The organism is Plesiocystis pacifica SIR-1 (assembly GCF_000170895.1).
Taxonomy (GTDB): Bacteria; Myxococcota_A; Polyangia; order Nannocystales; family Nannocystaceae; genus Plesiocystis; species Plesiocystis pacifica.
In genome coordinates, this window is sequence record NZ_ABCS01000027.1 from 56,088 (window position 1) to 101,577 (window position 45,490).

At 71.8% G+C, this 45,490-nt stretch carries 25 protein-coding genes (1 of these 25 running past the window's edge); 12 read left to right on the forward strand and 13 right to left on the reverse strand.

Going from position 1 to position 45,490, the window contains the following annotated elements; translation table 11 throughout:
* From PPSIR1_RS15990 to PPSIR1_RS16000, 3 genes are all read right to left on the reverse strand, one after another.
* Positions 1-10,664, reverse strand: partial view of a tetratricopeptide repeat protein gene (locus tag PPSIR1_RS15990; RefSeq protein WP_006972127.1) — the 5' portion only. 175 nt of this gene lie to the left of the window's left edge; 10,664 of the gene's 10,839 nt are visible here — the first part of the coding sequence; the start codon lies at positions 10,662-10,664; its stop codon lies off the left edge, out of view.
* A 544-nt stretch (positions 10,665-11,208) separates the two neighbouring features.
* Positions 11,209-12,186 carry a 23S rRNA (guanosine(2251)-2'-O)-methyltransferase RlmB gene (gene rlmB, locus PPSIR1_RS15995; RefSeq protein WP_006972128.1) on the reverse strand — a complete coding sequence of 326 codons (978 nt, stop codon included), beginning with the start codon at positions 12,184-12,186 and terminating at the stop codon, positions 11,209-11,211.
* Positions 12,164-13,882, reverse strand: coding sequence for an ABC transporter substrate-binding protein (locus tag PPSIR1_RS16000; protein ID WP_198154523.1), 1,719 nt, complete (start codon positions 13,880-13,882; stop codon positions 12,164-12,166). The genes rlmB and PPSIR1_RS16000 overlap by 23 nt, the downstream gene beginning before the upstream one ends.
* Before the next feature lie 226 nt (positions 13,883-14,108).
* Here PPSIR1_RS16000 and PPSIR1_RS46120 point away from each other — a divergent pair, with 226 nt between their 5' ends.
* Positions 14,109-15,722: a tetratricopeptide repeat protein gene (locus PPSIR1_RS46120; protein WP_006972130.1), complete on the forward strand. Its 1,614-nt coding sequence runs from the start codon at positions 14,109-14,111 to the stop codon at positions 15,720-15,722.
* Positions 15,723-15,987: 265 nt separating this feature from the next.
* Here the strand turns inward: PPSIR1_RS46120 and PPSIR1_RS16010 are convergent, their stop codons facing one another.
* Positions 15,988-17,619, reverse strand: coding sequence for a hypothetical protein (locus tag PPSIR1_RS16010; protein WP_006972131.1), 1,632 nt, complete (start codon positions 17,617-17,619; stop codon positions 15,988-15,990).
* Between the two features lie 118 nt (positions 17,620-17,737).
* On the opposite strand from PPSIR1_RS16010, the gene PPSIR1_RS42890 reads away from it, so the two are divergent.
* Positions 17,738-18,706: a formylglycine-generating enzyme family protein gene (locus PPSIR1_RS42890; RefSeq protein ID WP_006972132.1), complete on the forward strand. Its 969-nt coding sequence runs from the start codon at positions 17,738-17,740 to the stop codon at positions 18,704-18,706.
* On the opposite strand, the gene PPSIR1_RS16020 is transcribed toward PPSIR1_RS42890, so the two are convergent.
* From PPSIR1_RS16020 to PPSIR1_RS47885, 5 genes are all read right to left on the reverse strand, one after another.
* Positions 18,703-20,004: a cyclic nucleotide-binding domain-containing protein gene (locus PPSIR1_RS16020; protein WP_006972133.1), complete on the reverse strand. Its 1,302-nt coding sequence runs from the start codon at positions 20,002-20,004 to the stop codon at positions 18,703-18,705. The two genes, PPSIR1_RS42890 and PPSIR1_RS16020, sit on opposite strands and share 4 nt — an antisense overlap.
* Before the next feature lie 339 nt (positions 20,005-20,343).
* Positions 20,344-24,111, reverse strand: coding sequence for a DNA polymerase III subunit alpha (dnaE, locus tag PPSIR1_RS16025; protein ID WP_006972134.1), 3,768 nt, complete (start codon positions 24,109-24,111; stop codon positions 20,344-20,346).
* 253 nt (positions 24,112-24,364) lie between these two features.
* Positions 24,365-24,925, reverse strand: a complete 561-nt coding sequence (locus PPSIR1_RS16030; RefSeq protein ID WP_045116124.1) for a cupin domain-containing protein — start codon at positions 24,923-24,925, stop codon at positions 24,365-24,367.
* A 364-nt stretch (positions 24,926-25,289) separates the two neighbouring features.
* The gene (locus PPSIR1_RS16035) at positions 25,290-25,772 is read right to left on the reverse strand and encodes a hypothetical protein (protein ID WP_006972136.1); all 483 of its coding nucleotides are present in this window, start codon (positions 25,770-25,772) and stop codon (positions 25,290-25,292) included.
* On the reverse strand, positions 25,769-26,005 hold the full coding sequence (locus tag PPSIR1_RS47885) for a hypothetical protein (RefSeq protein WP_157595614.1): 237 nt from the start codon (positions 26,003-26,005) through the stop codon (positions 25,769-25,771). The genes PPSIR1_RS16035 and PPSIR1_RS47885 overlap by 4 nt, the downstream gene beginning before the upstream one ends.
* A 284-nt stretch (positions 26,006-26,289) precedes the next feature.
* Here PPSIR1_RS47885 and PPSIR1_RS16040 point away from each other — a divergent pair, with 284 nt between their 5' ends.
* Both PPSIR1_RS16040 and PPSIR1_RS49340 read left to right on the forward strand, forming a co-directional pair.
* Entirely contained in the window at positions 26,290-28,866 is a 2,577-nt protein-coding gene (locus PPSIR1_RS16040; RefSeq protein WP_006972137.1) for a protein kinase domain-containing protein, read from the forward strand.
* A gap of 69 nt (positions 28,867-28,935) precedes the next feature.
* Positions 28,936-29,730, forward strand: coding sequence for a carboxypeptidase-like regulatory domain-containing protein (locus tag PPSIR1_RS49340; protein WP_198154524.1), 795 nt, complete (start codon positions 28,936-28,938; stop codon positions 29,728-29,730).
* A 1-nt stretch (position 29,731) separates the two neighbouring features.
* Here PPSIR1_RS49340 and PPSIR1_RS16050 read toward each other — a convergent pair whose 3' ends face one another.
* Complete coding sequence (locus tag PPSIR1_RS16050) at positions 29,732-30,622, reverse strand: hypothetical protein (protein ID WP_157595615.1); 891 nt, start codon at positions 30,620-30,622, stop codon at positions 29,732-29,734.
* Between the two features lie 86 nt (positions 30,623-30,708).
* Here PPSIR1_RS16050 and PPSIR1_RS16055 point away from each other — a divergent pair, with 86 nt between their 5' ends.
* Entirely contained in the window at positions 30,709-32,106 is a 1,398-nt protein-coding gene (locus PPSIR1_RS16055; protein WP_006972140.1) for a S1 family peptidase, read from the forward strand.
* Positions 32,107-32,199: 93 nt separating this feature from the next.
* The gene (locus PPSIR1_RS42895; protein WP_006972141.1) at positions 32,200-33,318 is read left to right on the forward strand and encodes a hypothetical protein; all 1,119 of its coding nucleotides are present in this window, start codon (positions 32,200-32,202) and stop codon (positions 33,316-33,318) included.
* Positions 33,319-33,331: 13 nt separating this feature from the next.
* Here the strand turns inward: PPSIR1_RS42895 and PPSIR1_RS42900 are convergent, their stop codons facing one another.
* Positions 33,332-35,305 carry a hybrid sensor histidine kinase/response regulator gene (locus tag PPSIR1_RS42900; protein ID WP_006972142.1) on the reverse strand — a complete coding sequence of 658 codons (1,974 nt, stop codon included), beginning with the start codon at positions 35,303-35,305 and terminating at the stop codon, positions 33,332-33,334.
* A 229-nt stretch (positions 35,306-35,534) separates the two neighbouring features.
* Between PPSIR1_RS42900 and PPSIR1_RS47895 the strand changes: the two genes are divergently transcribed.
* The 4 genes from PPSIR1_RS47895 to PPSIR1_RS16085 all read left to right on the forward strand — a co-directional run bounded on the left by PPSIR1_RS47895 (position 35,535) and on the right by PPSIR1_RS16085 (position 41,048).
* Positions 35,535-36,029, forward strand: coding sequence for a hypothetical protein (locus PPSIR1_RS47895; protein ID WP_157595616.1), 495 nt, complete (start codon positions 35,535-35,537; stop codon positions 36,027-36,029).
* 110 nt (positions 36,030-36,139) lie between these two features.
* Complete coding sequence (locus tag PPSIR1_RS16075) at positions 36,140-39,745, forward strand: type VI secretion system Vgr family protein (protein ID WP_086001382.1); 3,606 nt, start codon at positions 36,140-36,142, stop codon at positions 39,743-39,745.
* The gene (locus tag PPSIR1_RS16080; RefSeq protein WP_006972145.1) at positions 39,742-40,755 is read left to right on the forward strand and encodes a hypothetical protein; all 1,014 of its coding nucleotides are present in this window, start codon (positions 39,742-39,744) and stop codon (positions 40,753-40,755) included. The genes PPSIR1_RS16075 and PPSIR1_RS16080 overlap by 4 nt, the downstream gene beginning before the upstream one ends.
* Complete coding sequence (locus PPSIR1_RS16085; protein WP_006972146.1) at positions 40,755-41,048, forward strand: PAAR domain-containing protein; 294 nt, start codon at positions 40,755-40,757, stop codon at positions 41,046-41,048. The genes PPSIR1_RS16080 and PPSIR1_RS16085 overlap by 1 nt, the downstream gene beginning before the upstream one ends.
* 23 nt (positions 41,049-41,071) lie before the next feature.
* On the opposite strand, the gene PPSIR1_RS16090 is transcribed toward PPSIR1_RS16085, so the two are convergent.
* Entirely contained in the window at positions 41,072-42,862 is a 1,791-nt protein-coding gene (locus PPSIR1_RS16090) for a receptor L domain-containing protein (protein WP_006972147.1), read from the reverse strand.
* A 151-nt stretch (positions 42,863-43,013) separates the two neighbouring features.
* On the opposite strand from PPSIR1_RS16090, the gene ndk reads away from it, so the two are divergent.
* Together ndk and PPSIR1_RS16100 are read left to right on the forward strand one after the other, a co-directional pair.
* The gene (gene ndk, locus PPSIR1_RS16095) at positions 43,014-43,433 is read left to right on the forward strand and encodes a nucleoside-diphosphate kinase (protein ID WP_006972148.1); all 420 of its coding nucleotides are present in this window, start codon (positions 43,014-43,016) and stop codon (positions 43,431-43,433) included.
* A gap of 114 nt (positions 43,434-43,547) precedes the next feature.
* Positions 43,548-44,699 (forward strand): DUF2786 domain-containing protein, encoded by a 1,152-nt coding sequence (locus tag PPSIR1_RS16100; protein WP_006972149.1) that lies wholly within the window; start codon positions 43,548-43,550, stop codon positions 44,697-44,699.
* Positions 44,700-44,760: 61 nt separating this feature from the next.
* On the opposite strand, the gene PPSIR1_RS16105 is transcribed toward PPSIR1_RS16100, so the two are convergent.
* On the reverse strand, positions 44,761-45,490 hold a 730-nt coding region (locus PPSIR1_RS16105), incomplete at its 5' end, for an ATP-binding protein (protein ID WP_006972150.1).

Sequence of the window (45,490 nt, forward strand, 5' to 3'; positions counted from 1 at the left end):
AGCAGCATGGACCGGTAGATCTTGAGGGCGTCGGTCCACCGCTCGTTGCGCTCGTGGAGGTTGCCGAGGGTCAGCAGGGTCTCCACGTTGGTGGTGTCGAGGCGGTAGGCCTCCTCGAGGTGCTTGAGCGCCTCCTCGCCCTGGCCGGCCTCGATCTCGATGCGGCCGAGGCGAGCCAGGTAGTGGCCGCGGATCTTGCTGCGCTTGCCCGCGGTGATCTCGACGAGCCAGTGGTACATGCCCACGGCCTCCTCGTAGCGCTGCGCCGTGAACAGGGCGTCGGCGATGCGCCGGTTGACCTCGACGTCGTCCTGGACCTGCTCGTAGATGCTGGCCAGGACGCGCAGGGCCCCGTCGATGTCCTGGACCTTGGCGACGAGGATGTCGACGCGCTCGAGCTGCAGCTCGCGGCGCTTGTCGTCGGACTTCTCGCGGCTCACGGCCATCTCCAGCAGGTAGGCGACCTGGTCCCAGCGCTCCTCGGAGCGGCTGAGCTCGAGGAGCTGCTTGCCCGCCTCGACGTTGGCCGGGTCGAGGCTCAGGGCCTTCTCGAGGTGCGCCCGCCGGGGCTCGGCCTCCTCGGTCAGCATCGCCAGGCGCAGCTGCAAGCGCGCGCCGGTCGGGCCCTGGGGCTCGAGGGCCGCGGCCCGCTCGAGGGTCGTGCGCATGGACTCCTCGTCGCCCCGGGCCTCGTGGACCGAGGCCAGGGACAGCAGCGCGGGCACGTAGCTGGGGTCGACCTCGAGCAGGCTCTCGAGGATGGACTGGGCGCGATCGCTGTCGTCGAGCTTCTCGGCCAGCAAGCTGGCGAGCTGCGAGGCGAGCTCGCGGTAGCCGTCGGTGTCGCCCGCGTCGCGCAGGCGATCCATGCGGCCCTCGAGCAGCTCGGACAGGTCGTGCCAGCGCTCCTCCTTGGTCAGCAGGCGCTCGAGCCAGACCCGCGTCGCGTCGCGCTCGGGGTGCTCCATGACCACGCGCTGGAGGACCTCGACGGCGTCGGTGGTGTCGTCGAGCTTCTCCTCGGCGAGCCGGGCCATCTCCTCCTGGACCGCGATCTGCTCCTCGCCCTCGACGATCTCGAGCTTGCGCTCGAGCAGGTCGCGGATGTCCTGCCAGCGCTCGAGGCGACGCAAGAGCACCTGCAGCTCGTTGACCGCGACCAGCTCGTTGGGGTCCGAGGCCAGCATGTCGTTGTAGACGGTGATGGCGTCCTCGAAGCGCTCGAGCTTGTCGACCAGGTGGTTGGCCTGGCGGTAGCGGAGCTCGCGGCGCTCGGCCTCGTCCTCGGTGATCATCACCCGGCGCCCGAGGGCGTCGACGAGGGCCTCGTGGTCCCCGGACTGGGCCAGCAGCGCGAGCAGCCGCGACCACCCGGGGCCGTCGGTCTCGTCGGCGTCGATGAGCTGGCGCAGGTCCTCGATGGCCAGGGCCGGCTCGGCGAGCATCTGCTCGGCGACGCTGGCCGCCTCGCGCCACAAGCCGGCGGACTCGACGGGGTCGCCCTGCGCGGCCGCAGACCGGCGCAGGGCCCCGTGCAAGGCCTTGGCGTCGCCCAGGGCCCGGGCGGTCTCGACGAGCAGGCCGAGGCCCTCGACGTGCTCGGGCTGCTCCTCGAGCAGCGGCACCAGGGCGGCCTTGGCCTTGTCGGGCTGGTTGAGCCCGCTGAGCCACGCCCGCGCCGTCGCCAGGCACAGCGCCGGGCTGCTCCGACCGGCCTCGGCCGAGGCCTCGACGGCCTGGCTCAGCAGCTCGCCGGCGCGCCCGGCCAGCTCGGTCTCGGCCAGGGCGAGGACGCGCTCGAGGGCCTCGGAGGACTCCGCGTCGAGGGCCAGCAGCGCGCCCCAGGCCTCGAGGGCCTCCTTGGGCGAGCCGCCGCCGTTGTCGATGAGCGTGCCGAGGTTCTGGAGCAGGTTGACGCGGTCCGAGCCCTCGGCCTCGCGCAGGCGGACCCGCGCGACCTGGGCCAGGCCGACGTTGTTGCTCGCCGCCATGTAGGCGTTGTCGAGGGCGTCGAGCAGCCCGTCGGGGATGCGCACCGTCTCGCCGTCGACCCCGTCGGCGCCGAGCCGGGCCCGGAGCACGGTCTCGAGCCCGCGCACGGCCCCCTCCAGGCCCACGTCGATGTCGAGGGCGTCGCGGAAGGCCTCCACGGCCCCCTCCCACGCCTCGATGGCGATCCGGGCCTCGCCCAGGCGCACCAACATCGGCAGGTGCTCCTCCATGCCCGCGGCCAGCCGCGAGCCCTCCTGGAGGGCGCGCTCGACCAGCGCCGGGTCGCTCTTGCGCAGGGCCAGCTCCTCGATGCGCACGCAGGCCGGGAGGTCCGCGAGCTCGGCGTCCAGCAAGGGCGTGAGCACGGCCAGGGCCTTGTCGGGGTCACCGAGGAAGTCCGAGGCCGCGTGCGCGGCCGCCATGCCGATGGCGACGCGGATCTCCGGGTCGCGGTCGCTGTCCGCGGCGCGCTTGGCCAGCTCGTCGATCAGCGCCTCGAGGCCGTCGAGCTCGCCCGCCAGGCGCATGGCGCCGTTGAGCGGATCCTCGAGCTCCTCGGCCGCGGCCGAGTCGATGATCTTCATCGTCGCCGCGAGGGCCCCGGCGGCGTCGCCGAGCTTCTCGTGGCGGACCGTGGCCAGCTCCTTGAGCAGCTCCAGGACCTCGTCGGGGTCCTCGGACAGCGTGGTCCGGGCGTCGAGCACGATCGCCAGGTCGGCCCAGCGCCCGTGGTCCTCGAGGTGCGGCCGGACCAGGCCCGCGGCCTGCTCGGACACCTCTTCTTGCTTGCACAGGCCGACGAGGTCGGCGACCGCCCCCTCCTGCCCGGGGAGCAGCTGCAGGACCTGCTCGTAGCGCTCGACGGCGCCGATCAGGTCCTCGAGCGGCCCGGCGTACATGCGCGCCGCGTCGAGCATCAGCGAGGCCTTGCGCTCGGCCGTGGGCGCGATGGTGGCCCGGTCCTGGACGACGTCGGCCGCCTCGGCGTGGCGCTCCTCGGCGAGCAGGGCCCGGGCCAGGGCCGCCATGGCGTCGTCGTCCGAGGGCGCCTCGGCGAGCAGCGCCCGGAGCACGTCGATCTCGGCCTCGCGGTTCTTGGCCGACTCGCGGTGGATGCTGGCCAGCTGCATGCGCAGGCTCCGGCGCTCGTCCTCGTCGGTGCTGGCGTCGATGCGCCGCTCGAGCACCTCGATGAGCTCGGTGGTGCTGCCGCTGGCCGCGTAGGTCCGGCTCAGGCGCTGGAGGGCCTCGGTGTCGCTGGGCTCGATGTCCAGCAGGCGCCGCCAGGCCTGCTCGGCCTCCTCGGGGTTGGCGAGGATGTCCTCGTGCAGGGTCGCCAGGCGACGCAGCAGGTCGACGCGCTCGACGTCGTCGGCCTCGACCTCGACGCGGCGGGTCAGGACCTCGCGCAGCTCCTCGTGGTAGCCGAGGCGGACCAGGGCGCGGTCCATGAGCGCGAGCGCCTCCTCCTCGTCGTCGCGCAGCTCGAGGGCCTTGCGCAGGATCTCGACGGCGATCTCCGGCGAGTCCTCGCTGCGGATCCGCGCGGCGCGGACCAGCAGCTCGATGCGGCGATCGGCGTCGTTGGCGAGCTGCTCCCCGTCGGCCGCCGCGACCAGGGCGTCGGCCAGGGCGCCGGGGGTCTCGAGGGACTTGGCCAGGCGGCCGATGTCCGAGTCGAGGGCCAAGAGCGCGTCCTCGGGGCCGGGCTCGTAGAGCGCCCGGGCGAGGGCCCTGAAGGCGTAGGGCGCCCCCTCGGGGATGCTCTCGAGGTGGCGGGCGAGCTCGCGGTGCAGCTCGTGGCGCGAGCCCGGATCCTCGGTGACCGTCAACCGCCACTCACACACCGCGACCAGGCGCGGGGTGTTGCCGGTGGCGTCGTAGATGGGCTCGAGGATCGAGAACACGCGGTGCCGGGCGGGGACCCGGTGATCGGCGATGCGCTCGAGGGTGGCCACGGCGTTGGGCTCGTTGGGCACCTCGCCCAGCAGGCTCTCGAGGGTGTCGAGGGCCCCCTCCCAGTCGTCGAGGGCCTCGTCCTGCAAGTCCGCGATCTGCAGGTAGACCGGCGTGCGGTCGTCCTGGTCGAGGCTCCGCCCGAGGCGGTCGCGGAGCAGGTCGAGGAGCTCCTGCCACTTCTCGGTCTGCTGGTAGACCTGCTCGAGCTGGGCCCGGGCGCGCTCGTTCTCGGGCTGGACCTCGAGGATGCGCTGGAAGGCCTTGGCCCCGATCTCGGACTCGTCGAGGACGTCGAGGGCGACGCGCGAGAGCTTCATCAGCAGCTCGACCTGGCGGGTCTCGTCGAGGCTGTCCTCGGCCTCGCGCCAGTAGGCGTCGGCGAGCTCCCGCCACATCTCGCCCATGCTCAGCGCCGACTCGAGCTCGGCGAACACCGAGCGGTCGTCGGGGTTGGCCTCGAGCAGGCGCTGGTAGAGCGGCACGGACTTGGCCGGCTGGCGCAGGGTCCCGGCCCACAGCTTCGCGCTCTCGTGGACGATGGCGAGGGTCGACTCGCTGTTGTCGTCGGGGTTTTGCTCGACGTACTCGGTCAGCAGCTCGGCGTACTTGTCCGTCGTTGCGAGCACGTTGGCCAGGCGGCCCAGGTGGTCGCGCACGCGGGTGTTCTCCGGGTCCTCCTTGAACACGCGCGAGTAGGCGTCGAAGGCCTTGTCGAGGTCCTCGAGCTGCTCCTCTTGCATCCGAGCCATGCGCAGCATGATCTGCACGCGGTCCGAGTGGTCCTCGGCCTCGCTCAGGCGGACCTCCTGGATGAGCAGCAGGCGCTCCCAGTCCTGCACGGCCAGGAACACGGGCTCGAGCATCTCGGCCGCGCGGCTGCGCATGTTCGGGTCTTGCAGGTAGCGCGACAGCTCGTCCGTGCCCACGGCGTGGTCGGGGTCGGACTTGAGCGCAGCGCCCAGGTGGCGGATGCCCTCCTCGGGATCCTCGAGGTGCTCGCCGTAGAGCCGACCCAGGCGCAGGTGGGTGTCGACGGCGGCCTTGCCCCGGAGCTGGCCGAGCTTGCGGGTCAGGTGGTTGGCGAGCTCGCGGAAGCGGCCGGTGCTCTCGTAGAGGGGCTCGAGCACCTCCTGCACGCTCTCGCGGTCGAGCGCGTCGGTCGACAGGCGCTCGTAGAGGCGGATGGCCTCCTCGGCGTCGTCGAGGCGGGTGCGGTGAATCTCGGCGGCGCGGATCAGCAGCTCGTCGCGGGCCGCGGTCTCCGAGGTCCCGTCGACCTTGCGGACCAACAACGCGGCGAGGGCCTCGTCGTCGCCCTGGCGCACGTAGATCTGCTCGAGGGCGTCGGTCGCCCCGGCGTCCTCCGGCGCGCTCTCGAGCAGGCGCTCGTAGACCTTGCGCGCGTCGTCGAGGCGGCCCAGGCGGTTGAGCGCGACCTCACCCATGGCCCGGAGCACCCGCTGCTGCAGGGCCGAGTCGAGGATGTGATCGACGGTCCGGCTGTAGGCGTCGTAGAGGGCCTCGCTGCGCTCCGTGACCGCGCCGAGGCGCTCGACCTTGTCGAGGATCTCGGACAGCTCCGGCTGGTCGCCGGCCTCGGCCATGGCCTCGCACAGCACCGCGAACGCGCGGCCCGGATCCTCGAGCTTCTCCTCTTGGGTCCGAGCGACGCGCAGCAGCGCCTGGAGGCGCCGGCGTCCGCTGGGCTGCTTGCGCGCCTGGAGCTCCTGCAGCTCGAGCAGCGCGGCCCAGTTCTGCTCCGCCTCGTAGAGCGGGGTCAGGATGCGGATCGCTCGCTCGCGGGTCTCGTCGGGCTCGAGGTAGCTCGAGACCATGGACCGCGCGCGGGCGTCGGTGGGCGCGGCGTCGAGGACCCGCTTGAGCAGGTCGAGGGCGTCGTCGGGGCGCTCGAGCTTCTTGCCGACGACCTCGGCGGTCTCGGCCAGCAGGCGCACGCGCTCGGCGTCGCTGCCCGAGAACGCGATCAACCGGCGCAGCCCCTCTTCGACGTCCGGCCAGCGCTCGAGCTCGCGGTTGAGCTCGACGAGGCGGGTCTGGGCGTAGACCGAGTCGTCGTGGCCGGTCTTGAGGTCGAGGATGCTCTGGTAGGCCTCGATGGCACGCTGGTGCGCCTGCAGCTGCTCCCGGCGGATGTCGCCGATGCGCCGCCACAGCGCCGACTTTTGCCGGGGCTCGTCGGCCACGGAGATGCGGTGCTCGAGGACCTCGGTCAGCCGCTGCCACTCCGCCTCTTCGGTCAGCAGCGCCTCGAGGGCGTCGAGGGCCACGCGGTTGGCCGGCTCCATGTCGACGACCTCGGCCCAGGTCAGCGCCGCGCCGACGCGGTCCATCAGCTGCTCGAGCTGGATGGTCGCGATCTCGAGGCGGATCTTGACCTGCTGGTGGTGAGGCTCGACGAAGCGCAGCAGCGCCCGCTGGGCGTCGACGAGGGCCGCGAAGTCGCCGGCCTCGAGGTGCAGGCGGACCAGGGCCTCGACGGTCTTGTGGGCCAGGGCCGCGTCCGGCGGGTCGAGATCGAGCAGCGCGAGCCAGGCACCGCGGGCGCCCTCGGAGTCGCGCAGGCGCTCGTCGAAGAGCATCGCCTTGCGGTGGGTCAGGTCGATGCGCAGGGTCTTGTCGTCGACCTGCTCGCTGGCCAGGGCCGCGGTCCAGATCGCGATCAGGTCGCGCTCGCGGCCCGTCGACAGGCCCAGGCGCTCGACCTCGTCGCGCGAGTCGAGGCGGCGCGGATCCTCGAGGTAGGCCGCGCGCAGCGAGGCGAAGGCCTGCTCGATGTCCCGTTGGTCGTGCTCTTGGATCTTGGCGATGGCCAGCAGGTAGCCCGTCGCGTCGTCCTGGCGCATCTCGGCCGCGGCGTTGTTGCGGCGCACGTGGAGCACGCGGATGCGGCCCTCGTGGTCCCCGCGGCGCTGGTAGATGGGCTCGAGCAGGCCGGCGACCTGCATCTGCACCTCGGACACGTCGAGGAGCTGCTCCAACAAGCCGCGGGCTTGCTCGTGGTCGGCGTTCTCACCGATCACCGAGCCGAGCAGGTCGACGGCCCCGAACGCATCGCCCTGGTGCTGGACCCGCAGCGAGGCCCGCTTGCAGTTGAGCTCGTGGCGAAGCTCGCGGTCCTTGGCCAGCTCGGCCCAGCGCCCGAGCAGCTCCTCGAGCTTGTCGAGGTCCTCGGGCTCGCCGCCCTCGGCGTACATCTGCGCGAGCAGCTCGATGGTCGGCAGGTCGTCGGGGATGAGGTCGAGGAGCTCCTCGGCGGTCTCGACCGCGGTCTCGCGGTCGCCGAGCACGGTCCGGGCGATCTCGATGATGCGCCCGAGCAGCTCCCGCTGCTCCCGCTGGTTGAACACCACGTCGACGCGGCGGCGGTAGAGCTCCACCAGCTCGGCCGGGGCCTCGCGCCCGCGCAGCAGGGCCTCGAGGGCCTCGTAGGCCGCCTGGTGGGTCTCGTCGCGCTCGAGGATCTCGGCGTAGGCCTTCTCGGCCTCGAGCGGGCGCTGCAAGTCGTCGCGCCAGATGGCGCCGAGCTCGAGCAGCAGGTCCCGGCGCAGGTTGGCCTCGGCGCGCTCGAGCGCCCGGCCCTCGGCCTCGGCCTCGGCGGCGTGCTGCTTGATGGCGTCGAGCACCCGCGCGTAGGCGTTGGCGACCAGCTCCATCTGCTCGAGGCTGCGACCGAGGCGCTGGAGCAGCTGGCGGCCCTCCCAGTCGGCGGCGTCGCCCTCGAACAGCTCGGCGTAGATCTTGAGCGCGTCGCTGCGGCGCTCGGGCATCTGCTCGTAGATCGCGGCGAGCTGAGATTTCTGCTCGCGCAGCTGCTCCTTGGCCTCGGCGTCGAGCCCCTCGCCCTCGCCCTCGCCCTCGCCCGTCGTCTCGGCGGCGGCGAGCAAGACCTCCATGGCCTCGGCCTCGCGCTGCTTGTCGCCGATGCGCTGGTAGTAGGGCAGCAGCCCGCGCATGATCGTCACGGAGGTGGACGGGTCGGCGCGGTAGATCTCCTCGAGCGCGGCGACGCTGTCGCGGTGCATGGGCTCGAGGTCGAGGATGCGCAGGAAGCCGCGGATGGCCCCCTCGGTGTCGCTCAGCCGGCCCGAGCGCACGCTCGACAGCTCGAACAGCACGGGGATGTCGCTGGGCTCGAGGGCCCGGCCGCTGCCGTCCTCGTTGCGCGGGATGAGCAGCTTGGTCTCGAGGATGGCGGCGAGGCGCTGCCACTCCCCGCGGCCGCGGAGAATCTCGGCCAGGGAGTCGAGGGTGCGCCGGTCCTCGGGCTCGAGCTCGAGGATCTTGTCGTAGGTCTGGACCGCGGCGTCGAGGTCCTTGAGGTGGTCCTCCTGCAGGCGGGCCAGCCCGCGCAGGGTGATCAGCCGGGCCGCGTCGTCGGGGGCGACGTTGAGGCGCCAGCGGTAGACCTCGCTGAGGTCGTCCCAGCGCCGCGTCGAGGTGTAGATGGCCTCGAGGGCCTCCATGGCCGCCTCGTTGTGCTGGTCGAGCTCCATGATGCGCCGGAAGTAGCGCTGGGCGTCGTCGGGCTTGCTCAGCTGGTCGCGGGCGATGATCGCCAGCTTCTCGAGCAAGAGCAGCTGCTCGGCCTCGTCGGCCGGCGCGACCGCGGCCGCGGCGATGCTCTCGCCGTCGGTGGCCTCGGCGCTCGCGGGCTTTTGCCCGGCGATGCGGTCCTCGAACAGGCGGGTCAGCTGGTCCCAATTGTCGCTGTTGGCCGCGGCGGCCTCGAGGCGCCCGCGCAGGGCCTCGTCCGTGGGTCGGAGCACGTAGGCCCGGGCCGCCCACTGGAAGGTCAGCTGGGGCGACTGCAGCTTGTCGACGGCGATCTCGCGCAGCTGCTCGATGAGCTCGAGCTTGTCGTCGACGGACTCGCTGGCCTCGAGCAGCACGTTGATGGTCCGCATCAGCGCGGCCCAGTTGCTCTGCTCGCGGTAGATCGGCAGGAGCTCCCGCGCGACGATGAGGTTGTTGGGCTGGATCGCCAGGGTCCGCTCGAGGGCCTTGACCGCGCGCTCGGGCTGGCCGAGCTTCTCGCGGCACAGCTGGGCGACGCGGCGGTAGAGGTCGACGCGGTCCTCGGTCGCGCTGACCCGGTCGGCGGCGCTCTGGAGCGCGTCGACGAGGTCCGAGACCCGGCCCTGCTCGACGTAGAGCTCGGTCAGCTCGTCCCACATCCCCGACGAGGAGTAGGCGTCGCGGAGGGTGCGCAGGGCCTTGTCGTGGCCGGGGACCAGGCGGGCGATCTCTCGCCACACGCGGATGGCGTTGGGCTGGTCGCGCAGGCGCTCGGAGTAGATGTGGCCGATCTCGGTCAGCAGCTTGACGGCCCGCCCCACGGAGTCGGCCTTGGCGACCTGGCGGTGGCGGATCTCGGCGGCCTCGGCCCACCGAGACTCGCGCTCGTACAGGCGCGCGAGCGCGGCCAGGGCCTTGTCGACCTCGCCGTGGTTTTCGAGCACGGCGTTCCACCCGGCGATGGCCTCGCGGCGATCGCCGAGCTTCTCTTCGGCCAGGCGCGCGAGCTCGAGGCGCAGCTCGAGGGCCTCGTCGCCCTCGCGCTCTTGCAGCTCCTCGCGGCGCAGGGCGATGAGCGCCCGCCAGTCCCGGCGCTGCTCGTGGATCTGCGCCATCATGTCCCGGGCCTTGCGGTCGCCGGGGATCAGCCCCAGCAGCTCGCGCAGGGGGTCGAGGGCGCGCTGGGGGTTGCCCAGCTTCTCGACCCAGATGGCCGCGACCTTGCGCAGCACCTCGGCCTCGGCCTCGGCGTCGCCGTCCTCCTTGGCGGCGTCGCGCAGGCGCTTTTGCACGCCGAGCAGGTCGTTCCAGCGCTGGCTCGAGGCGTAGGTGTCGGCGAGCACCTCGAGGCTGCCCTGGTGGCGGGGATCGATGTCGAGGATGCGCTGCAGCGTCGCCAGGGCCATGGCGTCGAGGCGCAGCTCCTTGCGGTACAGGGCCGTGATCTCGAGCAGCTTGTCGATGCGCAGCTGCTTGTTGTCCGCGGTGTCCTCGATGCGCTCGAAGGCGTCCTTGAGCAGCTCGACGAGGGCCGTCCACTTCTTGCCCTCGCGGTAGAGCTTCTCGAGGTTGGCGAGGGCGCGGGCGTCCTGGCCGTCCTCGCGCACGACCGAGCGCCACACCTCGATGGCGCGGTCGGTGCTGCCGAGGCGCTCGCGGGCGAGGGTCGCCATCTCCTCGGCGAGCTCGAAGCGGCGGTCGGCGTCCTTGCTCGCGCGCCGGGCCTGGACGAGCACCTGCATCAGCTGGCTGCCGTCGTTGGGGCCCGAGAACAGCTCGCGGTAGAAGCTGACCACGGCCACGTTGCTGGCGTCGTGGCGACGCACGCGGCGGAAGTAGGGCTCGGCCAGGCGCGGCTGACCGCCCACGCGCCACAGCACCTCGCCGCACACGAGCGCGACCTCGTTGCCCTCGGCCTTGCGAGGCGCGCGCTGGGCCAGGTTCTTGGCCCGATCGACGATCGCCGTCGAGTCAGCGCCGTCCTTGCCGTGCTGTTCGAGCACGAGCAGCGCGAGGACCTGCGCGGCCGCCTCGACGTCGCTGGTGTCTTCGCGCACCGCCGCGGACGCAGCGGCCAGATCGCGGCCGGCTGCCGCTGAGGCGGCGGTCAGTTCTTGGTGGGTCGAGTCGTCGGGCGAGCGCAGGTGCGAGAGGAGAGCGGAGCGAACGTCGGCCATGTCGTGGTCCAGGTTCCGGGCTGAGTTCCGGGCTGAGTTCTGGGCGATCCAGGAAGGGTGCGGAGCGGGGGTTCGGCGGGGGCGAGCGCGCGTGAGGGGTCGGTGCGACACGTCGGGCGCGGACGCTCGACGTGTTCGGCTCGCCGACGAACCGGGGGCCAAGGGTAACGAGTCGGGTCCGCGGTATCTAGGCAAAAGCGGCGGGGTGAGCTCGCGCCTCGCGAGGGTCGCCAACGCGCGAGCGCCCGCGTCCGCGCCAGCCCCCAAGCCGGCCACGGAGCCGACCGACAAGGCGCCCGCCAGCTCGGCAAAAAGAAGCTCGAGCCCGACGGCGATCGTTCGCGTCCGGCCCGTGAAGGTGCAGCTCGCGGTCCCGCCTGCGGTCGCGAGGCGAGCGTCCTTGCGAGGCGCAGATGCCCTCGCGTCGCGGCGAGCCCTGCCGCGTCTTCGCCCACCCTACCCCATCCGCATTGCGCTTGGGTGGCGAAATCGTGAAGTGCCGTGGATCCGGCCTCAGCGGGCGCCAGCAGGCGAGCAGCCGCGCTCAGGCCAGTTTCGCCAACGCGACGGCCCCAGCCGCAGACACGTTGAGAGAGCCGAGGCTGCCCCCGCGGGCGATGGTCACCAGGAAGTCGCAGCGCTCCCGCGTCAGCCGTCGCATGCCCCGCTCCTCGCTGCCGAGGACGAGGATCATGTCCGAGGGCGGATCCTGGGCGAACTCGTGGACCGGCGTGCCCTCGTCGACGACCGTCCCGACGACCCACCAGGTCCCGCTCGCCTTGGCTTGCTCGAGGGCCCGGGCCACGTTCGTGACCTGCCCCAGGGGCAGGCGCTCCGTGGCCCCGGCCGACGAGCGGACCGCCACGGCGGACAGCGGCGCGGCCCGGTCCTGGCCCCAGACCACGGCGGTCGCCCCGAAGAACTCGGCGTTGCGGATCACCGCCCCGAGGTTGTGGGGATCCTGGACGCCGTCGAGCAGCACGATGATCCGATGGCCTCGACGGGTCCGCACGGCCTCGCCGCCCTCGGCCTCCGGGCCGCCCTCGAGCAAGGCCTCGAAGTCCCAGCGCCGCGGCGGCCGGGTGACCGCCAAGACACCGCGCGCCAAGCCCGGCCCGATGAGGTCGTCGAAGATCTCTCGCTCGACCCGCTCGATGGTCACGCGCTCGCCGAGGGCCTCGGCGGCCAGGGCCTCGAGGGACTCGAAGCGGCGGCCCTCCTCGAGCAGCAAGCGGCGAACGCGGGTGGGCGACGCGCGGAGCAGCTCGACGACCGCGCGCTCCCCGGGCACGGGGTGGTGCCTGGGATCCAAGCGCGCGACCCGACGCTCCCGCTCCCGGCTGCGGCCACCTCGCTTGGCGCCTTTCTCACGCTTGGGCCGGTCGCCGGCGCCGCCCGACTTGGCCGCGCCAGGCTTGGCTACGCCGGGCTTGGCCGGTCCAGGCTTCGCCGGTCCAGGCTTGGCGCCCTTGGCGGGTCCACGCTTGGCGCGCGAGCGATCAGGGCGCTTGGAGCGCGACAACGCGGCCTCCCTGTACGCGGACGAGCTCCGCTTCGGGCTCGAGGGTCCCCGAAGCCCCGGACCACGCGGCGGACAGCGCCCGCCAGACCAACAGCGCCTGATCGTCGGGGAGCTCACCTTGCTGGGCGAGGTACTGATCTTCGAAAGCGCGCGAGCTCGCGTCGGGCGCGGCCGCGGGCGCGAGGATCACGCCATCGAGGCTGTCGTGCTTGGTGCTGACGGCGTCCGGGCTCAGCCCCTCCCCCATCGACGCGACCAACACCTCCGGCCCCTCGCTGTCCACGCGACCCCCCGCGACGCGCATGCCGGCGCGCCGCATCTGGCGAACGATGAGCTCCGTGCGCGGCAGCGCGTCGGCGATGACCAGCGCCGAGCCCTTCTCGAGCTCCCCGCTGACGCCGCCCATGAGCTTGCCGAAGCTCTTCTCGCCCGGCGAGTAGCTCACGAAGCTCAGGGTCACCGAGGCTTGCATGGCCGACGACTCCAGGGCCTTGCGGACCCGCTTGCCGTAGCCATTATCGGGCACGAAGACCGCGGCGCGGGCGTGGGTCTTGGCGACCTCGCCGACGAGGGCGAGGGCGCGCTGCTCGAGGCTCGCGGCCACGCCCCGGGCGGAGGCCAGGCCCTCGCCGGGGATCAAAAAGCGCGCCTGCCCGCCGACCTGGACCGCCGCGCGCACGTTGCCGACGCCGACGGGGCCGATGATCACCTCGGCACCGTCCGCGATGATCGCGTCCGCGGCCGCCTTGGTCGTCGTCGTCGACGATCCGCTGTCGCGCCACAGCACGGACACCGGGCGCTCCTTACCGAGCACGGCGACGGCCGCCGACGCGGCGGCGAACTGTTGGTCGGCGAGGGCCGCGAGCTTGCCCGAGCGCGGGAGCAAGATGCCGATGCGCGTGGGCAACGGGCGGCAACGCGCGACCCAGGCCGGCGCCTGGTCGCCCGGGTCCACGCCCAAGGCGGCGCGCAGGCAGTCGGCGGCGTCTGGGCCCGGGGCGCGCTCGACCAGGGCCTCGATGCGCGCGCGCTCGAGCCCGCGCGCCAGCGCGCTGACCCGGGCCTCGGCGTATGCGGCGTCTGGCGAGTCGTCCGCGAGCAGCTCCCGCCAGCCGACGAAGGCCACGAGCGCGCCCTCACGGTCGCCCTTGCGGTCGAGGGCCACGGCTCGGGCACCCCGGGACAGCTCGCGCTCGAGGCCCTTCCATCCGTCGAGACGATCGAGGACCTCGACGGCCCGAAAGGGGTCACCGCTGCGCACGAGCGCGAGCCCGAGGGCGCGGTGGATGGCCACCTGCAGCGCCTCGGGGACCTCCTCGCCCGCCGACTCGAGGCCGTCGAGGAGCCCGAGGGCCTCGTCGGCCAGGGCGATCGCGTCGGCATCTTCGCCGCGCAGATACGCACCTTCGGCCTTGGCCTCGAGGGCCCCCGCGCGCAGCAGCGCCGGCGGCTCGTCGGCGAGCAAGGCGTCGGCGGCCTCGGTCACCGCGGGCGCGCTGCGGTCGTCTTCGCGGGCGGCGACGAGCGCCTTCCACTTGTCGCGCAGCCCGTCCGGGACCGCGTCCAGGGTGACCCCGGGGCTCGTCGAGCGCTCGATCTCCTCGGGCTCGTCGCCCGGGGGAGAGCTCGCCCGAGACGGCTTGCAGCTGATGATCAGCGGGGCCGCGAGCAGGGCCACGACCAACCCCCGGCGCACGCCCGCGAGCCGGCTGGAGCGCGATGCTCCGCGCCCCGCGCGTGCGCCCGGCTGCAGATCGCCGCCGAGGGGATGGGGAGGAATGGAGCGAGACCGAGCCACCGCGGGAGTCTACTGGCCCCCCGGCCACGACCCAAGCAACCGCCCAAAGCAGCCCGCGGGACCCCGGCACGACGTCACGCCGCGGGGGCCTGTCGCCCCCGCTGTGCAGTGGTATATCGCTCGGATGCGCCGGCAGTTCGACACCGACGACGGCAACCACTTCGGCGAGGCCAGCCGCTACACGGCGCACCTCGACCGTGGTTGGTCGCTGCTCGAGCGCGGAGACTATCAGCGCGCCCGCAACTCGGCCCACCAGGCCCTCCAGCTCCACGACGAGATGCCCGACGCGGCCATGCTGCTCGCGGCCATCAGCCTCGCGGAGGGGGACCCGGAGAGCAGCCTCGAGTGGTACGAGCGCGCCATCGATCAGGACGCAGACTACGTCGAGGCCCAGCTGGCCGCGGCGCAGCTGCTGCTCTACGACCTCGACGATCCCGCCCGCGCCATCGCCCGGGCCGAGACCGCCCGCGAGCTCGACGAGGCGACCACCGCCGACCGCCTCGACTTTGGCGTGCTCGAGCTCGAGGCCCTGCTCAGCCTCGGCCAGCCCAGCGTCGCCCTCGATCGCCTCGAGCTCCTGCACGAGGCCTCCGCCCTCGAAGAGCTGCTCCACCCCGAGACCGACCGCCGCCAGATCGAGCGCCTGCTCCAGGAGTTCGCCATCGACGCCGACCCCGAGCTCGACCCCGAGGAGCTCGAGGCGACCATGGCCCGGGTCGTCGCCCTGACCGTGCGCCTGGCCCGGGTGTGCATGGAGGTCGGCAAGCCCGAGCTGGCCATGCAGTGGTTCCAGCGCCTGCTCCGCCGCTTCGGCGACGACGCCGACATCTGGTACCTGTTCAACGAGGCCGCCTACATGCTCGGCGAGTCCGTCAAGGCCGCCCACGCGGCTCTCCAGGTCCTCCAGCTCGACACCCAGCGCCCCCTGCCCGAGGCCGACGACCCCAAGCAGGGCGTCAAGGTCGACCCCCAAGCGGTCGAGGCCATCACGCCCTCGGCCATGCACCGCGCGGTCATCGAGGCCCTCCAAGCCTGCCCCGACGCGCAGTTGTCCGCCCTGACCCGTGACCCCAGCTTCGTGGTCATCGTCGACGACGCGCCGAGCTTCGAGCTCGTGCTCGAGGGCGTCGACCCCCGGGTCCGCGCCCTCGCCCTCGCCACCCGAGCGGCCAGCGGCGACGCCAAGCTCACCGCCCTGGCCATCTACCGGCGCAACCTCGTGCGCTCGATCCACTCGGCCCTCGTCGACCTTCCGGATCCGGCCCTGATCCACAAAGAGCTCGCCCTCGCCGTGTTCGACGAGCTCGCCGTGTTCTACGGCTTCGACGACGAGCGCCGCGCTCGCATGGGCCTGCCCAAGACCGAGTGGCCCAGCAACCCTGGCGAGCACCGCAGCGCTCGGGGGCTGGCCGCCAACGCGGCGCCCGCCGCCGTCGAGGTCGAGGCCCCGCCGGCCAAGGCGACCAAGAAAAAGGCGACCAAGAAAAAGGCGACCAAGAAGAAGGCCGCCAAGAAGAAGGCCGCGACCAAGAAAAGGACCGCGGCCAAGAAGAAGGCCGCAGCCAAGAAGAAGACCGCGGCCAAGAAGAAGACCGCGGCCGAGAAGCAGACCGCGGCCAAGAAGAAGCCTGCGGCCAAGAAAAAGGCCGCGGCCAAGAAGAAGTCGACGGCCAAGAAGCCCGCCAAGAAGGCGACCAAGAAAAAGGCCGCCAAAAAGAAGACCGCGGCCAAGAAGTAGGCTGCTAGCAGTCGCCCACCCCGGCCGCGCCGGGACCCATGATCCACGAAAGCGTCGTCTACGGACTCAGCTGGCGTTGAACCCGTGGGCGGCTGTCTTTCTCGGTAGGGCATCGGAGAAGTCATCGCGGCTCCTCGCGCCGTGGATTTTCGTCGAGATCGCGGAGCCAAAACGCCGCTGTGGTGGATCCCACCGCAAGTTTTGGCGACAAAGAGCTCGGCGAAAAGACCAAGCGAGGTGTCGTGAGGACTTCTCCGATGTCCTGCTAGTTCGCGGCCTGCAGCCAGCGAACCTGACCAGGCAGCGGCGCCTCGAACCAGGCCTGGGACTCGTGGTCGTCGAAGCGCCACGGCACCGTCGGGTCCTCGCTCAGCTCGCGCACGCTGCAGCGGCCTTGGCTGGCGAATTTGGGCTGGACCCGCGGCTTGAAGATCAGCTTCGAGCCTGCGCTGGGCCGAACGATCTGCGTGGACTCCCCGAGCACCGCGTCCGCCGGAGGCGAGGCCCACGTCGAGTCTTCGGGATCGCAGTTGTAGAGGCCCGGCCCCCGGGAGTGCAGCACGTAGGTGCCGCCGTGCGCCGAGATCGAGACGCGATCGGTGTCGGCGACCGGGTGAAGGTCCGGCACGGCCTCCCAGTCCGCGTCGACGCCCGGCTTGACCCACGCGCGGGCGCTGTCGTCGTCGCGCCACACCATCAGCGGATCGCCCTTGGCGTCGAAGCTCAGGTCGTGGCCGTTGCAGGCGTGGCGCACCTTCCCCGGCGGCGGGGCGAGCTGCCAGTCTTCGCTCGCGCCCTCGACCAGGCGCAGCAGGTGGTAGCCGTCCTCGGGCTCGAACAAGACCCAGCGCCCGAGGTGGCTAAAGTCGCGCCTCGCCGCCCCCGCCTCGATGTAGGGGCCGAGCTCCGGCCAGGGCGTGGCCAGGAGCGCGGTCGGGTGCTCTTCGATCAGCGCCCAGCCGCCGCCCGGATCCGAGATGTAGACCAGGAAGCCGTCGCTGCTGCGGTAGGTCCCCTGCTCCTCGGCGCGCTCGGGCCAGGGGTAGTGGCTCGCGTCGGTGTTCGCCTGCGTCGTGACGTTGTGCCAGTAGTAGTCGCCGTCGCCGCCCCAGGCCGGCACCCAGTCCTCGGCGTCGACGCGCCCGAGCACGCCGCCGTGGAAGTGCTCGACGAGGCCCTGCTCGTCGACGACCATCGAGAACACGCTGTCGCCCTCGGCGTCCCACTCGTCGACGCGCGCGGACAGGCGCCCGTCGTCGGCGATGTAGAGGCCCCAGGGCTCGTACTGCGTGGTCTCGTAGGCCCACTGGACCGCGCCCGCGTGGTCGTAGAGGCGGAACATCGCGCGGTGGTTGGCCTGCCCGTCGACCTCGTCGAACACGGCGGTCGCCAGCCACTCGCCGTACTCGGCGAAGCGCACCGCGAGCTCGGCGTCGGCGGCCGCGTTGGGCAAGCTGGTGTCGAGGGCCAGCAAGCTGCCGTCGGCGCGCATCAGCGAGACCGCGCCGCCTTCGCCGAGGATCGCCGCGACGGGCAGGGAGGCGTCCCAGCCCGCGCTCGCGCAGGGGAGCTCGCCGGGCTCGAAGGGATCGAAGGGACCGACGCCCCCCTCCCCGCCCTCGCTCGACTCGCCGTCCATGTCGTCCTCGCCGGACGCCGTCGACTCGCCCTCGCTCGACTCCGTGGACGTGCCCTCGCTCGACTCGCCCTCGCCCAGCTCGTCGTCTGTGGACTCCGACTCCCCGGTCGTCCCCGCCTCCGTCTCGTCGCCCGCGCTCTCCCCGGCTTCGTCGCCCTCGGCGCCCGGCCCCGCAGGACCGCACGCCAGAGTCAGAGCCAGAGCCAGAGTCGGAGCCAGCGGCGCGATATTGACCAGAGTCCGGGCACGACGACGCACGGCCAGAGAATAGCGAGGAACGCGCAAGAGACCAGACTCGGACCCTCGGTGGACCTCTACACGCGGCTGCGCGTAGCCTGCTCCCGTGCCCCGTCCCGCCCTATCGTGTGTCGGTGTGATGCTCGCTGGCCCCGCCTGCCTGGGCGCCCCGGCCCCCCTCGAGCCCGACCTCGTCGCCGTCGACGGTGACCGCGACCACGCCGAGACGACCCCCGCCGAGGCAGAGCGAGACCGCGCGCCCACGGCCAACGCCGCCAAGTCAGCGTCCCCCGAACCCCAAGCGGCGTCCCCCGAGCCCGACGACGCGTCCCCTGCCCCGCCGACCACCGTGACCCCGCCCGAGGGCATGACCTTCATCCCCCCGGGCCGCGCCCGCGTCGGCCCCGGCACGGTCGATCGAAAGGCGCGCAGCTACGAGCGACCGACCACCGAGATCGAGCACCCGGGCTTTTTCATCGACACCCACGAGGTCACCGCCGAGGCCTACGCCGCCTGCGTCGAGGCGGGCGCGTGCCAGGCCTCGACGCAGCGCAACCGCTGGTGCACCGCCAACAACGAGCGCCGCCAGGACCACCCCATCAACTGCCTGCGCTTCACCGACGCCCAGGCCTACTGCGCCTGGGCGGGCAAGCGGCTGCCCACGGAGCTCGAGTGGGAGATCGCCGCGCGCGGCCGGGACGGGCGGCGCTTTCCCTGGGGCGACGGCAAGCCCGAGTACCCCGACGAGCCCCTCGACTGCGTGGGCAACAACACCAGCCCCGTGGGCTGCCACGTCTGGGACCGCTCGCCCTTCGGCATCCTCGACGCGGCCGACAACGAGATGGAGTGGGTCGCGGCCTGGCCCGACGCCACCCTGCGCGAGGGCATGGACCCCGCCGACGCCACGGAGGCCGGCGTTCGGGGCGGCTCGTGGGGCGTCAGCAGCACCTGGTGGGTCGACCTCGGCACACGCATGACGCTCCTGCGGGACGCCAACCGGGGCTTTCGCTGGTTCCGAGAGAGCGGCGGCGCGCCGACCAAGCGCCACGCCATGTACGGCCCGCCCGGCATGCGCTGCGCCATGCCGCTGGCGCCCGAGGGCGCCTAACTCCGGCGGCGGAAGGGCGAGAGCACGCCGAGCTCGCGGGTCTTCCGCTCTGGATCGGCCTCGCCCACGCTCATGTTCTCGTCCAGGCGCAGGCTCAAGATCTGCGCGAGCTTGAACAGCAGCTTGGCCGCCAGGCCCGTGTCCTCGCGCAGCACCTCGTTGAAGGCGTCGCGCCCGAGCACCAGCGCGTGCACTGGCCGGAGCGTGGTGACCGTGGCCGAGCGCGGGCGCTGGTTGAGCAGGCCCATCTCGCCAAAGTGCGCGCCGCGGCTGAGGGTGGTCAGGGTCTTCCCAGCCCGACCGACCCGGACGTCGCCCTCGACGAGCACGAACAGGCAGTCCGCGTTGTCGCCCTCGCGCAGGATGACCTCGCCCTGGCCGTAGTCCCGGGCCTGGAAGCGCCGGAAGATGCGGACCAGCTCGCTGTCGTTGAGGTCCATGAACAGCGCGATGTGGCGCAGGGTCTGGAGGTTGTTGACCACCTGGCGCCGGCGCTGGTCGTCGGCCGGGCGGACCTCCGCCGTCGGATCCGCGACCCCGCGCACGACCACGGCGCTGATGTTGTCCCCGCCGCCGCGCTCGTTGGCCAGCGCGACCAGGCGCGCCGGCAGGCCGTCGAGCTTGGGGTCGCCGAGCAGCGCCGTGAGCTCGTGGGCCTGCTCGACGTAGGCCGTCAGCCCGTCAGAGCACAGCAGCACGGTGTCGCCGGCGACGAGGTCGAACACCAGGGTGTCGACGGCGACGGAGCGCTGGATGCCCACGCCGCGGGTGACCATGTTGGCGTAGGGGCTCGCCGAGGCCTGCTCGTGGCTCATCATCCCGTGGCGCACGGCGTCGTTGAAGAAGGTGTGATCCTGACTCAGCTGCCAGATCTTGCCGCCCCGGGCCAGGTACATGCGGCTGTCGCCGACGTGACCCATGACGCCCTTGACCGCGCCGCTTTGCGCCCGCGCGACGATCAGCGCGATGCAGGTCGTGCCCATGCCGTGGCGCCCGTGGCCCGCCCGGGCGTAGTCGAAGACCACCGCCGAGGCCTCCTGGATGGCCGCGCGGAGCAGCCCCTCGAGGGCCTCGCAGGCCTCGGCGCTGCCGTCGAAGCCCTGCACGAGCGCGGCCTGGGTACTGACCGCGCGGTGGACCGCCTCGACCGCCTTGGCGGACGCGACCTCCCCCGCTGCGTGCCCGCCCATCCCGTCGCACACGAGGAACAGGCCGAGCTTGGCGTCGACGAAGATCGCGTCTTCGTTGTGTTGCCGCGCGCGGCCGACATCCGTCTCACCGAAGGCTTGAATCTGCATGGCGGAGCTCTCTGAGACCCGTACTCCGAGGGAGCTGGAGGGTCACGGTGGCACCCAAGGCTATCAAGAAAAGCCGAGCCCGCGCACGCGCGCTTGCGAGCCCGGCTCGGTGGCCAGGAGAACGCGTGCCAGTGTGGCACGCGCCCCCGACTCTCTCCCCTGGCCTACTCCGTGGGCCTAGGAGCCTGTGGTGAAACCCGACGCGGCCCAGAGTGCGTCATCGGGGCCCGAGGCCAAGGAGCGAAACCGCCGCTGTATCGGGATACTGCAAGGTTTTGCGACACCGGGATCGGGCCGCGAGGGCGTGCGCTGGGTCGTGACGGGTTTCACCACAGGCTCCTAGGCCAGCTCCGCGACGGGGCCACCGAACAGGCGCTCGAGCGCCACGAACAGCGAATCGTCGGCCTTGACCTTGAACTCGTCGCCGAACACGACCTGGGTCGCGTAGCGCCCGGGCACGGTCACGCTCATCTCCATGGAGCACTGGCCGCGGTGGTCGGCGACGAGGTGCTTGAGCGCGAGGATGCGGCGGTCGTCGAGCTGCTCGGCGCGCAGCCGCAGGCGCACCTTCTTGGTCCGCGCCTCGCGGACCTTGGCGATGGGCTCGACCTTGGCCAGCAGGATCTTGTAGCGGCTGACCTCGCCCATGTCGTTTTGCTCGACCTCGAGCTTGCCGGTCACGAACACCGGGTCCTCGCCGTGGGCCATGAGCCAGTCCCCCCAGCTCGGCGCGCTCTCTTCGTCGGGGTCGATGGGCGTCGCCCAGGTCCGCGGGAACACGATGACCTCGACGCGGCCGAACTGATCCTCGAGCTGGAAAAAGCCCATGGTCTTGCCGGCCTTGGTGGTCACCTGGCGCATCTCGGTGATCACCCCGCCGAGCACCACCTCCTGACCCGCGAGCTCCTTGCGCAGCTCGCCGATGCGCACGCTGGCGTGGCGATCGATGTCCTGCTGGTAGCGATCGAGGGGGTGCCCGGTGAGGTAAAAGCCGAGGGCGTCGCGCTCGTTGAGCAGGCGCTGCTTGGGCGCCCACTCCCGGACCTTGGGGTACTCCTCGACGTAGACCTGGTCGCTCGAGAAGGCGTCGAACAGCCCCCCCTGCCCGCTCTCGCGGTCGCGCTGGCTGCTCTGGCCCTGCTCCACGGCCGACTCGATGGCCGCGACCACGCCCGCGCGGTGCTGCCCCTCGCTGACCGAGTCGAAGGCGCCCGAGTGGACCAGGCCCTCGAGGGTGCGCTTGTTGACCCGCTTGAGGTCGACGCGGCGGCACAGCTCGAAGATGTTCTTGAACGGGCCCTCCTCCTCGCGCGCGGCGAGGATCGAGTCGACCGCGTTGCCGCCGACGTTGCGGACCGCGCCCATGCCGAAGCGGATCGCCAGCAGCTTGCCCTCGGGCCGCGAGTCCTCCCGGGCCTGGCGACGCCGGACCTTCTTGCTCTTGCGCGCGAGCTGCTTTTTCTTCTTCAGCTCCTCCTCGCTGAGCTCGGGCCGGTCGCGCACGACCACGTTGAAGTCCGAGGCCGACTCGTTGACGTCGGGCGGGAGCACGGTGATGTCCATGGACCGGGCCTCGGCGATGAACTTGACCACGTTCTCGCTCTTGTCCTTGTCGCAGGTCATGAGCCCGCACATGAAGGCCTCGGGGTAGTGGTGCTTGAGGTAGGCGGTCTGGTAGGTGATCAGGCCGTAGGCGGCCGAGTGCGACTTGTTGAAGCCGTAGCCGGCGAACTTGTCGATCAAGTCGAAGATCTCGTTGGCCTTCTTGGCGTCGATGTTGTTGACGGACTCGCAGCCCTCGACGAACAGCGCGCGCTGCCGCTCCATCTCCTTGACCTTCTTCTTGCCCATGGCGCGGCGCATCAAGTCCGCGCCGCCGAGGCTGAAGCCGGCCAGGATCTGGGCGGCGAGCATGACCTGCTCTTGGTAGACGAACACGCCGTAGGTCTCGCGCAGGACGTCGGCGAGGAGCTCGTGGGGGTACTCGATCTTGCGCCGCCCGTGCTTGCACTCGATGAACTGGTCGACCATGCCGCCCTCGAGCGGGCCCGGTCGGTACAGCGCCACGGCGGCGATGATGTCCTCGAACACGTCGGGCTTGAGCTTCTGGAGCAGCTTCTTGAAGCCCGTGGATTCGAGCTGGAACACGCCGGTGGTCTCGCCCCGCGAGATCATCGCGTAGACCTCGGCGTCGTCCATGGGGATGGTGTCGATGTCGAAGGGCTTGTCGGCCGTGCCCTGCTGGGTGGGGTCGAGGCGCCACGGCCCCTCGAGCCCGTTGATCTGGTCGACGGCGTGCTTGATGACCGTGAGGGTCTTGAGGCCCAGGAAGTCGAACTTGACCAGCCCGGCCTGCTCGACGTCGTTCATCGTGTACTGGGTGACGATCTTGTCGTCCGCCTTGAAGCAGGGCACGTGCTCGGTGAGCTCGCGGTTGCCGATCACGATGCCGGCGGCGTGCATGCCCGCGTGGCGGTTGAGGCCCTCGAGGGAGCAGCCGATGTCGACGATCTGCTTGACGCCCGGGTCGGCCTCGCAGCGCAGGCGCAGCTTGGTCGCGGCCTCGGCGATCTGCAGCTTGCCCTCGAGCTTGCCGGCCTTCTCCGGCTCCTTTTTCATCTTGGCGCGGATGGCCTTGGGGTCGGCCATGCACAGCGAGAGCGAGACCTTCGGCCCCTCGGGCACCATCTTGGCCAGCTCGTTGGCCTCGGCCGGCAATTTTTCCATCACCCGGCACACGTCGCGGAGCAAGCCGCGAGCCTTGAGGCTGTGGAAGGTCGCGATCTGACCGACGCGCTTTTTGCCGTAGTGATCGGTGACGTACTGGATGACCTCCTCGCGCCGATCCATGCAAAAGTCGATGTCGAAGTCGGGCATCGACACGCGCTCGGGGTTCAAAAAGCGCTCGAACAGCAGGTCGTACTGCATGGGATCGATGTCGGTGATCCGCATGGAGTAGGCGACCAGCGAGCCCGCGCCCGAGCCCCGGCCCGGCCCCACGGGCACGCCCATCTTCTTGGCCTCCTTGATGAAGTCCCAGACGATCAGGAAGTAGCCCGGGAACTTCATGTTGATGATGATCCCGAGCTCCCGCTCGAGGCGCTCGAAGTAGACGTCCGTGTCCGGCGCCTTGCCCAGGGCCCGCAGCTCACGGATGCGCTGGTCGAGGCCCTCGCGGGCGACCTTGCGCAGGTACTCGACCTCGTCGGTGCCCTCGGGCAGCTTGAAGTCCGGCAGCTCGGGCTTGCCCAGGCTCAGCTCGACGTTGCACATCCGGGCGATGCGCGCGGCGTTGTGCATGGCCTCGGGGTAGCGCTCGAAGTAGCCCCACATCTGCTGCGGGGTCTTGATGAAGAACTCCTCGCAGTCGTGCTTGAGCCGCTTCTCGTCGTTGATGGTCCGGCCCATGCCCATGCACATCAGCACCTCGTGGGCGTAGGCCTCGGACTGGTTGACGTAGTGGCAGTCGTTGGTCGCGACGATCGGCACGTCGAGGTCGCGGCCGAGCTGGGCCAGGTCGGCGTTGACCTTCTCCTGGAGCTCCATGCCGTTGGGCTGGAGCTCCAAAAAGTAGGACCCGGGCTCGAAGATGTCGGCGTACTCGCGGATGCGCTCGCGGGCGCCGTCCATGTCGCCGCCGGTGATCATCCGCGAGATGTGGCCGCCGAGGCAGGCCGACAGGCCGACCAGGCCCTCGCTGTGCTCGCGCAGGGTCTTCCGGTCGATGCGCGGGTTGTAATAAAAGCCCTCGAGGTGGCCGTAGCTGACCAGGCGCTGCAGGTTCTGGTAGCCGACCTCGTTCTTGGCCAGGAGCACGATGTGGTAGTTCTTGCGGTCGGTCTTGGCGGGCGCGTCGCCGTCGGCGATGTAGGCCTCGCAGCCGAAGATCGGCTTGACCCCGTGGGCCTTGGCCTGCTGATAGAACTGCACGGCCCCGAACATGTTGCCGTGGTCGGTCATGGCCACGGACTTCATCCCGCGCTCTTTGACCTTCCCGCACAGGTCGTTCATGCGGATGGCTCCGTCGAGGAGCGAGTACTGCGTGTGCAGGTGCAGGTGGGCGAAGTCGTCGACGCCCGCCGCGTCCCCGGTCATGTCGGTCGACATGGCCCGAACATACCCGACCCAACCCCGAGAAGGGCCGCCCGGTCGGCACGGTCGCTGGCCGATCTTCGACGCGCTTCGCGGCCGCTCGCGCGGGCACCGGCGCCGCTGCGCACGGCCCTGGGCCAGCCTGGCCCGAGCGCGCGCGAACGGGGAGGCCGCGTGCCCGCGCGCCTCCCCGCCTGCGCCGTCCCGGTCATGGGGGTCCGGCGAGATCTCTCGGCCTCACCTGCGACCGTGACAGGGTGAGGGTTGACTAGCGTTTCCGGAACAACTTGCGCAGCGAAGGCAGCTCGGGGAGCTCCGGCAGCTCCGGCAGCTCGAGCCCCTCGACGCCCGCGATGCTCGTCAGCCCGTGCTCGCGCATGAGCCGGGGGATGTCGGAGTAGACGAAGGTCACCCCGAAGTCGCGCTCGGCGTCGAGGCTGGCGCGGATCGAGCCCGAGCGCGTGGTGTCGACGAACTCCTCGAAGCCGCGCTGGCCCGAGAGCTCGATGTAGCGGCAGGGGACGTCCTCGCTGGGGTTCCAAAACCCGTGGCTGACCCGGCGAGGCTTGATGACGAAGTCGCCCGCGCTGGCCGAGAAGCGCTCGCCCCCCTCCCCGCCGACCTCGAACTCGAGGCTGCCCTCGATGATGAACACGGCCTGATCCTCGTGGGCGTGCATGTGCGGGGACAGCAGCTGCTTGGGGGCGATGTGGCCCTCCATGATCGAGAAGTCACCGCCGAGCTCGGACGCGCGGACCTTGACCATCATGCTGTGGATCTGCTCGCCTTGGCCTTTGGGGACGTGGAGGGATTCTTTCGTGTACGCCATCTTCGGGTCTCCGTGCGCCGCGTTCGGGCGCATGGATGGGATAGCGCTCGGGGGTCGATTGGGGATGATCGCGGGTCGAGCAGCGGTGGGATCAATTTTGGCCAGCCAGGTGGAGGCAGTGCGCGGGACTGCGCTTTGGTCTTGCTGCGAACCTGCGGGACTACGGTTCGCCTGGGGCTCCGACGGTGCTCCGCGGCCCATTCGGCGGGAGCCCTCCCCACTCCTGCGCTCGAGCCGAGTCGCATGCGCTCGCTCTTCCAAGGCTGTCGGCGGCTCGATGCTCGTCGCAGGTCCCCTCCCACCGAGCGGCCTGCTCTCGGTTCGCCAGCTGGATGCTGGGGGTTTCGGGCAGGAACCGGGAGGGTCACTCCGGTGATTCGGTTTCGAGCGCTTCGAGGACCTGCACGTCCAAGGAGTCCTTCGCCCGTCCGGTCGAACGCTTGTTCTGCAACAGCGCAGCTCGGCCGATGACGCGAACGGGGATCCCACCGACGTCGCGCACGGTGCTACCAGGCCAAGCCGCGTCGAAGCTCACGCCGCGGATACTCGTGAGCAGGTCGACGGCGAAGGGGCTGCGGCCAAAGCGGAAGCCAGTCGGGGGATCGCCATCGGCGACGCTCAGAATGTCGAGATTCAGTCCTGGCGGCAGCCCAAAAGCGTCGAGGGCTGCAAGAACTCGAGCGGCGTTCTCAGCTGTCGGCCGAACCCACACATCGAGGTCTTGGGTCGTCCGGAGATAACCATGGACCATCACGGCGTAGCCGCCAACGAGCATGTACTCGACGCCTGCCTGCTCGAGACACACGAACAGGTCAACGAAGTCTGGCGGCAACGACGGCGTGTTCACCCAATTCGCTCGATCGGCCAGCGGCGGCGCTCTTCCATGGGCGTTGGGCCCTCGGGGTAGTCGACGCCCGCCAGCGCAAAGGCGACCCGACGCAGCCGCTCGAGTTCACGAAAGCGCTCCGCAATGTCCTCGGGGGGCTTGGGTGGAGCATCGGAGAGAGGCTCGACGGTCCAAGTCAATCGGCGCTCTCGAGCCCGCGCGGCGCGGGCCTCCCGTTCGAGATCGTTGGACACGGGGCCAGGGTAGCACCTGGGACGTGGAACGCCGTGGGAGAAGTCCGCCCGCTGACAGAACACGGAGCACCGTCGCCGCCCGGCTCGAGCGCAGGAGTGGGGAGGGCTCCCGCCGAATAGGCCGCGGAGCACCGTCGGAGCCGAGCAAGCACCGCAGTCCCGCGCGCACCGCCCTCCCCACGCCCCGCGCACAGTTCCCCGCCGACAACACCCCGCTGCTATCGCGTGAAAGAGCCGTCCCATGGACCGCCCGAGAGCGAGCTGCCAAAATGGCTTCGTCGCCCATGCCCGCGAACGGACACACGCCGCCGAACCGCCCCGGCTACCAGGACACGGTCCCCGCCGACGAGCTCGCGCTCTCGCAGGTCACCGCCGTCCCCGGGACCCTGGACACCGCTGGCGCCGAGCGGGGTGAGGGCCTGTGCGAGGACGACCCGGAGACCATCGGGCGCTACAAGGTGCTCAGCGCCGTCGGCGAGGGCGGGATGGGCAAGGTCTTCCTCGGCCTCGACGCCCGGCTCAACCGCAAGCTGGCCATCAAGGTCGTGCGGGCCGGGCACGCGTCGTCGAAGGCCCGGACCCGGATGCTGCGCGAGGCCCAGGCGCTGGCCAAGGTCTCGCACCCCAACGTGGTCCAGATCTACGAGTGCGGCCGGGTCGGCAAGGACCTGTTCATCGCCATGGAGTTCGTCGACGGGCCGACGCTGCGGGCCTGGCTCGACGAGGAGCCGCGCTCGGTGGCCGCCATCTGCGAGCGCTTTGGGGCGGCCGGTCGGGGGCTGGCCGCGGCGCACGAAAAGGGCCTGGTCCACCGAGACTTCAAGCCCGACAACGTGATGATCGGCTCGGACGGGCGCGTGCGGGTGATGGACTTTGGGCTGGTCCGCAGCGAGGACGGCGGCGAGGTCGGGCCGCGCTTCGCCGACTCGGGGGTGATCGACCTGCGCCTGAACGCCGGCGGAGGGCTGGCCGCGGCCAGCAAAAAGCCCGGCACGGGCCCCTACCTGACCCTGCGCGGCGCCAACTTGACGGCCACGGGGGCGCAGCTGGGCACGCCGGCCTACATGGCGCCGGAGCAGCACCGCGGCCTCGAGGTCGACGCGCGCACGGACCAGTTCAGCTTCTGCGTGGCGCTGTGGGAGGCGCTGTTTGGCGAGCGGCCCTTCGAGGGCGACGACCTCCTCGAGCTCAACATGAACGTGCTCTCGGGGACGCTGCGCGACCCCATCGATCCCACCCTCGCGCCGGCGGCCCTGCGCAAGGTGCTCGAGCGCGGGCTCGAGGTCGACGCGGGCTCGCGCTGGCCGTCGATGACCCACCTGCTCGAGGCCGTCGAGGACAGCCTGCGCCCGCGCAGCCGCTGGCGTCGGCGGACCCTCATCCCCCTGGCGAGCGCCGCGGCCCTCGGCCTCGTCGCCTTCCTGGCCTGGCCGCGGACGCCGGCGTGGAAGGCCGCGGGGCTCCCCAGCGAGGCCGCGGGCGTGGCCCTCGACGGCTTCGTGCGCGACTTCGACGAGGGCGACTTCGCCAGCGCGGCCAAGGGCCTCGCTCAGCTCGAGCGCGACGCCCCCAACTCGGCGGCGCTGATCTTCTGGCGCGCCAACTTGCACCGCGCCCTCGACGACGGGGCCGGGCGCGACCGCCGGTGCCGGGAGCAGGGCGCCCCCCTCGAGCCCCTCGAAGCGAACGAGGACGGCGCGGCGCTCGGCTGGAAGGGCAGCCCCGAGTGGATCCGCCTGGCCGCGGCCGCGTGCGCCGAGCGCTACGCCTGGTCGGCCGAGGCCCGGGAGCTCCTCGACCCCGAGCTCGCCGCGGGCTCCAAGCTGCCCGGCGCCCTGCTGCCGCTGCTGGTCCGCGAGGAGCTCATCCCCCGCCTCGACGCGGGCGGTGACCCCGACGCCTTCGAGCAGGCCGAGTTCGCCCTCGAGCGCCTCGCCGCGGAGCCCGACCCCGACCCCGACGCCCCGCCGGGGACATTGCACGTCCCGGTTCACCGCGCCCTCGCCAACTTCGAGCTCCACGTCGCCCTGGGCCGCTTCGACGAGGCCCGGCCCCTGCTCGAGTCCCTGGTCTCGACCTACCCCGACGTGCCCCTGGTCCAGGCCCGCGCGGCCCACTACTTCGCCCTCAGCGGCGACCTCGAGCGCGCCACGGAGCTCGCCGAGCAGGTCTCCCGCTACGACCCCGGGCCGAAGCTTCGCCTGCTCCTCGACGCCGGCCAGCTCGAGGCGGGCGAGGCCTTCATCCAGGACTACACGGGCAGCCCCTTCGTCGATCCGGTCCACGCCGCCCAGCTACGGACCATGTGGTGCGGCTACGCCTACCGCTTCCAGATCGAGCCGCGGCCCGAGGCCTGCGCCGCGCTCGAGCCCGGCTTCGTGCGCGCGATGTGGAACAAGGCCCGGCCCGAGGCCGACGATCGCCACGCCCTGCGCCGCTCGGAGCGGGAGCTCCTCGATCGCCAGCGCATGCTCGACGCGGGCACGCCCAAGCGCCCCGCGAAGGACATCAGCCCCGTGGCCCTGAGCGTGAGCGCGCCCTCCTTCGAGACCTACGAGCGCCAGATCGACATCACCGCCGCCCTCAACCTCGGCGACACGGCGCTCGCCGACACCCTCGCCCGAGAGCTGCTCGAGCACGCGCCGGGCGACCCCTGGACCCAGCTCGTCGCCGCCCATACGAGCGACGAGCGGGGCGCCCAGGTCAAGCGCCGCATCGTGCTCCGGCGCTGGCGAGAGGCGGACCCGGGGCTGCCCCTGCTCGACGATCTCCGCGAGCTCGCGGGGGTCGAGACCAAGGACGACGCGCCCGAGGGCGACGCGCCCGACGAGGGCGCGCCCATCAACGAGGGTGACGAGTGAGCGGCGCCTCGCGCGTCGACCTCCCAGACTGTCCAGTCCTCGCTTCACGCCATCGTCTATGATGGCCGCGTGGCTGCTTCGGGTGTCCTGGCGAGCGCGCTCGCGCTGACTCTGGCGCCGGCACCCCCGAGCGTGCCACCACCGAGCCCTGGCCCCGGCCCGAGCGCGCTCGTGCCCGGCGGCGTCGCGGTCGAGCCCGGGCGCATCGAGGGCAGCGTGACGCTCCCCGCCGGGGTCGCCCTCGAGTCCGTGCGCGTCGAGCTCGAGTGCGCCTGCGCGGGCCAGACCCAGCGCCTGCGCCTGAACATCGCGGGGGCCTTCTCGTTCACGGGCCTCGGCCCGGGGCGCTACACGGTCCGGGCCGAGGGCGTGGACGCCGAGGGCGTCGAGCAGCGGGCGGTCACGACCATCGAGCTCGGGCCCGGGACGCAGGCCCAGCTCGAGCTCGCCCTCGAGCCAGTCGCGGCGGCCCCCGCCACCGTCCCTGCCCCCGCGCTCGACTCCCCTCCCCCCGCCGCGACTCTCCCAGCCCCGCCGCCCGAGGACGGCAAGGTGTTCCGCCGCGTCGGCCTCGGCGTCACCGTGCTCGGCGTGGTCGTGGGCATCGGCGGGACCTTCGTGGCCTTCCAGGCGCCCTGCGGCAAGGACGGCTCCCGCGGGGCCAACTGCGAGACCGACGTGCGCAACACCCTGGCCCTGAGCTCCGGCGTCCTCGCCCTCGGGGCGATCGTCGGCGGAGTCAGCTCCATGGCCGTCGGCCAGGCCCTCAAACGCCGCCACCGCCTCCAGTACGGGCGCGAGCACGGCGTCAGCGTCAGCGCCTCGGGCACGGGCGCCGGGCTGGTCTGGTCGGGGCGCTTCTAGCTCAGGGGGCGCAGCAGCAGGTCTGACGCTCGACGGCGTGGGTCGTGATCGCGATCGCCGGGTAGCTCAGCTCCACGGTGTCGCCGATCGTCGCGCCCTCGGGGAGCAGCTCGAACTGCGGGTACGGCTCCATGTACGCGCCGCAGCCCGGGAAGCAGCTGCAGCGCGCGACGCTGCGGGACTCGACCGTTGGCTTGGGCACGACGACCACGATCTCGCCGGCGCCGTTGTGGGCCAGCAAGACCCCCGGGCTGGTGCGGGTCTTGGTCGAGCTCCCGCTGCAGTCGCTGCCCTCGGAGCCCGTGTAGACGGCGAAGCGACCCGGCGAGTCGGGGACCGCGTGGATGGAGCCGAGGGCCATCGCCCCCCGGGCCCGGATGCGGCCCACGTTGCCGGCGTCCGAGGGCTCCACGACCGCGAGGCCCTGCTCGTAGAGCGCGTGACCCCACGACGCCTCGTTGAAGGCCTGGGCGCAGGCGATGTCCTGCTCGAGCTCGTTGTCGGCGTCCTCGACACAGCGCAGCGCCGCGATCTCCTTGGGCATCTTCACCTTCGCGCCGCGCGTGCTCGCGTAGCGGACCTCGCGGAGCTTGGTGGCGGGGCAGCTCCCCGGCGCGGGCGCGTCGACGGGGGCCGGCTCGAGGTCGGCGTAGGGATCCCCGCCAGTCCCCCCTTGGCCCTGATCGTGGTCCTGGCCCTGGTACTGGCCTTGCCCCTGCGAGTCCGCGTCTTCGATGCGCTCGTCGGGATCCTCCTGCGGCCCCCGTGTCGTCGCAGCGTCGTCGACCACGACGCCCGAATCGGCGCCCTTGTCGACGACGGCGGGCGTACACGCGAGGCCAAGGACAACCCAGAGCGCGGAGCGAGGGACCACCAAAGCAGCGCGGCGCATCGAGGCGATTGTACGCCAGCAACTTCGGGAAAGGCCTGGGCCCATCCTCGCTTGCGAGCGCCGTGCGCGAAGCCGACCATGCAGCGATGCAGCTGCGCCTCGTGATCCCGGCCTTCCTCGCGCTCACGACTGGACTCGCGCTGGTCGCCGCGCCGGCCCAGGCCGCTCCGCCCATCCCCGGCGAGGTCGACGGCAGCACCCAGCCCATCTTCGGCGGCACCAACTCCCTGACCTGCGCCTGGCCCTCGGCCGTGTCCATGGGCGGCTGCTCCGGCACGCTGGTCCACCCCGAGGTGGTCATCTACGCGGCCCACTGCGGCGGCAACTACGACCAGATCTACCTCGGCGAGCGCACCAACGGGGCCGCGCGGACCGTGGCCACCGAATACTGCAAGCTCAACCCGGACTACGGCGCGGGCATCCCCGGCACGGACCACGCCTTTTGCAAGCTCGCCGAGCCCGTCACCGACGTGCCGATCGTGCCGATCTTGATGGGCTGCGAGACCAGCGTGCTGACCCCCGGCCGCGAGGTCGTCGTGGTCGGCTTCGGCACCGCCGACATCGAACCCACCAACGGGGCCAAGTCCGAGGTCTACACGACCCTCAACGGCATCAACAACAACGAGGCCAACATCGGCGGCGGGGGCGAGGACGCGTGCTTCGGCGACTCCGGCGGCCCGGCCTTCGTCAAGCTGCCGACGGAGGCCGGGGCCGACGGGAGCTGGCGCGTGTTCGGCATCGTGTCCTACGGCTCCCAAGACTGCTCCGGACCCAGCTTCTACTCGCTCATGCACGTCGGCATGCCCTGGTTCGAGTCCGAGCTCGCGGCCGACGGCATCGACCTGACGCCCTGCACCGACAGCGAGGGCAACTGGGCGCCCACGCCCCTTTGCCAGGGCTTCCCCCTGGACCCGGGCACGCCCTACGGCTCGTGGGCCAACGGCTGCAGCGAGGGCGCGCCGCTGAGCGAGGCCTCACAGCTGTGCGGGCCCGCCTTCGAGCCCGAGTTCGAGCCGCCCGTCGTCACCATCGTCGACCCCCCGGACGGCTCGAGCTACGCCACCGAGGGCGCGGGCGCGGTCGAGGTCACCTTCACCGCCGAGGCCGAAGACCCGGGCTCGGGCATCCGCGAGCTCCGCCTGCAGCTCGAGGGCGAGGACATCCCCAACAACGCGCTCACCGGGCCGCCGTGGGAGTGGACCCTCAACCTGCCGCCCGGCGGCTACGCCTTCAACGCCCTCGCCGTCGACTGGTCCGACAACGAGGCGAGCTCGGACTACGTGACCGTCGGCGTCGACGAGCCGGCCCCCGAGCCGCCTCCGGAGGAGCCCCTGCCCACCAGCGACGACGAGGCCGGGGCGGACTTCGGCATCGACGACGGGCAGGGCTGCGCCTGCGCCCTCGAGGACGGGGCGCCCGCGCGAGGTCTCGCTCTGCTCGCGCTCGTGGGCCTGCTCGGCATCCGGCGACGTCGGGTCCGCTAGTACCGCTGGTGTCGTTCGCTACCCCGTTGGGGTCTCGCTCGGCACACGGCGAAGTCGTGTACGGCCGCGCAGCTCGGGTGCTACGGTCGGCGCATGCCTAGCCTGAACTGGACCCGAAGCGCTCTCTTTGTTCCCCTGCTGGCCCTCGGTGCATGTGGAGACGACACCGGCGAGGCCGACTCGGCGGCCGACAACGCCACGGACTCGGGCGACGACGAGGTCGGGACAGACAGCTCGGGGAGCTCGGGGGAGTCGGGCTCCGAGGGCATGGACAGCTCGAGCGAGTCGGACAGCTCGAGCGAGTCGGACAGCTCGAGCGAATCGGACAGCACCGACAGCTCGAGCGAGTCGGAGACCACCGAAGGCGAGACCACCGAGGGCGAGACCACCGAGGGCGAGACCGAGGGCGAGACCACCGAGGGCGAGACCACCGAGGGCGAGACCACCGGCGGACAAGAGCAGTGCGAGTGCGCCGACAACACCGACCTCATCTACGTGCTCTCGGACAACGCCGAGCTGTGGAGCTTCGACCCGCTGACCCTGCAGTTCGACCAGATCACCGCGTCCCTGGGCTGCCCCGAGAACGCGACCTTCTCGATGTCCGTGGACCGCAACGCCGTCGCCCACGTCATGTTCCAAAACGGGGACATCTACACCATCGACGTCAACAACCCCAACCAGTGCGCGGACCCGGGCTACGACCCCAACCAGATGGGCTTCGACCTCTACGGCATGGGCTTCGTGTCCAACGGCATGTTCGACCCCTGCGACAAGCTCTACGCCCACAGCTGGAGCGGCATGGGCGGCTTCGGCGAGGGCCCCAACCTCGGCCGCCTCGGGCGCATGGACGCCGCCGACCTGGTCATGGAAGAGGTCGGCTTCATCGACTACGACGGCGGCGAGCTGACCGGCACGGGCGACGGGCGGCTGTTCGCCTTCGCCGGCAGCCCGGCCAAGCTCGTCGAGTACGACAAGTCCGACGCCAGCGTGGTCGCGACCGAGCAGCTCAACATGAACCTGACCAACGCCTTCGCCTTCGCCTTCTACGGCGGCGACTTCTACATGTTCACGGAGTCCCAGGGGAACCCCTTCGTGTCGCGGGTCACCCACTACGACTACGACGACACCAAGGACCTCGACGTGGTCGTCGATCAGGCGCCGATCCGCATCGTCGGCGCGGGCGTGTCGACCTGCGTGCCGCTGGCCCAGTGAAGCGAAGCCAAGCTCAGCGGCCCGCCAGCTCGCCCTGGACCGCCTGGACCAGGGCGCCCGGCGTGAACGGCTTGCGCAGCAAGGTCGTGACGCCCTGGCGGACGATCGCGTCGTCGGTGTAGCCCGACATGAACAGGATCGCGGGGGGCTGTGGCCACGCGCCGACGTGATCGGCGAACTCTCGCCCGGACATCCCCGGCATGGCCAGGTCGCACACGACCAGCTCGACGCCGCCTCGCGCCGGGCCCTGGCGCCCGCGGAGCAGCTCGATGCCCTCGCGCCCGTTGGCCGCGAAGTGGACCGTCGCGCCCGCCCGCCGGAGGATGCGGACGGCCATCTCGCGGACCATGGGGTCGTCGTCGACGACGAGCAGCACGGCGCCCTCGAGGCTCCGCCGCCGCGTGGCCGCCCCCCCGCCGCTGGCTCGGGCCACGCCAGCCTCACCCAGCGCGGGGATGCAGCAGGTGAACACCGAGCCCTGGCCGAGCGCCGACTCGACGCTGAGCCGGCCACCGGCGGCGACGACGATGTCCTTGATGGTCGCCAGGCCCAGGCCCGTGCCGGTGCGCTTGGTCGTGAAGAAGGGCTCGAAGATCCGGGCGTAGGTGTCCGCGTCCATGCCCTCGCCGTCGTCGCGCACGCTCAGGTGCAGCTCCGGCTCGCCGCTCGGGCCGCTGCCTGTGACCGCGCGCAGCTCGATGCGCCCGCCCGAGGGCATCGCGTCGCGGGCGTTGAGCACCAGGTTCATGACGATCTGGATCAGCTGCGACTCGTCGAAGCGGATCGCGGGGAGCTCCGGCGCGACCTCGACGTGCAGCTCGATGCCGTGGTCGAGGAGCCGGGCGAACAGGCGCTGGCACTGCTCGATGGCCCCGGCCACCTCGACCCGGCGGCGCTGGACCACCTCTCGGCGGGTGAAGGCCAGGAGCTGGCCGGTCAGCGCCGCGGCGTGCTGGGCCGCGTCCTCGATGTCCGCGACGAGCTCGCGCTGGTCCTCGTCGATGGCGCCCATGCCGAGGAAGGAGGCCCCGCCGAGGATGACCGTGAGCAGGTTGTTGAAGTCGTGGGCGATGCCGCTGGCGAGGCGACCGACGGCCTGCATCTTGTGGGTCTGGAGCAGCTCGGTCTGCAGGCGGCGCTGCTCGGTGATGTCCTCGACGCAGGTCAGGGCGAAGGTGGCCCCGTCGCGGACGAGGCGGTGGGCGAGCAGACGCACCGGCACGGTCGATCCGTCGGCGCGCGCGAGGGTCCGCTCGAGCGGGCCGGCCTGGCCGCTGGCGACGGCCTCGGCGAGCAGAGCCTCGAGGTCTCCGGCGGCCTCCGGCGCGGCGAAGTCCTGGACCCGGCGGCCCAGCAGCCCGGCGCCGCCCGTCTCCAACGAACCCTGGGACAGGGTCCGGACCAGGCGCGGGTTGACGTCGCGGAGGACCCCCTCGGGGCTGACCACGGCCAGGCCCACGGGGGCCGTCTCGAACAGCGCGCGGGCGTGGCGGCGGCTGTCCTCGAGCTGATTGAGCGCCCGCTCCTTGCCCGCGAGCACCTCCCCGACCGCCGCGCTCATGTCGTTGAAGCCCTCGACGAGGGCCTGGAGCTCGCCGCCCACGTCGGCGATGCGGTGCGAGAGGTCCCCGGCCTTGGCCCGCTCGAAGGCCTCGGCGAAGGAGCGCTCGACCACGGCCAGCACGCCCCGGGTCGGGACCGTGCACATGAACAGCCACTGCAGGCTGGGGATGGCGTGGTAGACGAGCTGCAGCGAGGTCCCCGAGCCGTCGACCAGCTCGCGCCGGCCCGCCCCCGCGGCCAGCAGCTCCTCGAGGTCGAGGTCCTCGAAGTCCCCGCCCAGGCGCCGGAGCGACTCGCGGAACACCTCGCCCTCCTTGGTCACCAGGGTCTGCAGGTGATCGTGGGCGATCAGCTGCCCGCTGCGCTCGACGATGAAGGTCGCGTGGCCCTGCTTGGGGGTGGCCTCCGCCCGCGCGGGCAGCAAAGGCGCGCTCCCGACCCCGCTCGAGGAGGTCGGTGACCGCGACGTCGAAGCTCCACACCCCGACCAGGTCCTCGACCCGCCGGTGCCCCGGGCCGCGCTCGCCCGCGTAGAGGGGGATGGAGGCCGAGACCATCAGGCCCTTGCCGCCGTAGTCGATGTTCGGCGGGGTCCAGCGGATGCGCCCCTCGGGGTTGGCGTCGGGGTGAACCGAGACGTAGGTGTAGTAGGCGTGCCAGTCGAAGTCGGGCGGGACCACCGTGCACGGGTCGTGCATCGGGTAGGTCATCGCGAAGCCCGTGGCGTCCTGGTAGTAAATCCACGCCAGCCCGGACAGGCGCTCCTTGATGCCGGCGATGATCCGCGGCATGTCGCGCATGGCGTACATCCGCCCCACGGCCAGCTCATCGCCGGCCAGCTCGGCGTTGGCGTAGTAGGTCTGGAGCAGCGGATCGCACTCCCCCGCCCGGGCCCGCTCGAGCACGGCCAGGCGCTCGAAGTAGCCGTGGGCGTCGAGGCCAAAGCCCTCCCGCTCGAGCCAGGCCTGGACCCGCGCGCGGCCGCTCTCGACCCCGGGCTCGACCGCCGCGTGGAGGATCAGGGTCAGGTCGTGGAGCGAGTGCAGGGCGTCGTAGATGCGGGCGACCCGCTCGTGGATCGAGCGCGCCGTGACCTCGACCTGCCGCTCCAGATGCTCCAGCTCACCCGCCATCGCCCGACAGCATAGCCCAGAGCGCGCGCCGCCTCGCCGCGTCTCGACGCCCGCGCTCCGCCCACCGGCGAGTCGGTGGGTCGACCCAAGGGTGAACTCGGCGCTGCTATACTCGCGGCCTGTCGATGTCTAGATCGAGAGAAGACGCCAGCGAACGCCTTCACCCCGTACGCGCGGAGCTGTGGTGCCCGAGCGGCCCCGCCACCCCCGGCGGCAGCTGGCAGGTCCTGCGGGTGTCTGGCCGCGAGGCCCTGTCGGCCCCCTACCGCTTCGAGCTCGAGCTCGGCTGCGAAGACCCCAGCCTCGACGCCCACGCCCTGCTCGGCGCCGACGCGGAGCTGCTCCTCGACCGCAACGGCCTGGTCCGCGTGGTGCACGGGCTCATCACCGCGCTCGAGCTCGAGGCCGCGCCGGAGGGTGCGAGCGGCCTGCGCGTGCAGGTCGTGCTCGAACCCGCCCTCGCCGAGCTCGCCCACGACCTCGACACCCGCGTGTTCACGGGGCTGAGCGCCGTCGAGGTCCTCGAGCGCTGCCTCGGCGCGGGCCTCGAGCCCCTCGGCCGACGCGTCGACAGCTCGCGCCTCGTCGGCGACTACCCGCGCCTCGACTACTGCGTGCAGTGGCGCGAGTCGACCCTCGCCTTTTGTAGACGGCTGATGGCCGAGGCCGGCGTCCGCTTTGTGTTCGAGCCAGGCCTGGGCGGTCCCGAGCAGGCCCAGGAGCTGCTGGTCCTCCTCGACGCCGTCGACACCCACGAGCCCGCCGAGCTGCTCCACCCCGCGCCCGGGGCCGGCCTCGCCTTCGCCCCGCCGGAGCCCGAGCAGCTCGACCGCGAGTCCGTGCTCGGGCTGAGCTGGCTGCGCGCCCGCGGGACCACCGAGGTCCGCGTCCGCGCCCGGGACTACAAGCGCGCCGAGGCCAGCCAGGCCATGGAGGAGGCGAGCGCGCGCGTGGCCGGTGGTCAGAGCCCAGAGCGAGTCGAGCACCTCCACGAGCCGCGCCGCACGGTCATCGACGACCCCATCGACGATCCTGGCGCCGAGCAGTTCGCGGCCGCGCCCCTCGACCAGGCCGCGGCTGCGGCCAAGCTCCGCGCGGCGCGTCACCAGGCCCGCGCCCTCGTCGCCGAAGGCAGCAGCAACGCCATCGCGTTCACGGCCGGCTGCACCTTCGAGCTGCCCGCGGCCGCCGGGGCCATCCCGGGCCCTCGCCCCACCTCGGGACCGGGCTCCGAGGGCCGGACGCTCTTGCTGCTCGAGGTCGAGCACGCGCTGGGCCCAGCGCCCACGGACAGCTCGAGCCCGAGCGAGCCGATCACCCCCGCGCTCGTCTACAGCCAGCGCTTCGTCGCCCTCGCCTCGAGCCACGGCTACGCCCCGCCGCCCCCGCAGCCCAAGCCGCGGGTCGAGGGCGTGCACACCGGCACCGTCGTCGGCCCCGAGGGCGCCGCCCCGGGCAGCGTGCACACCGATCCCCTCGGGCGCATCAAGGTCCTGCTCCACGCCACCCGCGAGCGCGAGGCCGGCGAGCACGACAGCTGCTGGATGCGCGTCGCCCAGGTCTGGGCGGGGTCGGGCTACGGCGCCCTCGTCCTGCCCCGGGTCGGCATGGAGGTCGTCGTCGCCTTCGTCGACGGCGACCCGGACCGGCCCCTGGTGACCGGCTGCGTCTATAGCGGCGCCAACGCGCCGCCCCTCGAGCTCCCGGGCGAGCGCGGCCAGTCGACCTTCAAGTCCCAGGGCCTCGACGCGAACGCGGACGCGTTCAGCGAGCTGCGCGTCGACGACACCCCCGGCCGCGAGCAGCTGTTCGTCCGCGCCCAGCGACGCATGGATCTGCGCGTCCAGGGGACCTTGCGGGTCACCGACACCGGCGGGCGCGAGGAGGTCGTCGGCGGTCGGGCGACGGGGCCGGGCCAGGACGACAACCCCAACTCCAACCTGCTCGTGTGGGGCGACCGCAACGTCAAGCTGTCCAACCACCACTACCTCACCGTGATGCGCGACCGCCACGAGCACGTCCACGGCGACACCTGGTTCTCGACCACCCACGCGCGCATGCGCTACGGCGACGCCGAGTTCAACGCCGAGGCCATCGTCATGGAGGCCTCGGGGCGCATCAGCCAGCGCGCGCGGGCCATCGAGCTGACCGCGAGCCGCGAGCTGCAGGCCAAGGCCGGCCAGCGCATCGTGCTCGAGAGCAACAACCGCATCGAGCTCCGAGTCGGGGACAGCTTCCTGACCATCGCGCCGACGGGCATCGACCTCCAGGCCCCCCGCGTGCGCCTCAACAGCGGCGGGAACACGGGCTCGGCCGAGGAAGCGCCGCCGGTGTCCGAGTTCGAGATCGCCTGGCCCGTCGAGGCCTACGCGGCCCAGGACGGCCGCAGCGGGGGCGGCGGAAGCGGCCGCGGCGGAGGCGGCCGTCGAAGGCCGCGGCGCCACAACGACTCCGAGACCATCGAGCCCCACCGCGCGCCTCCCCTGAAGCCGCCGCCCCCTCCGGTCCCGGACGAGGGCCAGCCCCCCGCCCACGGCCTGAAGCTCACCGAGCTGCGCTGGACCGAGCCCGAGGTCTACTGCAGCGAACACACCCAGCTGTGGGTCTCGACGGACGAGGGCGGGCCCCAACGCAGCGCCCGCTTCGAGCTCGGCTGCGACGACGACGGACAGCTCATCGAGGTGTTCGGAGCCCACGTCGACCGCGCCGCGGCGCAGCACGTCGCCGTCCAGGTCCGCAACCTTCTCCCGCGCCTCGACGCCAAGGGCGTGTTCGAGGGTCAGCGCGACATCGAGGCTCGCGCCGAGGGCGAGTCGACGATCACGCCGATGCGGCTGCGCTTTCTGGCCAACCTCCCGCCCGTGCCCGCGCCCGCGACCAACGTCGAGGTCCGGCTCGACAACACCGCCGTCGTCGTTGGCGGCACCATCGAGTACACCCGCGGCTGGCTCCACGGCGTCATCCGCCTCGGCGCGACCGTGCCCCCGGGCACCGGCGGGCTCATCGGCGGGCGCGCCTACGGGACCACGGACCTGCGCTACCACAAGCTCGCCCCCGGAGATTCGCGCCCCGAGGCCGGGCACTACTGGGACGGGGCCGCCTGGCGCCGCGTCCCCCAGGCGTGGACCAACCCCTTCGGCATCAATTACTACGGCTGCGCCGTGTGGTCCGAGGGCGGGCAGATCCGGACCCAATTCGGGAAGCTGGCGTGGCCCGATCCCCTCCCTCCGTGGACTCCCGCGACGCTCGACTACGAGTACGAGTACATCGAGTACGCCACCGAAGACATCCAGGACTACTGGTCGGAGCGCTTCGAGCTCAAGCGGGTCACCTGCGCGAGCGAGGACCCGGCGTGCTGCCGCCACCGCGTCGTCGTCTCGGTCCGCTTCGAGCACTCCAGCGTCCGGCGGCCAGGGGGGATCATCCTCGCCGCCAACGAGGGGCGCGCCAACTCCCGCGCCTGGACCACGGACGACGGCCCCATCGTCGCCGTCCACGAGTTTGGCCACCACCTCGGCAACGTCGACGAGTACCCCGGGTCCCCCACCGTCAACCCCAACGTCAACGGCGACGGGGCCGTGCTCGGCGTCGACCTCGCCTCGATCATGGGCGAGGGCGAGGTCTGCCGGCGACGCCACTACGCCGGCATCGCCCGCGGGCTCACGGCGCTCACGGCCGAGCACACCGACCGCAGCTTCGCCTACGCCATCGTCGATCGCCTGATCCCATGAACGCGGCTCCCCCTCCCCTGCTCCTGGACTTCACGTCCGCCGCCGGCCCGCTCGCGCCGGCCCTCAACGACGAGCTCGGCGAGCTCGGGCCGCTGCGCGAGCGCTTCGCCTGGCTGCGGATCCGCAGCGACATCACGGGCTTCGTCCCGCCCACCTTCAGCCCCGAGGACGACGAGCTGACCGGCTTCGTGCCCCCCGTGTTCGAAGACGACGGGCTGGCGCTCATGGCCACCACGGGCGGCGCCCCCGGGGCGCGCGTCGGGCTCTGCCACGCGCGCTTGGTCCCGGACGACATCGAGGCCCTGCGCCGCGTCATCGAGGACCTGCCCTGGCGCGAGCTCCCCCGCGCCGGCGCGGAGGACCGCTACGCCCCGACCTTGCGCCTGGGCTACGCGTCCGGCTCGACGCGGATCCGCCGGGTGATCCACGCGAGCGACGACGCGCTCATGGCCGCCCTCGACCCCGTGATCCAGCACCTCGGAGCCGTCGCTGCCCGGGCGCAGCGCAACGTCGCCAGCGGCCTCGAGCTCCGGGTCGAGGCGCGAGGGTCCGGGCAGGGCCCGGACGCCGACGCCCCGCAAGCAGGCGTGCCGCTCACCCTCAGCGTGCGGCTGCGCGCCACGGGGATCGGGCACCTCGCCCTCAACGACCCTCGCCTCCCGGGCCGATCCCCACGCCTCCAGGTCCGCGCGAGTCTGCAGACAGAGACAGGATCGCGCCCCCGGTGGACCGAGCTCTCGCTCCCAGAGACCGAGACCGCGGAGGAGACGAGCGCCCGAGTCCTCGCCCCGCGGCGCAGCATCGAACTATCCGTTCCGTGGACCCCGCCCGCGCCCGGGCGCTACCTCGTCGAAGCCCGCTGGCGCGACTACGCGGGGCCCGAGCGCCCCGTCCCTGGCCAGACCCCCTTCATGCCCCTGCCCGCCACCGGGGCGTCCAGCCTCGGCTCCGGCCCCTACCCCGTCCGCGGATCCCTGCAGGACCGCACCACCGTCGAGGTCGAGGGCTGATGGCCAAGGCCGCGCGCCGCGGGGACCGCCACGAGTGCCCCATGCTCGGGCCTCCGCCCGCCTCCAAGCCCCACGGGAGCGGCGTCGTCATCGGCGGCGCGTCGACGGTGCAAGTCGGCTTTCAGGGCGCCGCGCGCATGGGTGACGCCTGCGCGTGCCCGGGCATCCCCAACGCGATCGTCACCGGCTCGGGCACCGTCACCATCGAGCACCGCCCCGCGGCCCGGGTCACGGACCGCACGGCGCACGGAGGCGCGCTCACCTCGGGCGCCGCGGACGTCGAGATCGGCTGACCACGGAGACGACGCCTGCGCGTTCAGTTGCCGCAGGCGTCCGGGAGGTTCCCCGAGATGTCGACGCCGCCGGCGAACACCAGCTGGTTGACGAGGGCCTGGGCCGTGCAAGTCGGCAGGTCGACGTTGCCGGTGATGTTCACCTGCCCGCCCACGCCCTGGAGGTTGGTCAGCCCGGGGATGGCCGCGAGGTTGAAGTTGTCCGCGATGCGCAGCTCCTGCCCGACCTGGGTCAGGTTGTTCAAGCCAGCGAGGTTGGACAGGGCCTCGTTCTCCTGGATGCGCAGCCAGCCCGGCAGCGAGCTCAGGCCCGAGAGCCCGGCCACGTTGTTGAGGTTGAAGTTGCCGTTGACCGTGACCGCCCCGGCGGAGCTCAGGCCGCTCAGCCCGTCGAGGTTCTGGAGCGAGTCGTTGTCGATGATCAGCACGCGATCGGCGACCGTGCTCAGGTTCTCCAGGCCGCTGAGGCTGGTCAGCCCGGCGTTTTGGCGCAGGTACAGGCGCCCGCCGATGCTCTCCAGGGCCCCCAGACCGCTGATCTCCGCGAGCTGCGGGTTGTTCCAGATCAGCAGGTCGTCGGCGACGCTGCCCAGGGGGGTGAACTCGATGAAGCTCAGGCCCGTGTAGCCCAGGCGGAAGAAGCCGCCGACGGCGTCGAGGTTGGGCATGAACAGGAACTCGAGGTTCTCGGCGCCCCACACCGAGAACACCTCGTAGACCACCTGCAAGCTGGCGAGGTTGACGAAGGCCAGGTTGGGGTTTTGGTCGATGGTCAGGTAGCTGACCTCGCTCATGCCGACCAGGCCCTCGAGGGAGATGAGGTTGGGGTTCTCCTCGATGCGCACCGTCGAGCCCCACTGGGTCACCCCCGACAGGCCGTCGGTCTGGACGATGCCGGTGCTGACCAGGATGGTCGTGCCGTTGATGCCGAACAGCGAGCCGAACCCGTCGAGGTCGCTCAGCCCGGGCATGGCCGTGATCACGAAGGGCCCGTCGACGGTCTGCAGCGAGAGCAGATCGAGGCTGCTCATGCTCGGGTTGGCCTGGACGTAGAGGCCGCCCGTGGCCTGGATGCCCGCCAGCCCGGAGGTGTCCGACAGCGAGTCGTTGCCGATGATCGCCAGCTCGTCGGACACGCCCTTGATGCCCGAGAGGCCGTCGAGGTCCGTCAGCGAGGCGTTGGACTCGATGCGCAGGGCCTGGGGGCTCCCGGGCACCTGCGACAGGCCGTCGATGTTGGTCAGCGAGGGGTTGTTGTCGACGATCAGGAAGTCGCCGATCTCGGACAGGCCGTCGAGGCCGTCGAGGTTCTGCAGCGAGGGGTTTTGGGTGACGTGCAGGTAGCTGCCCAGCTCGCGCAGGCCGTCGAGGCCCGCGAAGGTCAGCAGCTGGTCGTTGCCCCCGACGAAGAGGTAGCCGCCGACCTGCTGCAGGGCCTCGAGGCCCTCGAAGGTCGTCAGCGCGCTCAGGTCGTGGACGTAGAGGAAGCCGGTGATCTCCGTGAGGCACTCGAGCCCGAACAGCTCGTCCATGTCTCCGGTGATCTCGACGTCGCCGTCGATCTTGGTCACCCCGGACAGGAGCTCGAGCTTCTCGATCGAGTTGATCGAGACCCCGCCGGTGTTGACGAGCTCTTCGCACTCGCCCCCCGTGTCGGTCTCGGTGTCGGTCCCGGCGGTCTCGCTGCCGAGGGTGTCGTCGCCGACCTCGTCCGCGTTTGAGGTGAAACCCTCGCGGCCCTCGGGGCCCGTCGGCCCGCACCCGGTCAGCGCGCCTGCGCCCCCCAGGACGCTGGCGACACCTGCGAGCAACATCACACCAGAGAAGTCGACGCCGCCGCATCGTGCTCCTCGCCCCGCTCGCGCTCGTTTCCCCCCGGCGCGCAACATGCAAGTCATGGGCAGATCTTGCCAGACGAGAGCCACTCTGGACAAACGACCGACGAACTGCGAGCTTCCGCCCGCCATGCAACGCACTTTCGCCGTCATCAAGCCCGACGCTGTCGCCGCAGGCCACCAGGGCAACATCATCGCTGCCATCCAGGAGTCTGGCCTGAAGGTCGTCGCGCTCAAGACTTTGCACCTGACCGAGGCCCAGGCCAAGGGCTTCTACCACGTGCACGCCGAGCGCCCCTTCTTCGGCGACCTGGTCAAGTTCATGACCGAGGGGCCGATCGTCGCCATGGTCCTCGAGGGCGAGAACGGCATCAAGCGCTGGCGCGACCTCATGGGTCCGACCAACGCCGCCGAGGCCCCCGCCGACACCCTGCGCGGCCGCTTCGGCACCAACATCGAGCGCAACGCGACCCACGGCTCCGACGCCGTCGAGACCGCGGCCTTCGAGATCGGCTACTTCTTCAACGGCCTCGAGCTCGCCGGCCTTTGACCTGAACGCTCGTGCTGGCGCGCCATCGAGAGCACTCGGTGGCGCGTTTGCTGTTGGTTCACTCCAACCGCGCGGTGGGCTGGCTCGTGGACGCCAGGCGGGCTACTCAAGGGCGTGGCCACCGGTGACCGCAGCGCCAGCGAGACCCTGAGCGCGGAGCTCGAGGCCAAGCTGTTGCGCCAGCTGGGCCACGAGTGGCGGAGCATCAACTACGCCCACCTCAAGAGCGCGCTGCGCATGCCGACGCTGACCCTGGTCGACGGTACTGCGACGGGCGAGGCGGTGTACTGGTGCCCGCAGCGGCGCAGCCTCGAGCTCGAGCGCGGCGCGGCCGTCGGCGGAGACTGGGCGGAGCTGCTCGAGGCGATCAAGCGCGAGGCCATCCAGCAGTTCGTCGACGAGCGCCTGGGCATCGACGAGCAGCGCCACGGCCCGGCCTTTCGCCGGGTGTGTCGGCGCCTCGGCGTGCGCACGCCCGGTGAGCGGGCGGGTCGGCGCGCGCCAGGGCCAGGCCCAGGCCAGGCCGCAGGCAGCGAGCGGGTCCTCGCCCGCATCCACAAGCTCCTGGCCCTCGCACGCAGCCCCAACCAACACGAGGCCGAGACCGCGGCCCTGACCGCGCGTCGGCTCATGCTCAAGTTCAACATCGCCGCCGACGAGACCCGGCGCGCTGGCCAGGCGCCGCCCCGGGACTACGGCTACCGCCACCTGCGACCCCACCGAGCGCGGGTCGAAGAGCACGACCACCGCCTCGCGCGGCTGCTCGGCGCCTACTTCTTCGTCGAGAGCGCGTGGCTGCCGGTCTACCTGCCCCGGGTGGGTCGGCGCGCGAGCGTGCTCGAGATCTGCGGGCTCCCGCCCAACCTCGAGCTCGCCGAGCACGTGCACGACTTCGTCCTCAGCACGGCCCAGCGCCTGTGGCTCGAGTACCGGGCGGCCACGCCGGAGGCCTCGAACCAGGACCGCCTTCCCTACCTCGCGGGCGTGGTCGCGGGCCTCGACGCCAAGCTCGAGGCCCAGGCCAGCGCCTTCGAGGAGCAGGGCTTGGTGTGGCTGCCGTCCCCGGATCTGGGCGCCTACTTTCGCCGCCGCAACCCGCGGCTGCGCTACGGCCAGGGGGTCGGCGGAGCGGCCAGCGAGGCCCACGCCCGCGGCCGCCAGGCGGGGCAACGCATCGTGTTGTCGACGCCCGTGTCGAGCTCGTCGAGCGCACCGACTCCTGGGCCCCCGCGCGCGCTCCCGCCCGGCTCGGCCAAGAGTCGCTGATCCTCGCTGGTCTTCTCCTCGTGGGTCCTCGATACTCCCGCGCCATGCGCACCGCTGCCTTCTAGCTCGAGGCAGCCTCGGCGATCAGCGTCGCCACGGCGTCGAGCAAGGTCGCGCGCCCAAAGGGCTTGGCGAGGAAGGCCCTGCGCGCCCCGCCCTCGAGGTCGAGCTCCTCCGGCGCGAAGCCGCTGACGAAGAGCACCGGCAAGCTCGGGTGCGTCAGCCGCAGCCGGCGAGCGAAGGTAGGGCCCGAGCTCCCGCGCATCTGTACGTCGGTGACCACCAGGGCCACGTCCTCTCCACCCCGGTCGAGGGCCTCGACCGCCGCGGCTGGGCCGTCGAACTCCCACGCGTCGTAGCCGGCCAAGCGCAGGCTCTGGCCCATGAACGAGCGCACCGCGGGCTCGTCGTCGACGACCAGGACCCGCGTCCCCGGCACGACGCTGGCCCGCTCGGCGATGCTCTGCGGCACCAGCCGGCCGGTCTCGGGCTCGCAGGTCGGCAGCCGGACCTCGACGGCGCAGCCCTGCCCCGGCGCGCTCTCGAAGCGGACCGTCCCGCGGGTGTCGTCGACGATGCGCCGGACCGTGTCGAGGCCCAGCCCCGTCCCCTCGCCGGCCGCCTTGGTGGTGAAGAAGGGTTCGAACACCCGGGCCTGGACCTCCGGGCTCATGCCGACGCCGCGGTCGATGACGCGCAGGACCAGGACCTCCCCGCCGTCCGCGACGTCGAGCTCGACCACGACCAGGCCGCGCGCTCCCTGCCCTGCCCCGTCTGCGAGCTCGTCGTCA

Coding starts and splice junctions, on each gene's coding strand:
- PPSIR1_RS16085 (WP_006972146.1), top strand. CDS start 40,755: ATGGCCAAGGCCGCGCGCCGCGGGGACCGCCACGAGTGCCCCATGCTC.
- PPSIR1_RS16090 (WP_006972147.1), bottom strand. CDS start 42,862: ATGTTGCTCGCAGGTGTCGCCAGCGTCCTGGGGGGCGCAGGCGCGCTG.
- PPSIR1_RS16030 (WP_045116124.1), bottom strand. CDS start 24,925: ATGGCGTACACGAAAGAATCCCTCCACGTCCCCAAAGGCCAAGGCGAG.
- dnaE (WP_006972134.1), bottom strand. CDS start 24,111: ATGTCGACCGACATGACCGGGGACGCGGCGGGCGTCGACGACTTCGCC.
- ndk (WP_006972148.1), top strand. CDS start 43,014: ATGCAACGCACTTTCGCCGTCATCAAGCCCGACGCTGTCGCCGCAGGC.
- PPSIR1_RS16040 (WP_006972137.1), top strand. CDS start 26,290: ATGCCCGCGAACGGACACACGCCGCCGAACCGCCCCGGCTACCAGGAC.
- PPSIR1_RS42890 (WP_006972132.1), top strand. CDS start 17,738: ATGCTCGCTGGCCCCGCCTGCCTGGGCGCCCCGGCCCCCCTCGAGCCC.
- PPSIR1_RS16050 (WP_157595615.1), bottom strand. CDS start 30,622: ATGCGCCGCGCTGCTTTGGTGGTCCCTCGCTCCGCGCTCTGGGTTGTC.
- PPSIR1_RS16055 (WP_006972140.1), top strand. CDS start 30,709: ATGCAGCTGCGCCTCGTGATCCCGGCCTTCCTCGCGCTCACGACTGGA.
- PPSIR1_RS16020 (WP_006972133.1), bottom strand. CDS start 20,004: ATGCAGATTCAAGCCTTCGGTGAGACGGATGTCGGCCGCGCGCGGCAA.
- PPSIR1_RS42895 (WP_006972141.1), top strand. CDS start 32,200: ATGCCTAGCCTGAACTGGACCCGAAGCGCTCTCTTTGTTCCCCTGCTG.
- PPSIR1_RS16080 (WP_006972145.1), top strand. CDS start 39,742: ATGAACGCGGCTCCCCCTCCCCTGCTCCTGGACTTCACGTCCGCCGCC.
- PPSIR1_RS46120 (WP_006972130.1), top strand. CDS start 14,109: ATGCGCCGGCAGTTCGACACCGACGACGGCAACCACTTCGGCGAGGCC.
- PPSIR1_RS16075 (WP_086001382.1), top strand. CDS start 36,140: ATGTCTAGATCGAGAGAAGACGCCAGCGAACGCCTTCACCCCGTACGC.